The organism is Pedobacter sp. L105 (genome assembly GCF_009765875.1).
Lineage (GTDB): Bacteria > Bacteroidota > Bacteroidia > Sphingobacteriales > Sphingobacteriaceae > Pedobacter.
Window position 1 is genome coordinate 403,701 of the sequence record NZ_LMUP01000002.1, and the last position, 57,671, is coordinate 461,371.

The 57,671-nt window shown below is 40.2% G+C and carries 52 protein-coding genes (2 of these 52 cut by a window edge); 25 read left to right on the forward strand and 27 right to left on the reverse strand.

Features of this window, described 5'->3' with window-relative positions; translation table 11 throughout:
- Positions 1-408, forward strand: the 3' portion of a protein-coding gene (smpB, locus tag GSQ84_RS02900; RefSeq protein WP_158795747.1) for an SsrA-binding protein SmpB. It extends 42 nt beyond the left edge of the window; 408 of the gene's 450 nt are visible here — the last part of the coding sequence; its start codon lies off the left edge, out of view; its stop codon occupies positions 406-408.
- 3 nt (positions 409-411) lie between these two features.
- On the opposite strand, the gene GSQ84_RS02905 is transcribed toward smpB, so the two are convergent.
- Positions 412-1,068, reverse strand: a complete 657-nt coding sequence (locus tag GSQ84_RS02905; RefSeq protein ID WP_158795748.1) for a protein-L-isoaspartate(D-aspartate) O-methyltransferase — start codon at positions 1,066-1,068, stop codon at positions 412-414.
- A 279-nt stretch (positions 1,069-1,347) separates the two neighbouring features.
- Between GSQ84_RS02905 and GSQ84_RS02910 the strand changes: the two genes are divergently transcribed.
- On the forward strand, positions 1,348-2,031 hold the full coding sequence (locus GSQ84_RS02910) for a hypothetical protein (protein WP_158795749.1): 684 nt from the start codon (positions 1,348-1,350) through the stop codon (positions 2,029-2,031).
- Here GSQ84_RS02910 and priA read toward each other — a convergent pair.
- Complete coding sequence (gene priA / locus GSQ84_RS02915; protein ID WP_254070765.1) at positions 2,028-4,508, reverse strand: primosomal protein N'; 2,481 nt, start codon at positions 4,506-4,508, stop codon at positions 2,028-2,030. The genes GSQ84_RS02910 and priA overlap by 4 nt on opposite strands.
- Positions 4,509-4,895 carry a DUF423 domain-containing protein gene (locus tag GSQ84_RS02920; RefSeq protein WP_158795750.1) on the reverse strand — a complete coding sequence of 129 codons (387 nt, stop codon included), beginning with the start codon at positions 4,893-4,895 and terminating at the stop codon, positions 4,509-4,511.
- Between the two features lie 168 nt (positions 4,896-5,063).
- Between GSQ84_RS02920 and GSQ84_RS02925 the strand changes: the two genes are divergently transcribed.
- Both GSQ84_RS02925 and GSQ84_RS02930 read left to right on the forward strand, forming a co-directional pair.
- Positions 5,064-6,644, forward strand: coding sequence for a DUF3352 domain-containing protein (locus GSQ84_RS02925; RefSeq protein WP_158795751.1), 1,581 nt, complete (start codon positions 5,064-5,066; stop codon positions 6,642-6,644).
- Positions 6,645-6,756: 112 nt separating this feature from the next.
- Positions 6,757-8,184 carry a DUF5723 family protein gene (locus GSQ84_RS02930; protein WP_158795752.1) on the forward strand — a complete coding sequence of 476 codons (1,428 nt, stop codon included), beginning with the start codon at positions 6,757-6,759 and terminating at the stop codon, positions 8,182-8,184.
- On the opposite strand, the gene tsaB is transcribed toward GSQ84_RS02930, so the two are convergent.
- The 8 genes from tsaB to GSQ84_RS02970 form a co-directional block, all read right to left on the reverse strand.
- A complete protein-coding gene (tsaB, locus tag GSQ84_RS02935) occupies positions 8,181-8,867 on the reverse strand; it encodes a tRNA (adenosine(37)-N6)-threonylcarbamoyltransferase complex dimerization subunit type 1 TsaB (protein WP_158795753.1) in 687 nt (228 codons plus the stop codon). The two genes, GSQ84_RS02930 and tsaB, sit on opposite strands and share 4 nt — an antisense overlap.
- Positions 8,868-8,885: 18 nt before the next feature.
- Entirely contained in the window at positions 8,886-9,116 is a 231-nt protein-coding gene (gene yidD, locus GSQ84_RS02940; RefSeq protein ID WP_158795754.1) for a membrane protein insertion efficiency factor YidD, read from the reverse strand.
- Positions 9,103-9,498: a ribonuclease P protein component gene (locus tag GSQ84_RS02945; RefSeq protein WP_158795755.1), complete on the reverse strand. Its 396-nt coding sequence runs from the start codon at positions 9,496-9,498 to the stop codon at positions 9,103-9,105. The genes yidD and GSQ84_RS02945 overlap by 14 nt, the downstream gene beginning before the upstream one ends.
- Before the next feature lie 62 nt (positions 9,499-9,560).
- Positions 9,561-9,719 carry a 50S ribosomal protein L34 gene (gene rpmH / locus GSQ84_RS02950; protein WP_073232865.1) on the reverse strand — a complete coding sequence of 53 codons (159 nt, stop codon included), beginning with the start codon at positions 9,717-9,719 and terminating at the stop codon, positions 9,561-9,563.
- Between the two features lie 106 nt (positions 9,720-9,825).
- A complete protein-coding gene (locus tag GSQ84_RS02955) occupies positions 9,826-10,560 on the reverse strand; it encodes a LytTR family DNA-binding domain-containing protein (RefSeq protein ID WP_158795756.1) in 735 nt (244 codons plus the stop codon).
- Positions 10,538-11,599: a sensor histidine kinase gene (locus GSQ84_RS02960; RefSeq protein ID WP_254070766.1), complete on the reverse strand. Its 1,062-nt coding sequence runs from the start codon at positions 11,597-11,599 to the stop codon at positions 10,538-10,540. The genes GSQ84_RS02955 and GSQ84_RS02960 overlap by 23 nt, the downstream gene beginning before the upstream one ends.
- Before the next feature lie 10 nt (positions 11,600-11,609).
- Entirely contained in the window at positions 11,610-12,347 is a 738-nt protein-coding gene (locus GSQ84_RS02965; RefSeq protein ID WP_158795757.1) for a LiaI-LiaF-like domain-containing protein, read from the reverse strand.
- A gap of 7 nt (positions 12,348-12,354) precedes the next feature.
- A complete protein-coding gene (locus tag GSQ84_RS02970) occupies positions 12,355-12,720 on the reverse strand; it encodes a LiaI-LiaF-like domain-containing protein (RefSeq protein ID WP_158795758.1) in 366 nt (121 codons plus the stop codon).
- A gap of 252 nt (positions 12,721-12,972) precedes the next feature.
- Here GSQ84_RS02970 and GSQ84_RS02975 point away from each other — a divergent pair, with 252 nt between their 5' ends.
- Entirely contained in the window at positions 12,973-13,833 is an 861-nt protein-coding gene (locus tag GSQ84_RS02975; protein WP_158795759.1) for a ChaN family lipoprotein, read from the forward strand.
- Between the two features lie 35 nt (positions 13,834-13,868).
- Here GSQ84_RS02975 and mscL read toward each other — a convergent pair whose 3' ends face one another.
- Positions 13,869-14,318, reverse strand: a complete 450-nt coding sequence (gene mscL, locus GSQ84_RS02980) for a large conductance mechanosensitive channel protein MscL (protein WP_158795760.1) — start codon at positions 14,316-14,318, stop codon at positions 13,869-13,871.
- A 172-nt stretch (positions 14,319-14,490) separates the two neighbouring features.
- On the opposite strand from mscL, the gene rpoN reads away from it, so the two are divergent.
- Positions 14,491-15,963 (forward strand): RNA polymerase factor sigma-54, encoded by a 1,473-nt coding sequence (gene rpoN, locus GSQ84_RS02985; protein ID WP_158795761.1) that lies wholly within the window; start codon positions 14,491-14,493, stop codon positions 15,961-15,963.
- Between the two features lie 53 nt (positions 15,964-16,016).
- Here the strand turns inward: rpoN and GSQ84_RS02990 are convergent, their stop codons facing one another.
- Complete coding sequence (locus tag GSQ84_RS02990; RefSeq protein ID WP_158795762.1) at positions 16,017-16,484, reverse strand: response regulator; 468 nt, start codon at positions 16,482-16,484, stop codon at positions 16,017-16,019.
- A gap of 127 nt (positions 16,485-16,611) precedes the next feature.
- Here GSQ84_RS02990 and GSQ84_RS02995 point away from each other — a divergent pair, with 127 nt between their 5' ends.
- From GSQ84_RS02995 to GSQ84_RS03015, 5 genes are read left to right on the forward strand one after another with little or no spacing between them, the layout of a single operon-like run.
- A complete protein-coding gene (locus GSQ84_RS02995; protein ID WP_158795763.1) occupies positions 16,612-17,778 on the forward strand; it encodes a ThiF family adenylyltransferase in 1,167 nt (388 codons plus the stop codon).
- Positions 17,765-18,466, forward strand: coding sequence for a hypothetical protein (locus GSQ84_RS03000; protein WP_158795764.1), 702 nt, complete (start codon positions 17,765-17,767; stop codon positions 18,464-18,466). The genes GSQ84_RS02995 and GSQ84_RS03000 overlap by 14 nt, the downstream gene beginning before the upstream one ends.
- A gap of 1 nt (position 18,467) precedes the next feature.
- The gene (locus GSQ84_RS03005; protein ID WP_158795765.1) at positions 18,468-20,621 is read left to right on the forward strand and encodes a 7TM diverse intracellular signaling domain-containing protein; all 2,154 of its coding nucleotides are present in this window, start codon (positions 18,468-18,470) and stop codon (positions 20,619-20,621) included.
- Between the two features lies 1 nt (position 20,622).
- Positions 20,623-21,702 carry a hybrid sensor histidine kinase/response regulator gene (locus tag GSQ84_RS03010; protein ID WP_158795766.1) on the forward strand — a complete coding sequence of 360 codons (1,080 nt, stop codon included), beginning with the start codon at positions 20,623-20,625 and terminating at the stop codon, positions 21,700-21,702.
- Positions 21,692-22,117 (forward strand): response regulator, encoded by a 426-nt coding sequence (locus tag GSQ84_RS03015; protein ID WP_158795767.1) that lies wholly within the window; start codon positions 21,692-21,694, stop codon positions 22,115-22,117. Before GSQ84_RS03010 ends, GSQ84_RS03015 begins: the two co-directional genes overlap by 11 nt.
- Positions 22,118-22,154: 37 nt before the next feature.
- Here the strand turns inward: GSQ84_RS03015 and GSQ84_RS03020 are convergent, their stop codons facing one another.
- Positions 22,155-23,174, reverse strand: a complete 1,020-nt coding sequence (locus tag GSQ84_RS03020) for a class I fructose-bisphosphate aldolase (protein WP_158795768.1) — start codon at positions 23,172-23,174, stop codon at positions 22,155-22,157.
- Between the two features lie 436 nt (positions 23,175-23,610).
- Between GSQ84_RS03020 and GSQ84_RS03025 the strand changes: the two genes are divergently transcribed.
- The 5 genes from GSQ84_RS03025 to GSQ84_RS03045 are packed head-to-tail and all read left to right on the forward strand — an operon-like array spanning position 23,611 to position 28,581.
- Positions 23,611-24,219, forward strand: a complete 609-nt coding sequence (locus GSQ84_RS03025) for a TetR/AcrR family transcriptional regulator (protein ID WP_158795769.1) — start codon at positions 23,611-23,613, stop codon at positions 24,217-24,219.
- A gap of 2 nt (positions 24,220-24,221) precedes the next feature.
- Complete coding sequence (locus tag GSQ84_RS03030; RefSeq protein ID WP_158795770.1) at positions 24,222-25,538, forward strand: TolC family protein; 1,317 nt, start codon at positions 24,222-24,224, stop codon at positions 25,536-25,538.
- A gap of 10 nt (positions 25,539-25,548) precedes the next feature.
- Positions 25,549-26,658 carry an efflux RND transporter periplasmic adaptor subunit gene (locus GSQ84_RS03035; protein WP_158795771.1) on the forward strand — a complete coding sequence of 370 codons (1,110 nt, stop codon included), beginning with the start codon at positions 25,549-25,551 and terminating at the stop codon, positions 26,656-26,658.
- 1 nt (position 26,659) lies between these two features.
- Positions 26,660-27,901: an ABC transporter permease gene (locus tag GSQ84_RS03040; protein ID WP_158795772.1), complete on the forward strand. Its 1,242-nt coding sequence runs from the start codon at positions 26,660-26,662 to the stop codon at positions 27,899-27,901.
- 2 nt (positions 27,902-27,903) lie between these two features.
- A complete protein-coding gene (locus tag GSQ84_RS03045) occupies positions 27,904-28,581 on the forward strand; it encodes an ABC transporter ATP-binding protein (RefSeq protein WP_158795773.1) in 678 nt (225 codons plus the stop codon).
- A gap of 15 nt (positions 28,582-28,596) precedes the next feature.
- On the opposite strand, the gene GSQ84_RS03050 is transcribed toward GSQ84_RS03045, so the two are convergent.
- Positions 28,597-29,082, reverse strand: coding sequence for a redoxin domain-containing protein (locus GSQ84_RS03050; protein WP_158795774.1), 486 nt, complete (start codon positions 29,080-29,082; stop codon positions 28,597-28,599).
- 114 nt (positions 29,083-29,196) lie between these two features.
- Complete coding sequence (glgX, locus tag GSQ84_RS03055) at positions 29,197-31,323, reverse strand: glycogen debranching protein GlgX (protein ID WP_158795775.1); 2,127 nt, start codon at positions 31,321-31,323, stop codon at positions 29,197-29,199.
- Positions 31,324-31,646: 323 nt separating this feature from the next.
- Between glgX and GSQ84_RS03060 the strand changes: the two genes are divergently transcribed.
- Both GSQ84_RS03060 and GSQ84_RS03065 read left to right on the forward strand, forming a co-directional pair.
- A complete protein-coding gene (locus tag GSQ84_RS03060) occupies positions 31,647-33,026 on the forward strand; it encodes an alkaline phosphatase family protein (protein WP_158795776.1) in 1,380 nt (459 codons plus the stop codon).
- A gap of 5 nt (positions 33,027-33,031) precedes the next feature.
- A complete protein-coding gene (locus tag GSQ84_RS03065; protein WP_158795777.1) occupies positions 33,032-34,825 on the forward strand; it encodes a cytochrome-c peroxidase in 1,794 nt (597 codons plus the stop codon).
- 43 nt (positions 34,826-34,868) lie between these two features.
- Here GSQ84_RS03065 and GSQ84_RS03070 read toward each other — a convergent pair whose 3' ends face one another.
- From GSQ84_RS03070 to GSQ84_RS03090, 5 genes are all read right to left on the reverse strand, one after another.
- Entirely contained in the window at positions 34,869-36,683 is a 1,815-nt protein-coding gene (locus GSQ84_RS03070) for an IucA/IucC family siderophore biosynthesis protein (protein ID WP_158795778.1), read from the reverse strand.
- The gene (locus GSQ84_RS03075; protein WP_158795779.1) at positions 36,664-38,010 is read right to left on the reverse strand and encodes a lysine N(6)-hydroxylase/L-ornithine N(5)-oxygenase family protein; all 1,347 of its coding nucleotides are present in this window, start codon (positions 38,008-38,010) and stop codon (positions 36,664-36,666) included. Before GSQ84_RS03075 ends, GSQ84_RS03070 begins: the two co-directional genes overlap by 20 nt.
- Before the next feature lie 3 nt (positions 38,011-38,013).
- Positions 38,014-40,476, reverse strand: a complete 2,463-nt coding sequence (locus tag GSQ84_RS03080; protein ID WP_158795780.1) for a GNAT family N-acetyltransferase — start codon at positions 40,474-40,476, stop codon at positions 38,014-38,016.
- Positions 40,421-41,962 carry an aspartate aminotransferase family protein gene (locus GSQ84_RS03085; RefSeq protein WP_158795781.1) on the reverse strand — a complete coding sequence of 514 codons (1,542 nt, stop codon included), beginning with the start codon at positions 41,960-41,962 and terminating at the stop codon, positions 40,421-40,423. Before GSQ84_RS03085 ends, GSQ84_RS03080 begins: the two co-directional genes overlap by 56 nt.
- Positions 41,963-42,280: 318 nt before the next feature.
- Complete coding sequence (locus GSQ84_RS03090) at positions 42,281-42,544, reverse strand: hypothetical protein (RefSeq protein ID WP_158795782.1); 264 nt, start codon at positions 42,542-42,544, stop codon at positions 42,281-42,283.
- A 99-nt stretch (positions 42,545-42,643) separates the two neighbouring features.
- Between GSQ84_RS03090 and GSQ84_RS03095 the strand changes: the two genes are divergently transcribed.
- Positions 42,644-45,076, forward strand: coding sequence for a TonB-dependent receptor (locus tag GSQ84_RS03095; protein WP_158795783.1), 2,433 nt, complete (start codon positions 42,644-42,646; stop codon positions 45,074-45,076).
- 37 nt (positions 45,077-45,113) lie between these two features.
- Here GSQ84_RS03095 and GSQ84_RS03100 read toward each other — a convergent pair whose 3' ends face one another.
- Complete coding sequence (locus GSQ84_RS03100; RefSeq protein WP_158795784.1) at positions 45,114-47,090, reverse strand: prolyl oligopeptidase family serine peptidase; 1,977 nt, start codon at positions 47,088-47,090, stop codon at positions 45,114-45,116.
- A 23-nt stretch (positions 47,091-47,113) separates the two neighbouring features.
- Positions 47,114-48,676 carry a VCBS repeat-containing protein gene (locus GSQ84_RS03105; protein WP_158795785.1) on the reverse strand — a complete coding sequence of 521 codons (1,563 nt, stop codon included), beginning with the start codon at positions 48,674-48,676 and terminating at the stop codon, positions 47,114-47,116.
- A 125-nt stretch (positions 48,677-48,801) separates the two neighbouring features.
- On the opposite strand from GSQ84_RS03105, the gene GSQ84_RS03110 reads away from it, so the two are divergent.
- From GSQ84_RS03110 to GSQ84_RS03120, 3 genes are read left to right on the forward strand one after another with little or no spacing between them, the layout of a single operon-like run.
- Positions 48,802-49,356, forward strand: coding sequence for a hypothetical protein (locus GSQ84_RS03110; protein WP_158795786.1), 555 nt, complete (start codon positions 48,802-48,804; stop codon positions 49,354-49,356).
- A 38-nt stretch (positions 49,357-49,394) separates the two neighbouring features.
- A complete protein-coding gene (locus tag GSQ84_RS03115; RefSeq protein ID WP_254070767.1) occupies positions 49,395-49,925 on the forward strand; it encodes a TlpA disulfide reductase family protein in 531 nt (176 codons plus the stop codon).
- A gap of 55 nt (positions 49,926-49,980) precedes the next feature.
- A complete protein-coding gene (locus GSQ84_RS03120; protein WP_158795787.1) occupies positions 49,981-51,525 on the forward strand; it encodes an MFS transporter in 1,545 nt (514 codons plus the stop codon).
- Here the strand turns inward: GSQ84_RS03120 and GSQ84_RS03125 are convergent, their stop codons facing one another.
- Positions 51,526-52,113: a Crp/Fnr family transcriptional regulator gene (locus GSQ84_RS03125; RefSeq protein WP_158795788.1), complete on the reverse strand. Its 588-nt coding sequence runs from the start codon at positions 52,111-52,113 to the stop codon at positions 51,526-51,528.
- A gap of 33 nt (positions 52,114-52,146) precedes the next feature.
- A complete protein-coding gene (locus GSQ84_RS03130) occupies positions 52,147-52,728 on the reverse strand; it encodes a tRNA-(ms[2]io[6]A)-hydroxylase (RefSeq protein ID WP_158795789.1) in 582 nt (193 codons plus the stop codon).
- Positions 52,729-52,822: 94 nt separating this feature from the next.
- Between GSQ84_RS03130 and GSQ84_RS03135 the strand changes: the two genes are divergently transcribed.
- From GSQ84_RS03135 to GSQ84_RS03145, 3 genes are all read left to right on the forward strand, one after another.
- On the forward strand, positions 52,823-54,061 hold the full coding sequence (locus tag GSQ84_RS03135) for a glycosyltransferase (protein ID WP_158795790.1): 1,239 nt from the start codon (positions 52,823-52,825) through the stop codon (positions 54,059-54,061).
- Positions 54,062-54,204: 143 nt separating this feature from the next.
- Positions 54,205-55,110, forward strand: coding sequence for an AraC family transcriptional regulator (locus tag GSQ84_RS03140; protein ID WP_158795791.1), 906 nt, complete (start codon positions 54,205-54,207; stop codon positions 55,108-55,110).
- A 74-nt stretch (positions 55,111-55,184) separates the two neighbouring features.
- Entirely contained in the window at positions 55,185-56,018 is an 834-nt protein-coding gene (locus tag GSQ84_RS03145; RefSeq protein WP_158795792.1) for an SDR family oxidoreductase, read from the forward strand.
- A 50-nt stretch (positions 56,019-56,068) separates the two neighbouring features.
- Here the strand turns inward: GSQ84_RS03145 and GSQ84_RS03150 are convergent, their stop codons facing one another.
- Together GSQ84_RS03150 and GSQ84_RS03155 are read right to left on the reverse strand one after the other, a co-directional pair.
- Entirely contained in the window at positions 56,069-56,524 is a 456-nt protein-coding gene (locus GSQ84_RS03150) for a MarR family winged helix-turn-helix transcriptional regulator (RefSeq protein WP_158795793.1), read from the reverse strand.
- A 33-nt stretch (positions 56,525-56,557) separates the two neighbouring features.
- Positions 56,558-57,671, reverse strand: the 3' portion of a protein-coding gene (locus GSQ84_RS03155) for a DHA2 family efflux MFS transporter permease subunit (RefSeq protein WP_158795794.1). It continues 467 nt past the right edge of the window; the window shows 1,114 of its 1,581 coding nt (coding positions 468-1,581); its start codon lies off the right edge, out of view; the stop codon is at positions 56,558-56,560.

Sequence of the window (57,671 nt, forward strand, 5' to 3'; positions counted from 1 at the left end):
GATTACCATGTTGTTGAAAAATACAATGCCGGCCTTGCCTTATTAGGAACAGAAATAAAAGCAATCAGACAGGGAAAAGCCAATATGACAGATGCTTTTTGCATGTTTATCGGCAATATTTTATACGTTAGAAACCTCCATATCTCAGAATATAGCCACAGTTCATTTCATCACCATGATATTAAACGTGACAGGGTCTTACTGCTGCAAAAAAAAGAATTGAAAAAACTAAAATTCAGGAGCGAAGAAAAAGGATATACCATTGTGCCTCTTCGCATTTTTACCAATGAAAGAGGTTTTGCTAAAATTGAAATTGCACTTGCACAGGGGAAAAAAGATTTTGATAAGAGAGACAGTATTAAAGACCGTGAATCCAAACGCGAAATGGACCGGGCTATGAAAAGCTAAAGCCTACCATGCCTGATCCCCTACAAGGGGAACAAATCTAAATGTATCCAGCTCAAATTTCTCGTACTCAGTTTCATTAACCCGGATAACAGTAACCATAGTCTGTGAATTTGCGTCACCCACAGGGATAACCAGCATTCCTCCAATCTTTAATTGTTTTAACAAAATCTCAGGAACAAAAGGCGCTCCGGCTGTGACAATGATTTTGTGATACGGGGCATGCTGTGCAATTCCCATAGAGCCGTCCCCAAAAAAGAAATTGGCATGATAACCCATTCCAGGTAATACTTTCAGGGTATGCCTGTAAATGCTCTCCTGTCTTTCAATTGTATATACTTCAGCACCCAGCTCCATCAAAATACAGGTTTGATAACCAGAACCTGTACCGATCTCCAATACCCGCTCTCCTTTAACAATATGCAGCAGCTCACTCTGATAAGCTACTGTATAGGGTTGTGAAATAGTTTGCCCATCGCCTATTGGAAAAGCAATATCCTTATAAGCCTGGTTCCAGAAAGTCTCATCAAAAAAGAAATGCCGGGGAACTTTGCCAATTGCATTTAGTACGCGTTCATCAGTTATTCCTCTTGATCCAAGGTGTTCTACCAATTTCTTACGCGCGCCCCGCTCCCGGTAATTATCTACAAATTTATATGCCATTGAATCTCAAAAATACTTCTTTGAAATCGGATTTTAAGGTTTTAATTCCTATAAAATTAAGCCTTAGTAGTCAAACTACAGTAGATCAGACTTTAGTAAAGAACTTATCATAGCATAAAAAGAAAAAATATTTTGTTTGATACAGCAATAATAGTCTTCCAAAAAACGCTTACCAGAGTGTATTTATTTCTAGTAAAGAAGAATATATTTACTTCGGGGACTTTTAAGAAAGTGGAGCAAATTATTATATAATTTAGTCCGCACACCAATTTTTTACGTATGAGACGCTCATTTTTGTTACTGTTCATCTGCTCTGTATTTTCCATCAGGGCATATTCACAATTGAATGGAAACTACAATTACTCGATTTCACTGACAGGATTTACTCTCCTGCAAAACCCAAAAATATTTGAGCAGGATCCCCAAAAATATATTACGAGTTATGTTAATGGTGGAATGGTTAAGCTCAATGACAACCAGATCAGCTATCGCTTTGGCGGCAGCTTTGTACAAAAAAATATAAGTTTCGAGAAAGACTGTACAAATTGCAATATTGCCAACGGAAAAATCACAGATTATACCTTTAAAATAGGATTTGAGAAAAACTTTGGCTTTTCCAATATACAGCCTTATTTTGCATTTGATCTGGGTTATCGGTACAACCGGTTTAAAGGATATATGAATACACTAAATAACCAGCAGGCGGTTGCTGCTTCAAATGCAGCGGAAGAAACGAAAAACGGGTTAACCCTGGCGCCAGCTATTGGCGTTAAGATCGATCCCACAGACAAGATCACTATTTTTGCAGAAAGCAGTTTACAGTTTTATTATGCACATGACCGTGAGGGAAAAGGTGCTGCAAATTCCTTAGGCATAACCGGAATAAATAGTTTTAGCAAGGGGGAATTTCTGATCAATCCTATCACTATGGGGATGCAGGTCCATTTTGGAAATAAAAACTAATAGGGATCAACATCGATCTGCATGATCACCCCCTTATAAGTCTTCTCGGCATTAAAATCTGCCATAGTCTGTTTAAGAATAGCTTTCACCTTTTGAATAGAGGTAGATTTCTCTGTTTTAATAATCAGCTGTTTAATATAGTAATTCCTGATCCTCGAAACCAGGGGCTGCTCAGGTCCTAATACACGATTACCCAACTGTGCCCTCAATAGCGCGGCAAAATGAGCTGCAGCGGCATTCAGTAAATTTGCATCCCTATGTTTTACATTAATAAAGATCAGCCTGGTAAAAGGCGGATAATGAAACTGCTGCCGTTCTGCAATTTCATCATTATACATTTCGAGGTAATTATTATCCACCACTTGTTTAATGATCCGGTGTTTATCGTCATAAGCCTGAATACAGACCTTCCCCTGTTTATCACGCCTTCCTGCACGCCCTGCTACCTGTGCTAGTAACTGGTAACTGCGTTCAAAAGCCCTGAAATCCGGATAATTCAACAGCGTATCGGCATTGATCACGCCAATTAAGGTAACGTTATCAAAATCAAGTCCTTTAGCTACCATCTGTGTGCCGATCAGGATGTCAGTTTTCTTGTCCTGGAAATCGCCTATAATCTTCTGCAGACTATTTTTAGTCCTGGTACTATCTACATCCAGTCTTGCAATTTTAGCCTCGGGTAAAATGAGGCTCAGTTCTTCTTCTACCCGTTCTGTTCCAAAACCCTTTTGCTCTATATGCACAGAACCACAGGCAGGACATATATTCATACTGTTTTCATGGTAGCCACAGTAATGACAATGGAGCCTGCCACTGCTTTTATGGAACGTCAGACTTACATCGCAGTTCACACATTTAGGTGCAAAACCGCAGGTTTTACAAATTAAAATAGTAGCATAACCCCTTCGGTTCTGAAACAGGATGACCTGTTCTTTCTTCTCCAGCGTAGCAGTGATGTCATCGATTAAAACGCTGGAGAAATAAGAAACCATCTTTTTCCTCTTTGTTTCTTCCGATATGCTAACAATCTGCTGAACCGGCAGTTCTACTCCCCCGAACCTTTCATTAAGGGTAACCAAACCATATTTATGGTTCAAAGCATTATAATAACTTTCTATAGAAGGTGTTGCAGATCCCAAAACAATTTTCGCCTGGTGAAGGTGGGCCAGGTAAACGGCAGCATCCCTCGCCTGATATCTGGGGCTGGGCTCATTCTGCTTGTAGGAAGATTCATGCTCTTCATCCACTACAATCAGCTTCAGGTTATTAAAGGGCAAAAATACGGCAGAACGGGCACCTAAAACTACCCTGTACTTCCCATTGATCACATTATTCCAGATCTCTACACGTTCATTATCATTAAACTTGGAGTGATAAACACCTATCGCATCACCAAAATAACGTCTTATTCTTTCCACGATTTGCGTGGTAAGCGCTATTTCAGGAAGCAGGAACAACACCTGTCCGCCAGCTGCAATAGCTTCTTCAATCAGCTTAATATAAACCTGGGTTTTACCGGAAGCAGTGATACCATGCAACAACACCACTTCTTTCGACTGAAATTCAGTTTGAATCCTTGTCAAGGCCACAGTTTGCGCTGCACTTAATTTAAAATTCAGGATCAGCTCATCAGACTCGTCTTTTAAACGGCTTACCGGCTTCTTTTTAACGGAAAAAATTTCTTTGTCAATCAATGATTTTAATGCTCCCTGACCGCAGTTACTTTCTTCCAGCAATTGCTGTTTAGCTATTTCTATTCCCGATTTGGAAAGTTTAAGATAAGCCAGCAGGGCATCCAACTGTTTTGGCGCTCTTTCCAGCACCTCAAAAAGCTGTCTTAAATGAGCTTCTTCCTGGTAAAAAGGATTTAAGGTGATATAGGATTTTAAAAGAGGTTTGTATTTTTCTATAACTTCTTCCGCGATATAGACAACCTCCATGTTCAGCAGCGACTTAATAATTGGAAACACTGTTTTCTGTCCCAATAAAGCAGAAATCTGATCTACTGTAAGTTTTTGTTGTTTTTCAAGGGCAGCGATCAGAATAACCTCCTTATCTGTAAGGGTTAAACTCTCTACAGCAATATCATCACGAAGAATGATGATCGTTTCACTGGCCAATTTTAAACCGGCCGGAAGCGCCGCTGCCATAACATCCCCTTCATTACATAAATAGTAATCCATCATCCAGTCCCAAAACTGGAACTGCTGCATATTCACTACCGGATATTCATCAATCACATCAATAATATACTTGGCCTCGTATAATTCAGGCGCAGTACGACTGATACTCTTAATCAAGGCCGTATAGATCTTATTCTTTCCAAATTGAACAATTACCCTTTTACCAACGGCAACATGTTCATTTAATTGAAAAGGGACACGGTAACTATAATTTTTGGCAAGAGAAAGCGGTAAGATTACCTCTATGAACAGGGTATCCCTTTCCTCAAAATCCAGCATAGTAGAATCCTGCATTTATCTGTTTTTTAATGCTGCAAAAAAGAGAAGTCCCCAGCCTGCAATCAGCAAAAGCCCACCCAAAGGAGTAATCGGGCCTATGATATTAATAAACTCTATATGCGTGATCTGCAGGGTGGCCAGCAGGTAAAGTGAACCTGAAAAAAACACCATTCCCACTGTAAAACACAGATAAGAAAGATCTACCAATTTTGTTCTGAACCTATTAAACGTAGATAAAAATAGTAATGCAAAAGTATGATAAAATTGGTATTCAACTCCTTTATTCCATATCGCCACAGCATCAGCAGAAACCAGATTTTTCAAGCCATGAGCACCAAAAGCACCCAGCATTACCGCTACTGCACCAAAAAAAGAAGCAGTCAAAATTATTCGTCTATTCATTCATTTCAGCTTTACTGCTTTCACAAAATTAATAAACCTGTTTGCATTTTCTCTAGTAATCGAACTATTAAATTAAATTTGCATTCACACAGGTGAAACCATCATGGGCTTTAGGGCTTTCAATTGGTGATGAATAGCTTTATCACTGGTAAAATCAATTAAATAGAAATGAAAAGAATTTATTTCACCCTGATTATATTATTGCTGGCGATGGCAGGAATGGCCTATCTGTACTTTTCAAAACTGAACAGAGAGCACAGCTATAATGAAATTAGTCTTTACGCGGCTACAGAAAACTCAGGCCTTGTCTTTTCTGTTCAGAATGATAAAAGTGTATTAGACATCCTTAAAGGACAGAATTTTTTTCAGAAACTAATTGGAGCAACTAAATTTAATCAGCTGAGTTTGTTAAAGGACAAGATCATTGCTAACCCAGCTATCAATAACCTGATTTCAAAAAGGGACATCTACATCAGTTTCTCTGCCGGAAAAAACAAAAAAATTGATTACCTGCTCAGCACGCAGCTCAATGACGAACGCGACAAGCCAATGTTACTGGAAATGATGCGGTCGAATGGAATGCAAATTACCGATACCGCAGGCATCATGAAATTAATTGTGAATGACAGTACTTCCCTTTACCTGGGTATGGAAAAGAACCTGATCCTGTTGTCCAATCAGCCGGCCCCTGTAAAAACAGCAATCAATCCGCAAAAGAAAACAACCGAATTTGTGGCCTATATCCAATCGAACAATAAGCTCAGTAAAAATAGCGTAGGCAATCTTTATATAGATTTTAACAAAATTCCTGCGTTACTAAAAGCTACCCTTCCGGGAACATTAAGCGGAAACCTCTCGGTTTTTAATCACCAGGATTCCTTTTCTGCACTTAACTATAACTTCAGCAGGGAAAGGGTGTTTTTCAACGGAAATACCCACCTGAATGACAAGAACAATTACCTCTATTTATTTACAAACCTGACACCACAAAAAAACACGATTGACAACCTGCTGCCAGACCAGACAGCGAACTTCAGGTTATTTGTGATCCCCAACTATAAGACCTGGCGAAACTCCCTGAAAGAATGGTTTAAAGCAAATAAGGACGCCGCCAAAGTAAAAAACATCATAGAAAAAACAAACAGGGATTACCACCTGGATCCGGAGGATATTTTACCGGTATATTTTAAAGATCAGCTGATCACTTTCCAGTTAAAATCTGCTGAAGATATTGCGGCAATTAATTTAACCAATGGCGACAGGGTGAAACAGCTTTTACTGGACATCAGTGAAGATGATAACCAGGACATTAAACTGATGAAAGTATCCGGACTGTTTTATTGTTATTTCGGTGAACCTTTTAAAAAATTCAGCAAACCTTATTATACCATCATTGACAATTATCTGGTATTTTCTAACCGATCCGGAGCCTTAGAGGAATTTTTAAATGCTTATAAAAACAATAAATTATTGGTCAACACTCCTGATTATATTAACCTGTACAGCCAGATCTCAAACAATTCCAGTATCACTTTTTATGTGAACCCTAAAAACTCGTCCGGCTTAATCAGAAAGAATATTTATATGCCATTTTATAAACACTTTACAATCCTGCAAGGCGTAGACGGATTTAGTTCTTTCATCTATCAGCTAAATGGGGACAAAGGAAATTTTCAAACCAATCTATTGTTAAATACTGTTCCCGAAAGTACAGCAACTATAAACCCAAACCTTCAGCCTGAAAATTAAAGGACATAAAACAGTCTGTCAGGGTGTTGAATTTTTAAGATCATAAATAATTAACATAGGAATAATCGGATTCTTCTATTTAATTACCCATATTTAAGAACAGTTTGAAAATATGGCAAAAACATACCTGACACTTTTTATTCTCTTAATTATCTCGACACAAATTAAAGCGCAGCAATATGGTCTTTTTAATACCAGAACACTATTTGATGCTTTTGAAAATCCTGCACAGCCTGCTTTTGCCCTGGATTCTTCCAGGCAGTATGCTTCAAATTTTTTGCTTCCTTATTTTGGACTCAATGCGGCAAACAAAGGAGAATCGAACTATGTACTTAGCGACCTCATAAACCACGGCAAATACAATACTGACAATGTACCCATCGGTAACAACAACAGGAACAAGATTTATGAAAATTCTAATGTTTACCTGCTAACTTTCAGGATTTTTCAGTCCTATAAATACCATAAGGAACTGGGATTTTCGTGGCAGGTGCGTACCGACGGATATGCAGATTATACCAATGAAACGCTGGTTGCCTTCGGCGATTACAGCAGGTTCACGAGTTCACAAAATGGATTATTTAATGGGCATGGTTATGGACAGTCATACCATCAGTTCAGTATGACCTATCGCGAAAATGTAGACAAGCGGTTGTCTTTGGGAGTAAAACTGAGTCTGCTCAGTGGAATAACTTACAACAAAATAGATATTACCCAGTCGAGTATAGCAGTAGATCCTGCAACAAATGCACTGAGCGTAGGGCTTTCTGGTAACTATGAATCCAATTACCTGCGTGCAAGCGAGCTTTCTACCAAATCATTTTTACCCAATTTTAAAAACCCCGGCTTATCTGCTGGTTTTGGTACCACCTATAATGCAAAAAGCGGGGTAACCATCATCGCAAATGTTAAGGACCTCGGTTTCATCAGATGGAATAAAGATTCCCATTCTATCAATATTGATAATCAGGAAGTAACGGTAGCACAAGACCCGAGCCTGATCCCTACAGAAGGACTGGTCTCTCAAAACACCTTAGATAAAGAACTGGAAAATCTATTTATTAATTCCGATAAACAAAAAAGTTTTTACACCCCTACCAATGCAAAAGCTGATTTTTTGATCTCTAAAACATTCGGATCTTATAAACCTAATTTTATCGTTTCAAAGAATCTATTTTATGCAGGAGGGGATGTTGCCTTCGTAAATACCATGAAATTCGGCCAATATTCAGCTAGTCTTACACCCGCTTACAATATGATTGGATTTATGATGCTGGGCCTGCAGGGTATGTATCAGACGCCTAATTTTGAGTTCTTCCTGGGAAGCGACAATCTGCTGAGAACGGCTAAAATAAAACAGGTGGCCAGTGTGAGTTCTGGTTATACCGGCGCATCTGTCTACTTAGGACTGGCTATTAAATTCGGATATGTAGTAGAACATCCTCAGAACAGCAGTTACATGCCCGGCGTTGGCGATGGTGCCAATGAAACAGGCTTTTTCCATAAACTTTTCAGAATGTTTAAAAAAGATGGCGATTAAACTTTCTTCTTAGCGGGTGTGATTACAAAATCCTTAAGGTAATATGGTTCGAAATAAGCTACATCCTCAAAATGGACACTGTTAAAAGCCTGATCAGCTAAACTACTCATATTGGCCGCGGAATTAAAATTAAGAGAAGAGAAGGCTGCATTTACAGATAGAATTGAATCGCTGCATTTTAATGCACCATCGCCAATAAAGGTAATCTGGCCACTAGCCAGTTCTTCCTCATAAGCGTGTTCATCTATAATTTTTGCCGTTACCGGTAATATTTCCTGAAGCGAAGCATCATATAATCCGGTAAACACTTCCATTCTCCTTGCATCGATCATCGGGCATACCAGACCAGTATAATCCGGAAATAAGGTCAAAAACCCTTTCGCCATCATACGCAGGGTGCTGATGCCGATTAAAGGTTTATCTACCGCAAAACAAATCCCTTTGGCGGTGGATACGCCAATACGAAGACCAGTATAGGACCCGGGACCGCTGCTTACCGCTACAGCATCAAGATCTGTATAGCTAACGCCGGCCTTTTCCATGACTTCCTCAATGAACAAAGTAAGGCTTCCCGCATGTATATTCTGGGCAGCAAGTTCTTTCAGTGCGATGGTCTCGCCATTTACAGACAGCGCCGCCGAGCATACCTGTGTTGCTGTTTCGATTTGGAGAATGGTTGCCATTGTTATATTTTTTTTTAATTATGGAACAGGATCATGCCCATGTGCACCCCATGGATGACAGCGGCCAATGCGCTTAAGCGTTAGCCAGCCTCCCTTAAAAGGACCGTGCTTTTTAATAGCCTCTATACCGTATTGGGAACAGGTTGGCGTAAAACGGCAGCTTGCCCCTAAGATGGGTGATAAAAACCATTGATAAAACTTAATGATACCTAAAAAAATCCAGCCGATAACCCGTTTAATCAGTTCCATTAGCGCCAATGGTTAAAATCAGTTTTTTAAAAGCACCTGTAAGTTTCTTTTCAAAAAAGGCATATTCACCATGCTCCTTACCAATAAACTGGATAGACAGCAATAGCGTTTGATCAGGAAAATTGAGTAATGGATAAAGATCTTCCGACTTATGCAGCCGGTAAACTTCGCGGGTTCTGCGTTTGATCAGATTTCTGTCGTGCGCCCGCTTAAACCTTTTCTTAGATACATTGATTACTACCTGCGCAGGAAAATCACTTTTACCAGGCACAAATAAATAAGACAAACGAAAAGGATACAATAAAAAAGAAGAACCGTTCTTAAATAGCAGATCTAATGATTTCCTGCTGCATAACCGTTCTTCTTTAGTAAATGTCTTCATGTTTTTGATCGCTTAATTGCAGACATAATGATCTGCCGGCACTTAACGTGCAGCAATCAAAATTATGCTTTGTGACGACGTTCGTCAGAAACTGATAATTTGCTTCTTCCTTTTGCACGACGAGAAGCTAATACTCTTCTACCGTTTGCTGTAGCCATTCTTTCGCGGAAGCCGTGTTTGTTTCTTCTCTTTCTTTGCGAAGGTTGGAATGTTCTTTTCATAACTGTATGATATCTTAACTATTATTTTTTTAAATAAGAGGTGCAAATATAGTGCGATTTTTTCTTAAATGCAATAGACCCGCCCCTATTTTATTTTTTTTGATCACTATAAACCCAAAGATGTTTTCAGTTTCAGATAACCTGTCTTGCTAACCGGCAGCCAAATACCTGACTTTAGGAGCACTACATAATTATCTTTCTCTTTTAACTCTATTTTGCTTACCTGTGCTAAATTAATCAGGTAAGAACGATGGATGCGTATAAATTGGTCGCTATCCAGCGTCTGCTCAAAAAAGCTCATCGTTTTATTTTTATAAAAATTACCTTCGGTAGTGCTTATTTTAACCTGGTCGTCATCTGCTTCAAAATAATGAATATCGGCCACAGGCAGAATCTTAATCACGCCGTTCGTTTTCACTACGATCCGGTTATGCTGCGCAGGGCTCATTGCCGCTGTTTCCAGCAGCTCAGGTATCAGTTCTGTTTGTTTTAACCTGGCCGGCAGCTTATGCATCGCCTGATCAAATCTATCCTGGTCTATAGGCTTAAGCAGGTAATCGGCTGCATTTACCTCAAAGGCCTTAATGGCATATTCATCAAATGCAGTGGTAAATATCACTACAGGTGGCTGGTCTACCAGTTCCAGCATCTCAAAACCATTGATCTTTGGCATTTGTATATCCAGGAAAATAAAATCAGGATGATGCTGGGCAATGGCCTTTAAACCTTCAAATCCATCACTGCATTCTGCAACAATTTCAATATCCGGAAAATTCTTCAGGTAGTGTTTTACCACATCTCTTGCTAAAGGCTCATCGTCAATGAGTATCGTTCTGATCATATTGCTGTGGTATTTTGAGTGTTGTTAAATAGATGTTCCCTTCCAGTGAATTGGTTTGCAGCAGCTCAGTGTCTGCAAACAGCAAATATAATCTTCTTCTGATAGCTGTCAAGCCAAAACCTGTCCCTCCTGCTGATTTTATTTCAGGATCATAGGGGTTTTGCACACTGATCTTCAGCACGTGGTTTTCTACCTTCACGGCTATAGAGATCAGTACAGGGGCCGAGGTGTTATAGAGTCCGAACTTGATTGCATTCTCTACAATCGGCTGAAGCAGCGTTCCCGGCAGGCACAGGTCGAGCGTAGCTTCCTCAATCTGTATATCCAGATTAAGGCGATGGCTAAACCTCACCTTTTCTATATCCAGATAGAGCTGGATATATTCCATTTCTTCCGCTACACTTACCCAAACTTCATCATCCCTCTTCAGCGTCCCCCTTAAAAAGGATGCCAGCTTAGTGATCATGGTACCTGCTTCTTTAGGATTAACAATGGTCAGCGCATACACAGAATTGAGACTGTTAAATAAAAAATGCGGCTGCAGCTGATGCCTTAATTTATTCAGCTCGGCTTCTTTAGCTAAATTCTTTGCTGTAAATAAGCGGACCTGCGTTTCCGACTGTTCTTCCAGCCTATACCATAATACGTTGGCAAATGCACACCAGGCCAGAAAAACAAACAGGATCATAAACCTGAAGGGCAACGAAAAGGTCAGAAAGCTAGTGTAGGTGAGGTAATGCACAAAAATGCTGCTCAGCAAAAACCTGCTGATGAAAGAAATGGCAGCAGCCAGCACAAGGCTTAATATAATTACAAACAACACCAGCTCGCGCTTGGGCTGATAAAATTTTAAAACCGTACCCAAAATCAAACAGGAAAACCCCAAAAGAATATTGGTAATTAAACTGTCTGCAGCAGAAGCGAACCAGTTTAAATTTAAAGTATAATAAAACAGTAAAACAAAGGCAGCTATCCAGACCAGGAAGAGTGTAACTGCCGTCGTTTGTATACGTTTACTTAACAAAGGATTATTCGTCACGTTCTGATTTTTAATAGTTTCTGATATCTACCCCACCAAATAAAGCTACTCCTTTTATTTTTAATATTTTAAAAGGTTCTTCTCCGAGAGGAGGAATTGACCTTTTATCGTCAACACCTCCAAATAATGGTGTAATTGATGATTTTACAATCCAGTTTGGTGGAATAATAATTTTAAACCCTCCAAATACAGCTACCACATCCAAAGTAGCCGTGCCTTCAAAATCTGCTTTGGTCAGGTCCAGCTCACATCCCCCAAAAATAGATGTCACATTGCCACCTTTAAAGTTTTTGGAATAAATACGCTGTTTACTACCGCTAAATACATTTACAGAATCTACATAATCATTGTCATCACCTGGAGTTTCTTCAGTCTCCGGCTCACTGGCCAGGTTAAAATCCAATAGTTTTTTCCTCCATTGATCTTTCCGGGATGGCCTTAAGATTAAGATCAACCCCAGTACAATAAAGCCAAAAGCCAGGTAATATTGGGATAAATCCAGATGAACCATATCTTCGAATGTAAAATATCCGCCGATAAGCACCATAATTAACCATCCATTGCCCCTAAAATTATGTCTTATCCCAACGATTAAGCCAATTGCCATTAGAAACGTAGACCAGCTGAATACCCAGTCGGGAACCCCGATTCCAAAATTCCTTAAAAAAAAGATGAGGCCAATCACTAAAAGAATTAAGCCACTCCCCATCCGGTTAGCGTGGCTATTTTTATTTTTATATGTTTCCATGATTATGTTAATTAAAATTCACAGGTTTTTTCTCCCATCTGAAAGAATGTCTGTTCCCTTGTCTGAAGAGCAGGAATAAACCTATTACAATAAATCCTATAGGGAAAAAATAGGAAGACAGGTCTGCATGGAACATCGTTTCAATGGTAAAATAACTTCCAATCAGTACTGTTGCCAGCCATCCGTTTCCATGGAAATCATGTTTATAGCCAATTAATAGTCCTATGGCAACCATTAATGCCGACCAGCTAAATATCCAGTCAGGAACGTTAACGCCTAAATTGTTTAACAAAAATACCAGGCCAATTGCCAAAAGAAGTAAGCCGTTTCCAACCTTGTTTGAACGACCATTTGTGTTTATATCAGTTTTCATTGTTATTATTTTTTATCTATTCTTTAATGTTGATCTAAAGTAAGGCCTATAAACAGATTCCTAAATAGCCATCCCCCATATCACCGTAAAAAACCGGTGAATGCCTTTTTTTTACCGGTAAAATATTCTCCCGAATGGCCGTATTCAGAAAGAAATAATCAGGAGAGTATCATACCTGCAAAATTGAACAGGTCAATGGATAAATTATACGTTAATTTGAAGCGTACAAAATTCGACACGAAATTTACAGGCATGAAGAAAATCCTTTTATTACTGAGCTGGGCACTGTTACCTTCCATTTTATTTGCACAAAAAACGAATTATAGTATTTATGAAACTAAAACCGGGAAGACCATAACTGTAGAGGAATTGGTTAAAAATATAAAAAATGTAGATGTACTGGTATTTGGTGAAGAGCACAATGATTCCACAGGACATCAGCTTGAAGCGCAGATCTATGAAAAAATGCTGCAGGATTATCCCGGAACAGCACTATCGATGGAAATGTTCTGCACGGATGTTCAGCCTGTGATCAATGAATATCTGCTGGACCTGATTTCTGAAAAAAACTTTATTAAAGAAACCCGGGCGTGGAACAATTATACAGATTACCAAACCCTGATAGAACTGGCTAAAACAAACAAAACCGATATTGTGGGTGCCAATGCAGCTACCAGATATAGTAATGCGGTCTCGATGTCAGGATTGCAAAAACTGGCCGAATTTCCTGCTGCCTCGAGAGCTTTTTTACCTCCATTACCTATCGATACAGCTACGGGAAGATACCATGAGAAATTCATAGAAACGCTTGGCGGGCACGATATGGGCAGCATGAAGATCTATCAGACCCAGAATTTATGGGATGCAACGATGGGATGGTCTATTGCAAAATATGCCAAACTATATCCTAAGAAAAAAATACTGCATTTAAACGGAAGGTTTCACAGCGATGAGCACATCGGCGTAATTACACAAATAAAAAAGTACGCCCCAAAATTAACAGTAGCCAACATTTCCTGTTTCTCTGCCGCTACAATGGACGATCAGGACAAGAAAAAATACGCCGAGCTGGGTGATTATGTGATCATCACCAACACGCCGGCAGCCAATTAAAGGGAGTGGAATTGATCCACTCCCCCTATTACTAACTATACTGCTTTTGTTTTTAGCAGGTCTCTGATCTCTGTCAACAAAGTTTCTTCAGTTGTAGGTGCTGGTGCAGGTTTAGGCGCTTCTTCTTCTTTACGTTTCATCGCATTGATCGCTTTCACCATCAGGAATATAATAAAGGCCAGAATGATAAAATTGATTACCTCAGTCGCAAAATTACCCCAGGCAAAAACAGGTCCCGCCTTTTTTGCATCCTCTAAAGAAGCGTTTGGATTAGCGGCTACAAATGCCCTTACTTTCTCGTTTAGCGGGATATAAAAATTAGTAAACCCTTTATCCCCGATCAATAAACTTATAGGTGGCATGATCAGATCGTTTACCATAGAAGTAACAATTTTACCAAATGCCCCGCCAATAATCACACCGACAGCAAGGTCTACGACATTGCCTTTTACTGCAAACTCTTTAAATTCCTTAACAAAACTCATAATCTAATTTTAATTTGTGGTCACTTATCATTTAAAAGTATAAACTTTATTCTAAAAACCACTGTTTTCCCGGAAAGTTTCATCCAATTATAATAATAGATATGAGTCTATAGTTTATATCTAAACCAAATGCTTATTTTTGAAACGGGTCAAAATACCTTTTCTACACAACATGCTTAAACAACACCTACAACAAAAATTACTTCAAAAATTATCGCCTCAGCAAATTCAATTCATCAAATTGCTGCAGGTTCCTACCGTTTCCCTTGATACCCGAATAAAAGAAGAATTAGAAGAAAACCCGGCGCTTGAAGACCCAAGTTTAATGATTGCCGAGGAACCTAAGGGAGAGTACGATGATTTGAATGATACACCCGAAGATTTTGATGGAGGTTCAAAAGAAGAAAGCATCGATGAATTTAATGTAGATGATTATTTGCAGGACGATGGTGGAAATGATTACAGCACATCATATAATAACAGTGATGATGACGAGGAAAAAAAAGAAACCCCTATAGCTATAGAGAGTACTTTTTTTGAAAGTCTGCAGGAACAACTGGACCTGGTACCGCTGTCAGACCAGGATTTTATCATTGGTAAACAGATCATCGGCAGTTTAGATGATGACGGTTACCTGAGAAGACCAATTACTTCGATGATCGATGACCTTGCCTTTTCACAAAATGCAATGGTTGAAGAAGAAGATGTACTGGAAATGTTAAAGGTGATACAGAGTTTTGACCCTCCCGGAATTGCTGCAAGGGATCTTCAGGAATGTCTTACCCTGCAATTACGCAGAAAAGACCCGCTGAACCCGATCATTCAGAAAGCCATTCTGATCGTGGAGAATTACCTGGATGAATTTACCAGGAAACATTACGATAAACTGGAGAAATCACTGGGTTTAAACAGTGAAGACCTCAAAGAAATTATAGCCGAAATACTGCGTCTTAATCCAAAACCCGGAGATTCAAATCAGGTTACCACAAAACAACTGCAGGTAATCCCCGATTTTCATATTTCCAATAACGACTCGGTACTGATCCTCACGCTGAATTCAAAAAATGCACCCGAACTAAGGGTAAGCCGTTCTTACATTGATATGTTTGAGCACTATGATAAAGCTGCCCAAAAAGATAAAAAACTAAAAGAAGCCGTACAATTTGTAAAGCAAAAACTGGATTCTGCAAAATGGTTCATTGACGCTATCAAACAGCGTCAGCAAACCCTGCTTAAAACCATGAACGCCATCATGCAATATCAGTATGAGTACCTGCTCACAGGAGATGAACGTAAAATGCGCCCAATGATCCTGAAAGATATCGCTGATAAAATTGATATGGATATCTCAACAGTATCGAGGGTGGCCAACTCAAAATATGTGCAGACCGAATTTGGTACTTTCCTGCTAAAATCTTTTTTCTCTGAAGCTATCCAAACTGAAAGTGGCGAGGAAGTATCCAACAAAGAAGTAAAAAAGATCCTGGAAGACTGTATTGGCAATGAAGATAAACGCAAGCCGCTGGCTGATGAAAAACTAACCGAGATCTTAAAAGAACAAGGTTACAATATTGCACGAAGAACTGTTGCCAAATATAGGGAGCAAATGAATATTCCTGTAGCCAGGCTTAGAAAAGAATTGTAAATTTTAATATTCATGCTCATGATCAATTCAAAACATGAGCATGAATAACCTCCTTAAGACAGCAGGTTTTGTCTCAATAGAAACTCCAGTTGCTTATTGGCTACCAGCAAAGCTTCAGTAAGCTCCCTGTTTTCTTTTCTTAGTGAATAGATCTCATAAGCTTTTTCAATATTGATCCTCAGGTCTTCATCCATCCAGGGTTTCTGAATATATTTATAAACCTGACCTTTATTGATCGCATCAATTACAGCATTAATATCTGCGTAACCAGTTAATAAAATTCTGATTGGATCCGGATAGTCTGGTATAATCGACTCTAAAAATTCTATACCAGTTGTTACCGGCATACGCTGGTCAGTAATGATCACGTGGATAAGTTCGCTATCTAATACTTTTCTTCCTTCTACAGCAGATTCCGCGGTAAAAACGTTGAATTTCCTTCTAAAGCCGGCTTTAAAAGAGTTAAGATTGTGAACTTCGTCATCCACATAAAGCACATTAATTAAGGTGTCGGAATTCATTCGTGTTTATTAGATTTTTTTGTTAAATATATTGCTTTTATAAATTCTAAAAAACTAATTTCGGATAAAATTACTTCAAATTAATACATTGACTAATTTTTCATAAAATCACACATTAATTAATAAAATGAATAAGATTTATTCTAGCACCGATTTACCCGATCAATCAACGATTTACCGGCCTGTTTTTTTTAGGATAAATAACCAGGAGGATGAAAAACAGCTCCGCGACCTGTTACAAAATAACACAGGTATTGCCGTTTATGACACCATAGCAGGTCAATTAGCAGAACTAATCAGATTAAATAACCCCACCAGAAAACTAACTAAAGAAGAATCAGCGCAACTTATTGCTGAATATGTGAATGGGGATCTGAATGAATTTGGCGTTTGGGTATACTTTCCCTGGTCAAACAAAGTAATCCATATTTTAGATGAACAGGACTTCATCAAGGTAAGGACCAATAGAAATATCTATAAGGTAACATTAGAAGATATTGAAACTTTAAAGACCAAAAAAATTGGAATTATTGGCTTATCAGTTGGAGCGATGATTGCATTCACTTTAACGATGGAACGCACTTGCGGAGAACTTCGGCTGGCAGATTTTGATGATATTGAACTCAGCAATATGAACAGGATTAAAGTCAATATCCAGGACCTTGGGTTAAATAAATCTATTGTTGCTGCAAGACAGATTGCCGAACTGGATCCCTATATCAATGTAGTTTGTTATACGGATGGAATTACCAATCAAAACATTGATGATTTCTTTACCTTAGGTGGCAAACTGGATGTACTGGTAGAAGAATGTGATGGAATCGATATTAAAGTATTAAGCCGGATCAAAGCAAAAGCATTGGGTATACCCGTTGTGATGGATACCAATGATAAAGGAATGCTCGATGTGGAGAGATTTGACCTGGAGCCCAACAGGCACATTTTTCATGGCACAGTTAACGAGCTCGAAGAACTCAGCCCTGAAGAACTGAATGAAAAATTATATAATTTAACCATTGCAGAAAAAGTGGAGATCCTTTCCAAAATCATAGGATTTGAAAATCTGACAGAAGCGATGAAAAAATCATTTGGAGAAATGAATAAAACTATCGTTGGATGGCCTCAGCTTGCTTCTGCGGTAACACTAGGCGGAGCAATGGTTACAGACATCAGCAGGAAAATTTTGCTGAACCAATTTACCCAGTCGGGCAGATGGTTTGTAGACTTTGACGAGTTTTTCACCAGTAAGTTCAATACAATTAGTTACATAAGCGGAGACGATGCTACACATTAGAACATTCAGAGCTCCAGACGATAAGGAAGCCTGCTCAAAATTTATTACCGGCCATAAAAGGCTACTTGAAATTTATGGAATAACCCAGATTACCTCAAACACCCAGGAGTGGGTAGATGATGAAGATACCATCGTTATTCTTGTTGAAGATAAAGAAACCAAAGCAGTTTTTGGAGGTGCCAGGGTACAAATTGCCAAGGGCAACTATCCCCTGCCGATAGAAAGTGCCATTGGAAAATACGATCCGAAAATCTACGATATGATTAAAGCAGATCAGGCAGGCGGCGGGGTTTATGAACTTTGCGGATTGTGGAACTCCAGGGAAGTAGCCGGTATGGGAATAGGCAGTTACATCCTCGCCAGGATTGCAGTGACGATAGCTACGCAGCTTCCGGTAAAAACTTCATGGGTACTATGTGCACCTGTAACCGTGAAGATGGCAACCAGATTAGGCTATATTATAGAAAAATCATTGGGTAACGATGGTTTGTTCTACTATCCAAAAGAAGATCTTGTAGCTACTGCCATGAGGCTTCCTGATATTAACGATCTGGCACTGGCATCGGAAAATGAAAGAACGAGAATGCTCTCTTTAAGGGGAACACCTCATCAGACTTATGAAGAGGTAGGTCCAAAAGGAACTTATGCCCTTGAATATAATATCGGGATTCCCAATATAAAATTATAAAATGACCCTTAAAAAAGTATTTAGTTTACTTTTCCTTCTAATTACAGCTACTTCTTTTGCATTTGCAGCAACAAATGCTCCTGAAATTATTGTTAATAATTCTCAAAAATTATTAAAACTGGATAAAGGATTAGCCATTTTCGTAGATAAAAGCGCAAAATTACCATTCAGTTCCATTGGCTCTCAAAAATTTGAAATTACAACAGACAAGGTCCCTAACCTGGGAATAACTGACGCCACCATTTGGGTAAAATTCAATATCCGAAACCAGTCTGATGACGAGAAGCTGTTTCTGATGGTAGAACAGCCAGCCATTGATAAAATAAACCTGTATTACCTCAATAAAGCCGGGGCATGGAATACAATCAGCCTCGGAGAATATAAAAAGTATTCAGAAAGGGTAATTGATAATCCAAACTATATCTTTCCGCTTGATATTCCTACAGGGACTTCAGCACAATTTTACATCAGTGTAAGCTCTAAAGATCAAATCCAGCTTCCAATGCTGCTGGGTAGTGAAGGTGCTATTCTGGATCAGACATTGATACAGAATTTACTTTTTGGCATGTATGCAGGTATAATTATCATCATGATTATTTATAATCTGTTTGTATCACTTACCGTTAGGGATTCCAGTTATATCTATTACATCATTTATATACTTTTTGTTGGCCTTACCCAATTCTTCTTTGAAGGATTAGCCTTTAAATTCCTCTGGCCTAATAGTACCTGGATGGCGAACTACAGTTCCATTCTGGTACCCTTTTTCTCAGGAATATCAACCCTGATCTTTACAAAGAAATTCCTGCAAACCAAAAATTATACGCCAAAACTAGACTATGGATTGGATGTATGCATTGCCTTATATTCCATTGATTGTATTATTGGAATGTCTGGCAACTTTGCTGTGGCCATAGATTTATTACAATTAACAGCCTTATCTGCTTCTTTATACGTTTTATTTGTAGCCAACGCGGTTAGAAAAAAAGGATATCGCCCTGCAGTATTCTTCCTGATCGGGTATTCCATTTTCTTAGGTTCCATTGTTATTTTTGTACTAAGAAATTTCAACGTTATTCCCTACAACGGATTTACCTCCTATATTTTAGAGATCGCTTCGGTTATACAGATCACTTTGCTTTCATTTGCACTGGCAGATAAAATTAATTTCTTCAGGACCGAGAACGAACAGGCCCAGCGACAGGCCCTTGCAGTTTCCAAAGAGAACGAACGCCTCATCAGGGAACAAAATGCCGAACTGGAAATCCAGGTAAACCGTCGTACAGAAGAATTGCAGAACTCCAATAGTACATTAAACCTTACGCTGAGAGACCTGAAAGAAGCGCAATCACAACTGGTTGACGCCGAAAAGATGGCTGGTCTGGGTCAGTTAACCGCAGGAATAGCGCATGAGATCAACAATCCGATAAACTTTGTCACCTCCAACATTAAACCTCTTGAACTGGACATCAACGACCTTTACGATGTGATCCAGCAATATGAAGATATAGATCCTGATAAAGACATTCTCGAGCAGATTGCATCGGTTAATAAATTTAAAAAACAGATTGATCTCGATTTTATAAAAACAGAGATCAACTCCCTGCTTTCAGGAATTGGTGAAGGTGCCAAGAGAACAGCGGAAATCATCAGAAGCTTAAAAAACTTTAGCAGGCTGGATGAAAGTGATACCAAACCCGTCGATCTAAATGAAGGCCTGGAATCCACAATGGTTCTTTTGAGGAGCACTGTACCGCATTATGTGAAAATAATCAAAGATTTAAAGCCCCTGTCACTGGTAGAATGCCTTCCCGGAAAAATAAATCAGGTATTTATGAACCTGATGACCAATGCCATCCAGGCCATCAAAGTGAAACCAAACAGTGGTGAGGAAGAATTTCTATATATTTCTACATGGGAAGAAGATAACCAGGTGAAAATCAGCATTAAAGATACCGGCCCAGGCATGACGGAAGAGATCAAACAGAAGATATTTGAGCCGTTTTTCACCACCAAAGAGGTGGGTGAAGGAACAGGTTTGGGACTGTCAATTGTGTTTAGTATCATAGAAAAACATAAAGGCCATATTGATGTTGTTACAAAAGTAAATTATGGTACAGAATTTATTATTACCTTGCCTGTAAACAATCGATAATATGACTCGCTCACCTGTTAAAGTTCTATACATTGATGACGAAGAAAACAATCTCCTTGCCTTCAAAGCAAGCTTTAGGAGACAGTATGAGATCTACACAGCCAACTCAGCAGCAGAAGGATTAAAAGTACTGGAAAACCTGCCGGTTGAAGTGATCATCGCCGATCAGAAAATGCCGGAAACTACCGGTGTAGAATTTTTTAAGAGCATTTCGGTGAGTTATCCCGATCCAATCAGGATCCTGCTAACAGGTTATACGGATATTGCGGCTCTGGCCGATGCAATTAACCATGGTGATATTTACAGGTATATCACTAAACCATGGAACGACCTTGAACTCCACAATTCGATAAAAAATGCGCATGATGCCTATAAGTCGAAAATAGACCTCAGAAATAAAATCAAAGAACTGGAGAAAACTAATGATGAACTAAACCGCTTCATTTACAGTATTTCACATGAACTGCGTGCCCCCCTTGTCTCTGTTATCGGTATCGTTAACCTGGTTAAAATGGAAGGTCTTTATCATTCCAGCGGAGAATACTGGGAATTGATTGAATCCTGTTCCAATAAGCTGGATTATTATATACAGAAGACCTTACAATACTATAAAAACAATAAAAATGTATCTGACCTTTCAGAGATCAATTTTAAAAAACTAGTAGACGAAATCATCGACTTATATTCCTACACTGACAGGGATACGAAATTCAATCTCAATATTAATCAACCAGGTTCCTTTATTGGGGACAGCTTTAGAATAGAGGTAATATTAGGCAACCTGATATCCAATGCCATTAAATATCAAAAGGACAGTGAGCACCAGAAAGTGGTAGACATTCATATTGATGTTAGTCCTTATAAAGTAGATATATCAATCACAGATAATGGATTAGGTATTCTCAATGAACATTTAGAAAAAATATTCACTCAATTCTTTAAAACGAAAAACAACAAAGGAAGCGGATTAGGGCTTTTCATAGTTAAGGAAGCTTTAAATAAGATTGACGGAAAAATATCGGTAAGATCTTCTCTAAACCAGGGTACTACTTTCAAAATTACTATTCCAAATGGCAATTGAAATTGAAAGACCTTTAAGGGTCATGCTCATTGATGATAATATCATCGATCTAAAGATCAACAATAAGATCATCCTGATCTCCAAACTATTTGATGACATCATTCAGTTCCAGTCTGGAGAAGATGCGTTAAACTACTTTAGCGATCACGCCAATGAACCAGATAAGATGCCTCATTTGATTCTGCTGGATATACAAATGCCAGAAATGGATGGTTTTGAATTTCTTGAAAATTATAAGCGTTTTTCACCCCAGCTAAAAGACAGTTGCCTGGTGGCCATGTTATCTTCCACGCTTGACTTTGGGGATATTCATAAAGCTGAAGCTAATCCCTATGTGATCAAGCTATTGAAAAAACCATTGATTCCCTCAGAACTGGAAATCATCTTTAACGCTAATTTCAAAATTATAGATTAAGGTAGAATAGATATTAAACCTATTCTACCTCTATTTTTTATTTAAATTCCCCTTTTCTAGCCAACCTGTTGGCCTTTGCCAGCTCGAGAAATGATTCCTGTGCAGCCTTGACATTTTCTGCTTTACCCTTCCATAATTCCAATGCAGGCTGATGTAATGCCCTCGAAAAAGAATAAGTAACCGGCCATGGCAGTTCTGCTTTGTAAGTCAGGTTAATTGCATTTAAATTTTTTGTTGCCGCTAGTGCATCCTGTCCTCCTGAAAGGAAAGCCACACCCGAAACCGTTGCCGGAACTGCATTACGTAAAGTTTGTACAGTCAAAGCAGCTACCCGGTCGGCATCAACTTTTTGAGCTGAACCTGCGCCCGGTAAAATCATATTTGGTTTTAAAATTAAACCTCCCAGCTCCACTTTAAGCAGATACAATTGTTCAAATAAAATGCGCAATGCTTTCTCCGTTACTTCTGCACACCTTTCTATGTTATGATCGCCATCCATAATTACCTCAGGCTCAACAATAGGCACAATTCCTGCCCGCTGACAAGCAGCTGCATAACGTGCCAGGGCATGGGCATTACTCACCAGGCAGGCATCACTAGGCAATGTTAACCCGTCGATCAAGATAACGGCTCTCCATTTCGCAAATTTTAAACCTAATTTTGCATAACCTGTTAACCGCTCTGCCAAATCATCTAATCCTTTGGTAACTTTTTCACCAGGAAAACCAGCAAGGTCTTCTGTTCCTTCATCCAGCTTTATTCCAGGAATAATTCCTGCTTTGTTCATCACTTCCAAAAAAGGTGTACCTGATGCTGTTTTCTGATAAACAGTTTCATCAAATAAGATTGCCCCGTTAATATATTCACCTATGCCGGGCGTAGTAATTAATACTTCACGATAAGCCCTTCTATTTTCTTCTGTTTGTTCTATTCCTGAACCTTCAAAACGTTTATTCAGGGTAGCTACGCTTTCATCAATTGCAACAAGACCTTTATGGTCGGCTACCATTGCCTTTGCAGTATTGATCAATTGCTGGATGTGGTCTTCTTTTTCCATTTTATTCTATTTATAATGCCAATATAACATTAGTACAAAAACAATTGTTCGCCTAAAACAATTATAATTGTTTGATAGCCGTCATTATTGGCGTTATAAATTCCTTCATTTAAATAAGTAGATTTGTACCGCCCATCCCAGTTTGAGATCCCTTTGACTTCACTCGTACTTAAGTCTGCTTTTAAAGGGCATTGGCTCGACTATCCGGGGGGGTTGGTTCGGCTCTTACCCGAACCAACCCCGAACCAACACCCTACCAACACCCTACCAATCCCCTATCAACACAAACCGAAGTCAAAACCATCTTAAATAGTGTCTTATCCTGTCTTATCCTGAAAAAACCTTACATTTTAGAGGTGATAGTTATTTTAATTTCCTGGTTTCACTTGACACTGATAAAAATAATCTACATTTGTCAACCAAATGGTTGAACTTAATGGTTGAGGAACAAAAAAGTACAGAAGAATTAATATTTAATGCCGCCCTAAGCGTTTTTCAACGTAAAGGCCTGGCAGGTGCCCGTATGCAGGAGATAGCTGACGAAGCCGGGATTAATAAATCTATGCTGCATTACTATTTCAGAAGTAAAGAACTGCTGTTCAGACAGGTATTTCTGATGTCTTTCAAGCAATTTTCGGCTTCTATTATTCCCTTGTTAAATCAGCCGGTCAGCTGGGAAGAAAAGATTCCTCTGGTAGCAGGTCACTATATCAGTTCCATGCAAAAAAACCCGGACCTGCCCCTGTTTATTATCAATGAGCTCCGTCATCATCCTGATGAATTTGTCAATATCGTAACACATAACGGCATCAGGGATACCTTATTCATTAGCCAGCTAAAGGAAGGGATCGAAAAAGGAGAAATCAGGAAAATACAGCCCATACAAGTTATGGTCAGCATTATTTCTGAAACTGTATTTCCCTTTATTGCCAGGCCTATGCTCATGCATATGACAAAATTATTGGATACCAACTGGGATACTTTTATCGAGAACCGTAAAGAGATCATTTCTGAGATGCTAATTAAATATTTAAAAGAGTTTTAACAATGAAGTTCACCTTTGCTTTTATAGCGATTTTACTGATCTTATTTAAGGATAATACCAATGCACAGACAGAACCACTTGTTCTGGGCTCCTTGCAGGAGGTGATTGCCAGGGCTATTAAAAATAATCCTACACAAGCTATTTATCAGCAGCAGATCAAACAGGCTATCTACAACCACAGAGCGTCCAATGGATTTATGTATCCAAATGTTAGCGGCAGCTTTAATGGCCAGGACAATCTGCACCTGGCGGTAACCCCTATTCCCGGTATCCTGATCAACCAGCCCGGAACTACCTATTATGCACAGTTTGGTAAAAAATTCACTTACAATACCGGGCTGACGTTAAATGAAAATATATTCGACTGGTCGGCAATTTTACAATCATCCATTGCCAAAAACAACATCATGCTTACGCAGCTGCAGCAAACTTCTTACATCCAAAGTTTAAAAGACCAGACAGCTAAACTGTACTTTTCTATTTTAGTGGGCAAGGCTTCTTTAAAAGTAAGTAACCAGGACCTGGCCCTGGCAGACAGCCTGGTGATGTTAAGCAAACAACGGTTGAAAGAAGGCAGCACAGATGCCCTATCCGTAAACCAGGCCATGATCAATTACAACAATGTATTGCAAAATCAGGCACAGAGCCAGCAAATGTACAATCAGGGTATAGAAAACTTGAAGATTATACTGGGAGAAAAAGCAGTTACTGAACTCAGCCTTACTGAGCAGCTAAACATTGATTCTATTAATAATATCAGCAACATTAGTATGGGAGCAGATAAAAGCATTGATGTTTACCGCCAGCAACTGATCATCTCCACTTTACAAAGCCGCGAACAAAGATCTGCCGCCTACCCTAAACTGGGTTTTAACGGATACCTCGGTGCACAGCAATTCAGAAATGATTTCGGCCTGGGTTTTGGCAATGGGGCATGGACAGGCTACCGCTACCTGGGCTTAAGTTTAAACGTACCCATATTTACAGGATTAACCAATACCAATAAATACAGAAGTAGTTTAGTACAACAGCAAATTGCTGATATGCAATATAAAACAGCAGCAGAACAAAGCGCTGTAAATGACAGGCTGCTGCTGGAAAATTATTCTTCCTATACCCATATAACCAGGGCATCGGCAAATAGTTACCTGCTTTACCGTGCCAATGTTTCATTAAACAGCGCAAAATACCAGGAAGGGATTATCAATATGGATGTGTACCTCAAAGCATTTGAAGACTATTTAAAGGCAGAGAATACCCACCTCACTAACCTCTCCCAACTACTATCAACCCAGGCTACTATTTTATCCAGAGATTAAATTAAAAAAAGTGAAAGGCTTACCTATTTTTAAACATATAACAATCGTTCAACTTGGCATTTGCCTATTGTTTACGGCATGCACACAGCAGGAAACTATAATCCCGCAGCGCAAGGAAATTGTAGATGCCGTTTTTGGAAGCGGGCACATAGAGAACAACGATCAATATAACGTAATGGCCAATACGGAAGGATATATAAAAGCTTCTTATGTTGCCGAAGGCGATTCCGTAAAAAGTAATCAGCACTTATTTCGCCTTTCCAATGAAGTGCAGCAAACGCAGGTAGGCAATGCCTTAACTAACCTGGAATTTGCTAAAAAGAATAATTCGCCAAGGGCACCACAGATTGAACAGCTGAAAATACAGATCAGCCAGGCGGCCGATAAAAAAAGGGTAGATTCTTTAAATGAGCAGCGTTATTCCAGACTGGTAAAAACCCATGCTGTATCTGCAATGGATTATGATAATGCATTGTTAACCTATCAGTCTTCTGCTTCCAGCTTAAATGTTTTGCGTAAAAACCTTGCCGATTTGCAGCGCAATGTAAAATTGAGTCAGCAAAACGCCAGTTCCCAATATCAGATACAGCAACAGAACAATGATTATAACAATTTGAACAGTAAGGCTGGCGGGGTGGTCATGAATATTTCCAAAAAGGTAGGCGATTATGTGAAAAAAGGCGATGCAATCGCCTTGATTGGTGCAGGCAAGCCTATTATTAAATTATATATCGCTGAAGATGATATCCAGCGTATTCAACCAGGGCAGGTTGCTTTAATCTCTTTGAACAGTGTAAAAGATTACACTTTTAAAGCTGTGGTGACTAAAATATACCCTGCTTTTAATAACGATCAGCAGTCGTTCATTGTAGAAGCATCCTTCACAGATCAGCCGGCTAATTTATTAAACGGGACACAATTACAGGCCAATGTGATTATCCAGACCAAAAAAGATGCCCTGGTCATTCCCTCCTATTATCTGATCAATGGCGATTATGTATTGCTTAAAGGAAGCAAGGATAAAAAAGCGGTTAAAACTGGCATACGCACGCTGGAATGGACGGAAATTACAGCAGGCATCAGCACCGATGATGTATTGACCTTGCCTAAGCAGAAATAACATGTTAGCCACTAACTTAAAAATAGCTAAAGTTCATTTAACGTCAAAGATTAAACAAAGCATTGTTGCGGTACTTGGAGTAACCTTTGGCATATCGATGTATGTGTTTATGAATAGTTTTATGACTGGCGTAAATGATATACAGACAGAACTCGCATTTACCTCTATCTCCCATATTCACATTTATAATGATGGCCCGCCAGACAATACAAACCTTGTTAAAAAAGTTTATAAAGGGAATGTAGCTATCAACATCCGAAATGCCAGGGTGATTCAGTATACGGAAGGAATTAAAAATACGGGCGAAATACTGGCACTGGTACGTAAACAACCGGAGGTTATTGGTATCACCCCTCAGGTTAACATCAACGTTTTCTTTAGGAATGGAAGTAATAAAATCAATGGTACACTTTCAGGGGTTGATGTGGATAATGAAAACAGGATATTTAATATTGCCAGCTATATGACCTCTGGGAGCTGGAACGGCTTGCAGTACCGTCATGATGGGGTGATCCTGGGCTTAGATCTTGCCCATCAGCTCAGTCTCAATATCAACGACAATCTGAACCTGCTTACCCCGGATGGTGTAAGTAAAAACTATAAGATCATCGGTATATTTCAAACCAATGTGAAAAACGTAGATAAGTCAAAAGCTTATATCAACATCAGTTCTGCCCGGCAGCTGATGGATAAAAACCAGGATTACGTGACAGACCTGCAGGTAAACGTGCGCGATTTTGAAATTACCGAACCCGTTGTAGCCCGAATAGCTCCCGTTATTCCTTATAAAGTAGAAAGCTGGCAAACATCTAATCAGCAGTTAGAAGCAGGTTCAAAACTACGGAATATCATCGCACAGGCTGTGTCGCTCACCATATTGCTTGTTGCGGGTTTCGGCATCTACAACATCATGAATATGACGATCAACGAAAAAATAAGAGAAATTGCTATTCTAAAAGCGATGGGCTTCTCGGGTCGCGATGTAACTCAGATATTCCTGGCGCAGGCTATTGTAATCGGTGTGATTGGAGGCCTTATTGGTATGGTACTGGGATTTGTGATTGCAGACGTAGTTAACCATATCCCATTTAAACTGGGCGGATTAAATTACCTTCCTATGGCCTATCGTGTAAAAGATTACTTGCTTGCTTTTATTTTCGGATTGATCACCACGCTGGTTGCAGGTTATCTACCGGCCAGAAAAGCTTCAAAAATTGATCCTGTTGATATTATAAGAGGTTAAAAATGAACAACGACATCGCATTAAAGGCAGATCATATTGTTAAATACTTTTATGAGCCGCAGCAATTCCAGGTACTGAAAGAAGTAAGCATAGAAGTGAAAAAAGGTGAATTTGTTTCCCTGACGGGGAAATCGGGTTCAGGAAAATCTACCTTGTTATATATTCTCTCTACCATGGATACTTCTTATGAAGGAAGTTTAAGCATCAATGGAGGAATACTCACTGGTAAATCACAAAATGAACTGGCAGCTTTCAGAAATGAGCACATCGGTTTTGTGTTCCAGTTCCACTATCTGCTGACAGACTTCTCTGTGATCGATAACGTGATGTTGCCGGCACTAAAACTCAACAAAAAAAGTAAAGCAGAGATCGAAGAAAAAGCTTACCAGAACCTTAAAATGCTGGGTCTTGAAGATCAGGCCTTAAAGCTGGCCAGCAAACTCTCCGGAGGTCAGCAGCAGCGGGTGGCTATTGCCAGGGCACTGATTAATGACCCTTCAGTAATTATGGGTGATGAACCGACGGGCAATCTCGACTCTAAAAATACAGATATTGTGTTTGATATTTTCAGGGAACTTACCCTAACACGACATCAAACTATAATTACGGTTACCCATGATGACGATTTTGCGGGGAAAAGTGACCGTATCATTCAAATGAGTGATGGTTTGATTATTTAAAGCAATTAACATCCCTTAAGGGGTGTTAATTGCTTTAAATAATTTTTCAACGTCTTTATCACTGCTGGAAGAAAAAATAATTTTCTTATCAGGTCCATACAGGTACATGGAAGGATATTGTTTAGGATGGAAAGCCATAATAAATACATGGTCACGGTCCTGAACCACTTTTACGTTAGGCTTGGTTAACAAAGGTTTCGCAAAATTGGTCATAAAATAATCGATAGACCGGTACTCATCCTGAGAAATCATAATGATGTTTAACTTATCTAACTCCTTACTCCTTTTACTGATCTCTGAAATTACTTTCTGGCAATGGCCACAGGTAGCATCGAAAAAAAAGATGAGGGATTTTTTTCCCTTAGGAATACTGTAAGTAGAAAAAGGAGTTGAATCCCTATTGTAGAAAATAGAATTGGGCATTGCTGTACCCACTGGATCCTGGGCCATTGCAGCTCCGGTAAAGAAAATTACACTTAAAAAGGTCAGCAGAAGTTTCATAGAATCTTTAAAATAATCAAATAATGTCCTCAAATATCGCTTTAGTTGGACATTATTATGTCAGCTAAATTACAATTTATTTTTTACCGTCGTTTGAATCAATTACTAAACGTTTTATACTGTCTTAAAATTTTGGAGCAGCACCACCGACCTGCCTTGTACAGGTACCATCACTTCAGCACTAAAGGTCATTTCCGTTTTAGAGATATTGGTAACTGTATCTATCACCAGTCGCCATTCATTCCCATATTCTTTTGCCGGCAACTTGTAATCTATAGTACCATCATATGCATTAAAAATCATGTAAAAATTATCGTCAATAATTTGAATACCTTCTGCATCTATACTATTCAGTCCGTTTCCGCTTAAATAAATGGCTACAGATTTAGCGGCTCCCTCATTCCAGTTCTCTGTTGTCATTTGCACACCGTTAGGCAGAAACCAGGCGATATCTTCAATGCCATTGTCTTTTAGCTTTTTACCCTTAAACCAATTTTTTCTTGAAAAAACAGCATGATCTGTTCTCAGATGAATGAGTTTGCTGGTAAATTCTATCAGTTCCTGATCTGCAGTTTCCCAGCTGACCCATGAAATTTCATTGTCCTGGCAATAGGAATTGTTATTTCCCTGCTGTGTACGGCCAAGTTCATCACCGGCAACCATCATCGGGATTCCCTGTGACAAGAAAAGGGTACTTAAAAAATTTCTCTTTTGTCTCTGCCTTAGGGCATTAATGGCCTGATCTTCTGTTGGCCCCTCTGCCCCGCAATTCCAGGAGCGGTTATTACTTTCACCATCCTCGTTATTTTCACCGTTGGCCTCGTTGTGTTTCTCATTATAAGAAACCAGGTCGTGCAGGGTGAAACCGTCATGTGCAGTGATAAAATTGATACTTGCTGTAGGCTTTCTATACTCTTTATACAGGTCTGCACTTCCCATAATCCTGTCGGCAAATTCTGGTAGTGTATTTTCAGATCCGCTCCAGTAATCGCGGATACAATCCCTGTACTTTCCATTCCATTCTGCCCATCCCGGAGGAAACTTCCCTACCTGGTAGCCACCTTCACCAACATCCCAGGGTTCTGCAATTAACTTTACCTGTGAGATCACAGGATCCTGGTGAATGATATCAAAAAATGCACTCAGGCGGTTCACCTCATGCAGCTCCCTGGCCAGGGTAGCAGCGAGGTCAAAACGGAAACCATCCACATGCATCTCCAGTACCCAATACCGCAAACTGTCCATCATCAGCCGGAGCACATTTGGAAGATTGGCATTTAAAGTATTGCCGGTACCCGTATAATCCATATAATACCGTTTATTCTCATCAGTTAAACGATAATAAGTGGCATTGTCTATCCCTTTAAAAGAAAGGGTTGGCCCCAGCTGATTTCCTTCACCGGTATGGTTATAGACCACATCCAGGATCACTTCTATTCCTGCTTTGTGCAGGGCCTTTACCATAGTTTTAAATTCGCCAACCTGCTGTCCGTGTTTACCGCTGGCAGAATAACGTGCATCAGGGGCAAAGAAACCCATGGTATTGTATCCCCAATAATTGGTGAGCCCTTTACTCTCCAGAGACCAGTCAGACAAAAAATCATGCACCGGCATCAGCTCAATGGCAGTAATACCTAATTTTTTCAGGTAGTCAATTGTAATCTGATGGCCAATCGCTGCATAGGTACCCCTGATCTCTTCAGGAATATCAGGATGCAGTTTTGTTAACCCTTTTACATGTGCCTCATAGATCACTGAATTATCATAAGGTATATCCGGACATTGATCACCTTCCCAATCAAATCCGGGATCAATGACAACGGATTTCGGCATGTAAACCGCACTGTCAGTATCACTAATCATCAAATCTTCTTTTTCATTACCAACTACATATCCGAATACAGCTTCATTCCATTCAATACATCCTGAATAGGCTTTGGCATATGGGTCAAGTAATAACTTTGCAGGATTAAAACGGTGACCATTCTCAGGTTCATAAGCCCCATGTACCCTAAAACCATAAAGCTGTCCGGGTTTTAAACCTTGTACATAGATATGCCAGGTAAAATCAGTTTGCTCAGTGATATCAAATTTCAAAGATTCTTTGTCTTCATTTTCGGCATCAAACAGGCAAAGTTCTATAGTAGTGGCATTTTCAGAATAAAGCGTAAAATTAACTCCATTTCCATCCCAGGTAGAGCCAAGGGGAAATGGTTTTCCAGGAAGAGTTTTAAAATCCATTGCTGTTTAATATCGTGTTTAAAAATTTATCCCGTTCTTTTTGTGGATACCAGGATAAATTGAAATAACCAACAAATCGTTAATTCGATGGTTTCGCTTTTCTCATAAAAGTGCTGGAATAAGCGTTTATCAAACATAAGATGACATTAAAACGCTTTTATCAGCGTATAAACACAATTTTTTAAACTGTTTACAGTTCTACTGTCAGCTAAGAAGTTACTTTACCGACATATACACTTTGCATTAAAATAACATTATGTTTACATACCTGCCTTTACTTTGCACACGTCTGAGAAACGTTCCAAAATAATCCAAGCCCATACATGAAATCAATTTTTACCCTTCGCCATATACGTACGATTACCCTGATCACTGGTACGGCAGGCATCTTACTGTTAACGTTAACCCTTTCTGCTTACCAGTCAAAAAAAAGTAAATCACCTGCTAAACCCGGAATCAATAAAGTAGGTCATGTTGTAGTGATCTACCTTGAAAATCATAGCTTTGATAATCTTTACGGACAATTTGAAGGGGCTAACGGATTAGCGGATGCCAGCGAAACAAGCGTGAAACAGGTGGATGACAAAGATCATGTTTATACTTATCTCCCTGCTATTCCGGGTTCAAGTGCTTTTCCGTTAAATCTTCCCAATACTTATTTCAATATCGACCAATACATACCGGCCGATCAGCTGACACCTGATGTATTACATCGTTTTTACCAGGAAAAAATGCAGATCAATGGCGGCAAAATGAATAAATTCGTTCTGTACAATAACTCTAAAGGATTTACTATGGGTTATTACAAAACGAGTTTATTACCCATGACTAAAATTGCAAAGCAATATACCCTTTGTGACAATTTCTTCCACAGTGCTTTCGGTGGCTCTTTTTTAAACCACCAATGGTTAATTGCAGCTGCCAGCCCTGTCTTTCCTAATGCGCCGGCAAACATGATAGCAAAGCTAGATGCTACTGGCCGTGTGATCTCGGACGGAACGGTAACGCCAGATAAATATGTGGTCAATACCAGTTACTCTGTAAATGCCCCCCACCCTATAGGCGTTAGTCCCGCAAGTTTTGTCCCTAATCAAACGGCTCCAACTATTGGCGACCGCTTAAGTGACAAGAATATCTCATGGGCATGGTATTCCGGTGGCTGGGATAATGCACTGGCAGGTAAGCCGGCTCCTACTTTCCAGTTCCATCATCAGCCATTTGCCTATTTTGCTACTTACGCAGACGGCACACAGGCAAAAAAAGATCACCTGAAAGATGAAACCAATTTTTTTGCAGCAGCAAAAAATGGTAGGCTTCCCAGCGTTTCCTTTGTAAAACCACTGGGAGTTGACACAGAACATCCTGGTTACTCAGATCTGTATCACGGCGAAAGCCACACCGTTGAGCTGATCAATGCTGTATTAAACGGACCCAATGGAAAAGATGCGGTGGTCATTGTCACTTATGATGAAAATGGTGGTTTTTGGGACCATGTAGCCCCACCTGTAATTGATAAAAAATGGGGCCCGGGTAACCGTGTACCGGCAATCATTATCTCTCCTTTTGCAAAAAAAGGTTTTGTAGACCATACCCAATATGAAACGATCAGTATCCTTGCTTTTATTGAAGAAAGATGGGGGCTAAAGCCGCTCAATAACCGTGATAAAAACGCAAATCCATTGCAAAATGCATTCAATTTTTAATCTTCTTGAAAGGAAGACTGCTATCGGTATTGCTAATTGTAAGTATAGGACTTTTTACTTTTTCATGTAAACGCAAAAAAGCAGTTCCTGAAAAAGATATTGCAAAAACGCTCATCAATCAGATTAATAGTTTTTCCGGATTGGCCCGTCAATTACAGACTGGTTTGGAAAATAGCAGCCTCAATGAAAAACAAGTTCAGCAGCAGTTCCTGCAACTCAGGTTATCCTATAAGAAATTTGAATGGGCTGCTGAATATTTTACACCCAATATTACACGATTTGTAAACGGCCCTCCTGTACCAGAAGTAGAAATGACAACAGGCTCGGTACTGGATCCTGCAGGGCTTCAGGTGATAGAAGCTTTTCTATTTCCTCATTACGATCACATTCAGAAAAAAGAACTGGTTCAACAGCTCAAACTACTGCAAATTGATTGCTCCAGGTATAAAGTATATTTTAACAATATTGATTTGTTAAACTGGCAGATATTTGATGCGGCCAGGCTGGAAGTATTCAGGATATTGACATTAGGCATCACAGGCTTTGATAATCCGCTCACGCTAAAGAGTATGAAAGAAGCAGCAGTAAGTCTGCAAAGCCTGCAAGCTGTGATGATAAATTATACAGATCAGGGAAACCCGGATATGTTAACAGCAAAAATAGACGCAGCAAAAAACTACCTCTATATCAATCAGGATTTCAATTCCTTTAACAGGGCAGCATTTATTACCGGATATGGTAATGCCATTACGATAGCCATCACCAGCCAGCAGCAGGAATTACATATTCCCCTGATTAAATATAACCGTTTGTTACGCCAGGAAGCAGGAACCTTATTTGACAAAGATGCCTTTGATGTAAATGCTTATGCCCCCGGCCCCTCCTATTTTCAAACAGCCAAAAAGATAGCCCTGGGTAAAAAATTATTCGCTGACCCGCAGCTATCAGGAAATTTGTCAAGAAGCTGCTCTTCCTGCCATCAGCCCGACAATGCTTTTACTGACAAGCTGATAAAAAATACAGTTTTTAAGAAGAAGATCCTGCTGAGAAGAAATACGCCCACGTTATTGAATGCAGCGTTACAACCTTCGCAATTTTATGACCTGCGGGCACATACACTGGAAGATCAGGCGATGGATGTGATACAGAACAAGGATGAAATGCATGGTTCTATGAAGGTGCTGATCAGCCGGCTCTGGAAAAATAAAACTTACAGAAAGTTGTTTGCAGATGCCTACCCGGAAAAAGGCAGGACCGGTATAGATACATTGGAAGTTACCAATGCCATCGGTGCTTTTGTACGTAGTCTTACCCAGCTAAACAGCCGTTTTGACGACTACATGAGGGGTGATAAAACCTCCATGAACACACAGGAACTGAATGGTTTTAACCTGTTTATGGGGAAGGCAAAATGTGCTACCTGCCATTACATGCCTTTATTCAATGGAACCCTTCCTCCAAAATATACGAAGATGGATGCTGAGGTAATAACTGTACCCCGGTTTAAAGGAAAAAAGGTCATTGATCCTGATCAAGGGGCTTATGAGGTGGTGCAAACCCCATCTTTTAAGCATGCCTTTAAAACTACTACTGTCCGTAATGCGTCACGCACAGCACCTTATATGCATAATGGTGTTTTCAGCACACTGGATGAAGTAGTTGATTTTTATAACAAAGGTGGCGGCGCCGGTATGGGGATAAAAACCGACAATCAAACTTTATCGGCCGACCAACTCCACCTGACTGCAAAAGAAACCAGCGACCTGGTTGCCTTTATCAAAAGTCTGGACAGTAAATAAAGCCGTTATGCCTCCCGTTAAAAAGGCATAACGGATGTGTCTGTTAAATAACTTCTTCTAAATCCCTGATCGCTAAGGCAACCGGATTGATTAAAGTTCCTATCATTTCAGGAACCGGTACATCAGTGCTTTCGCTGTATCCATGCGTTAATAAACGAACACGGTTAATACAAACACGGGTAAATTCAGGAACAAACAAATCAAATTTCTCGTATTTTGAACTTAGCTCAGGATTTTCTGTTTGGAATGCTAAAATGGTATCTGCTACACTTTTCCAAAAAACAGTTTCGTCCAATCCTGCATAACTATGAAAAATGTTACTCAAATACCTGAACACTGCATCAAAAATTCCAGACAGGATAAAGAGCGGCGCAAGCTCATCATCAATCTCTCTTAATACATTCACCAGGTCTTCCGGCAATTTAGCCTTCGATTCTTCTGTTAATACAATTTCTTCCACAAAATCTTTGATGATAATCCTTTGCGGAATGTAGTCTTTCATCACCAGAATTGTGTTCTCCCCATGAGGGCTAAAGAAAAATGCATGCTGATAAAAGATCCTCAGGATGGGTTTAAGATAAGCTTTCAGATAAGCATCCAACCATGCTGCTGCACTAATACCCGATTTTTCGATCATCGCCCCTACCAGGCTTTTCCCCTTATCATCAACATATAATAAGCTGGCCATCGTCATGATCTTCTCTCCAGGCTGCAGGTAGTTTTCTGCACTTTCACGCCAGATTACGCCCAAAAATTCCTGGTATTGGTAGGGCGACTGTGGAATAGCACTATACTGCGGATGTGTATAAGCCGCAGTAGCTACCTCACCCAAAAGCACCACTCCTGTTTCCTTTAAATAGGTATCTCCCTCCAGCATATCTTTAGCCCATTGGGTAACCCGCGGAGCGATAGTCAGTTTTTTTGGTGATAAACCTCTGTATATGGATGTGTTCAGGATAGAAATAGCTGTTTTCACATAGTGTTTTCGCGGATTGCTGGTATTGAAGAAAGTACGGATACTTTGCTGGCACATGTACTTATCATAGCCCAAAGCGAGGGGAACGATATACTGATTGGCCAGGTCATGCGCCAGGTTCAGCACAATCTTATTGTTCCATTGCCATTCATGAACAGGAATAAACAGGTAATCTTCAGGATTAAGGTTCTTATCCTTTAAGATCTCATTAAACTCATCCAATTGCTCTGTACCTAATTCCTGTATATAAAATGCAGCGGCATTCATACTTTTCAGGGAATTAAAAGCTGCACGTTTCCGGTGAACAGCCAGCCAGGCCAACTGTGTGGATTGCCCGGCTTCCGGTGCATATTTACCCTGATCAGTATGGTTAAAACCGATCCTGCCCTTATTTATGGTTGCCCAGGGATGCCCGTCCATCTGGTGCTCTATTGTTTGATAGTCGGCATCAGCCAGCTGATCTGCTGTTAAACGCCCCTTTTCATGGATATAAGCGTCAGCATATAGGGTATTGAGTGTTTCTTCAACAAAATGTGCAAGGGTAAATGATTTTACGCCAAAAGTTTGCTGTGTTTCTGTAAAAAAGGCTGGTGCATTGTCAACAGGAACAGCTGTTCCTTCGATGTATTTCTTTAGCGTATCCTTAGCAATGTGCCAGTAATCCAGTGCGCGATAGCTGGCAGAAAAAGTATAATAGATATGCTGATGGTCGGTCGCTAAACTGAAATGGGTTAAACCAGAGGGATCAGTCCCTGTAATTTCAGGTTCTGCCAACCGCTCATGCATCAGTTCTACAATAGCTTTAGCGATATAATTTAAATTTACCTTATCCCAAACTGCCTTATCAAGCGGTTTAATATGATTAAATTGATTGTAATTCATGGTTCACTGCTTTAAATGCTGATAATTCGTTATTTGTCTCTACACCAAACTGCTGGAAGGCAATCCGTTTTTCTACTTTATACACATCTCTGTCTAACACGGTATTGATAATAATTGAATTGCGGTAGGCACCCATTCCCAGATCAGGAGTCACAAAACCATGGGTATGCAATTCTGCATTTTGAATAAAGATTTCATCTCCGTGTTGATCAATTGTATAGTTACGTCCAACCTGATATTGGTTATCGTCATTGCGTAATATCCTGTGGTTGATGCCTTCCAGAAAGGAAGGTTCTTTGTAAGTGTAACCGGTGGCCATGACAATAAAATCAGTTTGCCCGGTAAAAGCCTGTTCCTGTTCAACATGATAAAACTGCATATCATACTTTCCATCCTCTGCGATGTCAATAGCATCTAGCTGGCAATTGGTGTTTAAAGACACTTTTAATTGATCATTATCCACGCTCAATTCATACAACTTATCAAAGATCTGATTGATCAGATCGAAATTAATCCCCTTAAACAACTGGTTTTGCTGTGCCAAAACCTGCTTGCGCTTTGCTCCTGGCAGATTATAAAAATAATCTACGTACTCCGGAGAGGTTAATTCCAGGGTTAACTTGGAATATTCAAGAGGGAAAAAACGATCAGGGCGGGTAAACCATTTCAATTGTAATCCATTTTCCAGCTCAGGCAGCAGATCGTAGAATATTTCTGCAGCACTCTGACCAGAACCAATGATACTTACACATCGATGGGTTAATAGTTCTTCCTTAACATTTAAATATTCGGCCGTATGAATAACTTTTGGGTGTATTTTGCGGTCTACAAATTCTGGAACTTTAGGGACTGTTCCTGTTCCCAAAACAAGCTTACGCGTGTAAAAGATTTTCTTTTCCAGGGTCACCTGATCTTCTACAATCAGTTCATAAAGATGATCCCCGTTTTGGTAGCTGACGCTTAACACCTTCTGATTAAACTGGCAGGATGGTAACAGGCTAACCACCCACTTGCAATAGGCATTATACTCCTTCCGGAGTATATAGAAATTTTCCCTGATATAGAATTTATACAAGCGGTCTGTTTGTTTCAGGAAATTTAAAAAACTGTATGGGCTTGTCGGGTCAGCCATTGTTACCAGGTCAGCCATAAAAGGAACCTGTAAGGTGGCATCGCTTAATAGCATACCGGGATGCCAGTTAAAAACCGGCGCCTGATCAAAAAACAGAACGGATAAATCTTCTATAGGCGCTGCCAGGGCAGCCAATCCTAAATTAAAAGGGCCGATACCAATACCTATGATATCATATATTTTTTGTGTTTTCATGTGTTAAGAATTAACTCCTTCCAATTGCGTTACAGATAGGTTAGCATCTTTACTTTCAGGGAACTTTTCCCAGTACCATTCGCGGTAGCAAAAAGTGAGTGTTGCATCTTTGTGAGGCATTTTTATGATGTGCTGATAACGGTATCCCAGGCGTGTTCCAAATAGGTGCATCGCCCTTGATTCTACAGCGGCTTCACCTATACATTTTCCTACAACAGGATGTGCAAATACCCAGTCGAGCATGACCTGCCCGGTTGGAAAACTAAATTTCTTCTCCTTCTCGGTTGGGGCGATCAGTAAATGTGAACCATAATCTGTGGCCAGTGCATCATAATAAGCACCAACAGTATCACGCATCGGCCAGTAAGGCTCTATATTAAACGTTGGTACACCATTAATCTCCCCAATAAAACTATGTGAATGATCGCTTGGGATCAGTGTACGGTAAAAAGTTTCCAGCCCTTTTATTGGTCCGTCCATTTTCCAGATGGGTTTGGTATGTTCCTGGTTAAACCAATCATGCACCATCTCCAAATCGCGGTCTATATCAAAAGAACGAAGGGTAATTGTAATATCTTCCTTGGGGAAATACCTGCTGTACAGGATATCTTTTGTTGCAGGTTTGATCAGGTTATCGCAAAAGAAATACCTGTTCAAAGGATTAGGATAGTCCCTGTAAATAGCCGGATTTTCAATCGGTGCGCTGGCTTCATCAATATTATATAAATTGGTGAGCAGGTTTCCTTTCATTGCCCAGCTTCTGCTATTGATCACATAATCTACAAAACCAGTGGTATCTGCATCTTCAAACTGTTTAAATTCCAGGTACAGCAGATCAATCAGTAATCTTTCATCGGCCAGTCCGTTACATCCCAATGCATTTACAACACCTAAAAGATTATTGATCAATAAATAGTAAGTGTATTTGGGCAAAATATAGGCTTCGGGTACGATAGAACCGCTTTCATCGGCCAAACCAGGAAGATAAGCAGAGAGTTCTTCGGCTTTTCCTTCTCTAAAAAAAAACCCCTGGTTGTCCCGGAAATAAAGCTTCGCAGGGAAATGATGACTATCCAGTTCTACCAGTACATTCTGCTGATGAAATTCAAAAGCCATCCCGTATTTATTCAGGATGCCGATCAGCGGGCCCACACAGATATGAAGATATTGTTTAAACCAGTTAATGGCAACCTGATCAACAGGTTTGTTTTTAGACTTTGCAGCGGCAGTAATCACATTCACGATCCTTGGTACCTGCCCCAGCAAACCATCCTGACAAAGTGCAGCCAGCAGGGTGACATTCTTTTCTGCGGCCTCATTTTTAAATACATTATTACGGATACTGATATTAAAACCATCTATCAATTTCCCCTGGTGGGAAACAGTGATAAAAGCGGGGTCGGTAATAAATTCAATTTCCGGAAAATCCTGCTTCAAAGCTTTACCAAGGTCTGTTTTTAACAGACGGCTGATATCATATCCGCGGTGTAATTCACGCAATAAATTTACCCGTTCTGAATTGGTGATCTTTACATGCAGGGAAAACTTAAACATCCAGTCGCTCTCCCGGTTATAAACTGTCCGCACAGATGAAGTAGGTGTATACAATGGCCCCCATTTACCCAGACTGCGTAATAAACCTGTCTGCTCCATCTCTATCACTTCTGGTAAAGCCAGTAAATACTCTGCTTCCCAGGGATGCATAGGTACCACCTTCCAGGATGGGTACTGATCAAGCAGTACCGGCAAATCATCGGCTTCTAAAATATACTTCCGCAATTCTGTTTTGAAAACAGCGGTTACATCAAATCCTTCGGCATTTTGTTCACCAACGTTTTCTGGTGCGATCAGAAAATACCACAATTGAAACCTGCCTGCGGTTTCGGGTGAATAGGTGAGCAGCTGTTCTTCATTTTTAAAGCCAGTCCTTCCCTTCGGCAGCGGATGGGCATTATGCCCCAAAACCAACGACTGCTCCGCCTCGATAAAATCTTGCTGTACCGCATTCACCTGTTTTCCGGTACGGTTAAAATGGTCAAGAAATACATTTAAATTCTCAATGCTATTTAGCAGGCGTTCTTTTACCAGCCCGGCCTGTACTTCAGGAAATTCGGCACTGGCAAACAGCACTACCAATTCCATAAAACGAATGGCATCTATGGGTGAAATCTGATCTGTTTTAAGGTTTCGTTCTACAACCGGAAAATCAAATAAGTGGCGTCCGCTTTCTGCATAGTATTTTAGAGGAGCAAATACTTCAAAGCCCAAATCGGAAAAATCAAAGCGGATATGCAGCTCATGCGGATTTGTTTTCAGATAAGCTGCCAGGGGCAGGTCATATTTGGGTACGCCCAGGTAACGACTCCAATTGGTAAATTCCCGGCAATAACTGTTTAATAGAGAATTGAAATTAATTTCTCCTGACGTCTGCTGTAGTTTTGCTAAACTGTAAGTATTCGTTTCCATGTTTTTTAATAATTTTGAAAATGTTTTTAACGTGATCTACTGTGGTAAGAGGATTGAGCAAAGTGAATTTGAGGTAGAATTGTTTATTGATCTTTGTCCCTGCAACCAATGCTTCCCCGCCGTTAAACATGCTTTTTTTAATAAACTGGTTCATTTTGCAAACGTCTGCCTCCCCTTCTCTGGGGTTGTAACGAAATACCAACGCACTGATATCAGATTCATTCATCAATTCAAAAGCAGTATCTGCCTGGATCAGCGAGGCAACTTTTGCAGCCGTTTGGATGATGGTATCAAAATAGCCGCCTAATTTTGCTTTCCCCATCATTCTGAGGGTGAACCAAAGTTTTAGCGCATCAAAACGCCTGGTGGTCTGGATAGATTTATTCACCTGGTTAGGTAAACCATCTTCATCGTGATCTTTAGGGTTCAGGTAATCGGCATAATGAGTGATCAGGTTAAAGAACTGCTTATCCTTTATTAAAAAAGCACCACTGCTCACTGGCTGAAAAAAGGACTTGTGGTAATCTACAGTTACAGAATGGGCAAGCTCTATACCGTTGATTAAACTGCGGTGCTGATCGGTTAACAGCAGGCCGCAGCCATACGCTGCATCAACGTGGTACCATAAATCGTACTTATTCGTTAACCTTCCAATCTCCTGTAGAGGATCTATATTTCCAAAATCCGTAGTGCCCGCCGTAGCCACAATAGCGATAGGTATATTTCCCAATTCAAGCTCTTGCTTAATGGCATCTTCAAGCAACACTGAATTCATTCTAAAACTTCTATCGGTTTTAATTTTCACCACCGCCTGCTCACCTAATCCCAACAGGGAAGCATTTTTCTGAATGCTGAAATGCGCCATTTCTGAAACAAAAATCCGGAAACGAGAGGCCTCGGCAGGTAAACCTTTTAGTTTGATATTGTGATGAAAATGTTTCAGGGAGAAATGATCCCTGGCCAGCAGCAAACCCATTAAATTACTTTGTGTACCGCCACTGGTAAATATACCGTCCGATTGGCTGCCATAACCAATCTCCTTGCAGGTCCATTCAATCAGCTTCTGCTCCATCAATGTCCCTCCGGCACTTTGGTCCCAGGTATCTAGTGATGAATTGATAGAAGAAATCATCACCTCCGCTGCGATAGCTGGTATCACTAAGGGGCAGTTTAAATGGGCGATATATTCAGGATGATGAAAAGCTACCGCATGATTGGTATATAACGACTCCACTTCGGCCAATAGGCTATCGTAGTCTGACAAAGGCTGGTTGAAGTCTACCTTTGCAAATAATGGGCGCAGCTCTGAGGGGCTAACACCACTAAATGGCTTTTTATTCGTATTCAGGAAACGTTTAACCGCCATGCTTACTTTGCTGATGGCATGGAGATATTCCTCCTGGTTATCATGATGAAAGATCTCTCTCTGTGGATAATCATCAAATAAATTGATCAATGGTTCTTCTTGCAGGCTGATTGTTTGCATAATGATTTGAGCTAATAATTTTTGAATTATATAATAACATCTTGCGGTAATTCGGAAATACTTGGTTTAACTAGCATAAAAACACGAAAAAGGAATAATCACGGCGATAATATTACCGCAATTGCAGCCTTTTAAGCGATTTAATGTTTCACACAAAGTAATGCCTTATTAAGAACAATTCAAAACAATATTTAGAATTAATATAAATAATATTACAATAATCTAAATATCAAACATATACATAACAATATTTTAGATAAACCAGAGTCCAAAAGAAGGATTCAAGATGAACGGGATAGGGGAACTCCCCCTGCCCAATTACCTGGCCGATCGATCTTTATTCACATAAATAATTCCAATAACCTGAAGTTCCGGACGTAATTTTTGAACAATACTGCTCCATTTAGAAGGAAGAACTACAGCTTTTTTCTGTTTTTCAACTTTGCGACAGGCTTTTAAAGCGTCCTTTATTTCACCCTGAAAAATAGATATACAACCAGCCAAACTAACTACAAAAACAATGAATGCGGAGGTTAAACCTAGCAATCGGCGCGGCGGGACTTGCAAATTTTCTATATTCATACTAAGGATGTGGTAGACAAAAATATAAAAATAATTAGATTATTTGGAATTAATCCAAATTAGTCTTTGCTTTGCGGTGTAAAATTTAAAACAAAACGCATGAAAAAACCTCTCTACTTAATTTTAATTCTTATAACTATCTTTACTGTCTGTACAGACGCCCAAACGATATCCGGAACTATTAAAAGCGATGCACAGCCACTCAGCGGCGCCAGTGTCAGAATTGAAGGTAAAAAACTGGAAACAAGCTCCGATCAGGATGGGCATTTTCAGCTCCAGCTTGCGCCAGGAACATACAATCTGCTGGTGAGTTATATCGGCTATACACAGCAGGTACAAAAAGTAAACCTAAGCAAAGGACAAAACCTAAAACTTGATTTAATGCTCAAACCGGGAAACTACATGGATGAAGTTGTGGTAGTCTCGTCACGTAAACCTACAAAGATCAGTGAAGTTCCGGGAACCATCTGGATTGTAGATAACCAGCGTTTGCAGGAACAGATCAGGGCAGGTGTAAGTTTGAAGGAAGCTTTGGCCCAGCTCATCCCCGGTCTTGATGCAGGCCCGGAAGGCCGTACCAATTATGGACAAAACCTACGTGGCAGAAATGTACTGGTGATGATTGACGGTGTTTCTTTAAACAGTACCAGAAATGTAAGCAGGCAATTTGATGCGATTGATCCGTTTAACATTGAACGCATTGAGGTGCTTTCTGGCGCAAGTGCCGTTTATGGTGGTGGCGCAACCGGTGGAATTATTAACATTATCACTAAAAAAGGACAAAGCGGCCCCACTGCTTTTACTACTGAAGCCGGTGCACGCAGTGGATTGAAGCAAAAAAATGACCTTGATATCCGTATAGATCAGGCCATATCTGGTGGAAATGAAAATTTCACAGGCAGGTTAGGCATTGCTTATCAAAAAAACAATGCTGCATATGGTGCAGACAACAAACAGATCTTTACAGATATCACTCAAACTGACCTGCAGTACAATCAGTCTTTTGATATTTTTGCCAATACAGAGTTTAAACTCACTACTAAACAGACGTTAAAAGTCAATGCGCAGTATTACAATTCTGGTTATGTAGGCAACAGAGATCTTTTTCTGGGAACCAACCTTGCGGGATTATTGAGTAATCCATCTTTACTGGAAATGAGAAATGGTTTCGTTTCTTCAGTAACACCACAAACTTCAAGGGCTTCTATCAATGCCGATTACCACGCGGCAGATATCCTGGGCGGTCAGGATCTGTATGTACAGGGATCTTCCAGAAATGAAAAATTCAGCTTTCACCCCTTCCCCGCCCAGGTAAGAAATGCCTCTGTCCCTGGAGGAGGGATACTTTATGGCGGATCTTCTACGCAACGTACACAATACAATGCCCTGAAAGCAGCACTGACAAAACAATGGTCGGCCTTTAACATTACCTATGGTGTGGATGCCGATAACGAAGGTTTTAACGCACAACAAACATTATTCGACAGAACTGCAACTGCTACGAGCGGTGGCCTGATCAATAACGGGATCGCTACTACAGGACGTTATCCGGGGTATACGGTAAATAGTCTTTCGGGTTTTGCACAGGCACAATGGAACCTGACTGAAAAACTGAGCCTGTCTGGCGGAGTAAGACAGCAAAGGCTCAATGTAAGTGTAGATGATTTTGCAGGCGCAGATGTTCAGGCACTGATTGCCTATGGTTTAGGTCAAACTGCCACACCTATTCCGGGCGGTAAAAATCATTATGATGTGAACCTGCTCAATGGAGGTCTGGTTTACAAACTTTCAGCACCAGAACAGGTATGGCTTAACTATTCACAAGGTTTTTCACTGGCCGATCCTGCAAAATATTACGGACAGGGTACTTATCAGCTGGTGGGCACCAATTGGAACCTGCTTAATGGAACAAGCGTAAGCACATCCCCTTTAACAGGAATTAAAACCGATCAGCTGGAAGCCGGATGGCGCCACCGCAGTAAAATCATCAATGCACAGTTAGCTGCATTTTATTCCTGGTCGGATAAAAACCTGGCCATTGTTCCAATTACCCTGGCGGTGAATGTGATCGATCAGAAACAGCGTAATCTTGGAGTTGAAGGTTCCCTGCAGGTGAACCTGCCTGATGGTTTTGAGGTTGGCGGAAATGGTTTATACATTAAAACGCAAAATAAGGTAGATGACTCCTGGAAGTTACAGACGGTAACAACTGCAAGTCCGTCCAAAGCTACAGCTTTCCTGGGCTGGAGAAACCAATCCGTAGGATTTAAAGTTCAGGGGTTCCGTTCCTTCGATCTGACGGATGCTCTGGATAGTAAACTGAAAGGATATACTACACTGGATATTTTAGGTAATGTAAAACTGCCATTGGGTACGCTTTCTTTTGGTGTACAAAATCTGCTGAACAAAGAGTACCAGACCATCTGGAGCCAGCGCTCACAGTTATTATACAAGGGTTTAGCTACTCCCGCAACTTTCTATTATGCAGGCCGGGGCCGCACTTATAACCTAAGTTATACCATCAATTATTAATGTTTTCTTAATAAAGGGGTATTCCTGTGATGCCCCTTTATTTTTTCAGTTCCCACTGTTCTCCAAAAAATCCTGCACGGATTACTTTACCAGGATAAACAGCGCCGGGAGGTGTATCCAGATCGATAATCGCCCAATCAGGCAGCATCGGTATTTGTTTCGCATTATTTAAAAAAGCCTCTTCCCTAAACGTAAAACCACTATTTAAAACCAGGTATTTTTTAGGGTTTAAAGGATTTGGATAGATCATTACCAGCGCGTGATTCTTAGACGAATAGGTGCTATCGCCAACATAAATTTGTTTCGAATCCCTTTTTATAGGAAGCCTGTTATTGATCTCCCTGATTACCATATTACTTTCTTCATCTCCAAAAACAACCAAATTAGCAGACAGGTCGGCCCCGGTAATATCTACATCATTCTTCACGATGGGCTCTCCGCGAAACTGCCTCCTCCACTGGATCACAAAACGTTCCAGTTCCGATTTTGACCATTGGTCAAACAGCAGGTTTTTACTCTTGCCTGTTGGCCTGACCACGATAAAAGCCGACATAAAAGCATCATCAACCGGCCCCTGGAAATCATGTTTTTTTACCAGCCCGGGTTTGGCACTGCCGATCATCCATTGGGCATTCTCCAAATGAAAATTGAGCGGTGACTTAGCCAACTGTTTTATGGTGACTGCGGTTCCATCAATATTGATCATCACCGGCTTTTTTAAATCTACCACAGCAGATAAAACTGAAGGGTCTAAACTCAGTGCAGTGACATTGGCGGTTTTTAAAGCAATCGTCTGGCCTGTAATGGCACCATCAACCCTTGTTCTTTCCCAATGTTCTTTTAAGGCATCGACCGTTAACCAATACATTTTATTGTACTTCAGCGTATAAGTAGTGAAATGCAGTTTTTTTGGTGCCGGACGTTTACCTTTTACAGCTTCTATTTCCAGCAGGCTATCCACTGTTTTTGCGGCGACTGGCGTGTATGCATGACCAATATTTGTTCCTACAACGCGGGTAAGTGATAAACCTTCTGCTTTCATCGCCCTTTCCATTACATCTGCAGCCTGTTTTTGCTGGTCTTTATCTCCATTATAGGCAACAATAGGCAGATTGGATAAATTACTGGCATCATCGGTACAATCATATAAATGCAGCAGTTTCTTTTCATACCAATTTGGATGAAGGACTTCCTTATCTAATAACAAAAAGTCTGTAGTTTCCGCAAAACCGGCACCCGGATTGGCAGCGATCCACCAGTCGGGATAATGTACAGCGAAATGCCATACTGCAGCTCCGCCCATAGAAAAGCCCCTGTTAAATATGCCCTTTTCATTGATGGAATATTGCTTTTTTACAGCTTCCATCGCTTCCAGCACATCCACTTCTCCTGCAAATTTAAAACCATTGCAATATCTGCCATAAGGATATAACATGATCGTATTTTTCATTGCCGGCATTAACGGGAAAAACCCTTTTCCATTGGCTATAAAATTGACCTCTGATAAATACTCACTGCGCCCATGGAACCACAGGGTAAGATTAAATTTCGCACCATTGGGACTATAATTCTCTGGTATACTCAGGCCATAAGGCTGCGCTGATCCGTCTATTTTAGAAATATAACCTCTTACCACCTCCCCTTTCTGTGTAGTCCAGGGTGCCTTACCTTCCAAAAGGTCTTTTGCCCGCTGCTGTCCTTCCTGTAACAGGGTTCTGGCCAGTGCAACCTCCGGCAGGTGAAAAAACTCGTGGTATCTCACCGCATAATCTACTGCCTTATAATAGATCAGTACATCCGGCAGCAGGTCCTGCGTAAATTGATCTTCCTTTATTTTTAGCTGGTCAATTGTTTTTGCAAAAGCCTCTAAACCCAGCATCAGTTCCTGCTCTTCTTTATCGCTGATCTGCACTCCTTCCGCAGGGATTCGCCGCACGCCCGGAAGATCTTTTTGCTGTGCAAATCCAAGCTGGGCAAACAAGAGAAGCAAAATAGAATAACTGATAAAGCGCATAAGACAGGATTTGGAATGAATAATTATTTTTTTGGTTGATACAGCTGATTGATAAAAATGTTAAGTCCGTATTTTGCGTTTTTCCATTTGTCGCCCAGTTCTTTTGGGGGATGTCCCAGACCCAGCGAAAAATTACCGCCTACCACATCCATATCACCATCACCGTCAATGTCGGCCAATTCAAGGGTAAGCGTTCTTAACGGCACATCGCTTTTTAAAATACTGGACTTAAAAGTGAACTTATTCTGGTCTGTATTTTCCAGGTAAACAAAAGACTCATCAACCAGCTTTCCAAAATCAGGAAAAAATGAGCTGGCCACAAAATCAATGTCACCATCCTTATCAAAATCATAAGCCAGTACTTTGGTCACGCCATAAATCGGGTAGAAAAACTTCTCTTTAAACACACCTTTACCCTGATTGATACTCAGGCGAATGCCATGATAAGGTTTCAAAATATTTGAATAATCGGCATTGTCACCATGTACAGTTACAATATCTGTAAGGCCATCATGGTTATAATCCACTAATACCATATCGGTGGTTCCATAATCTGGCGGGAACCGTAAAACACGTTTGCCTTTAAACTTTAAATTACCCTGGTTATAAAAAATATACACACTTTCATCACCCTGTGCAAACAAGGCAATAATATCTTTTTTGCCATCACCGTCCATATCCTTTACTTCGCATTTGATTGCCCCTGCTACAGGCAGTAAAACATCTTCGGTATACTGTCCTGTTTTATCTTTTTTAAACAGCGACAAAGACCCGGTTTTATTACCAAAATTACACATTACAATTTCAGGAACACCATCATTGTCCAGGTCCTCCATCGTGGTATGAACCGGGCGGTGGAGATTGCTGAGCACCGGTGTGCTGATCGTATCACCACATTGGGTGTAAGCCCCCAGATTTAATTCTGTAGGGTATAACTTACCGATCTCGGTAAAATAAGTATTGTCTTTATAAAAGTTAAAATCAACAACAGGGCTTTTTGCCATGGTCTGCCTGGTTACGCCTACATCATATCGCCAGCTCATCACCTGGTTATTGTAACTGCCAATCCATAAGGTTTGGGTGGCGGGATTAAACTTTAAGCCCGTGATTAATGAAGTGCCATTTCCATAGATCTGCACGTCTTCCCGTTTAAACTGCGTTAAAGGACTATTTCTGGTCAGGCGTTTTGTATCATAAGGAATACTGTCAGGAGCACTATCTAATACATATTTCACCAGCTCGTTCCAGTCAGCCTCCGGTAAATAGGGCTGATCAGGAATAATATGGTTCTTTTTTACAATCACCTTTTCCTGGTCAGACAGTCCTTTTAAAGGATCATAATTGGGATAGATAATCCCCATCCTGGAAGCCATTACCGGCAGCACATGCATTTTCCAGATTTCTTTGGTTAAACTTCCCGGGTCGGGCAGCATGTGGCAGGTACTGCAATATGCCCTGAACAGCATCTTTCCTTTGTCGTCTGTTTTTGCGTTTTTGGCATGCGGTTTTTGGGCAGTAAATGAAACCAGAATGGTCACCAAAGTGGATATAAAAAGACCTGCAACAATTGATTTCCTAAGATTCATTTTTAAACATAAGAATTTTTCTCAATAACGGCCCTGCCCGTCTGTTTTTATCAACAACTCACATGCAACCTTTTCAGTTAAAGGATCGTCTTGCTAATAATAACCACAACCTTAAATTAAGAATTATGATCAGGAAATTAACCGCTCTAAAATTTACCATGCTGATTACAGCATTTATTTTATTTTCTGCAACTGCTGTGCATGCGCAGGATAAAACAAAAATTATTGGCAACAAACCAAGACAAGGCTCATCAAACAGCAGTTCTTCGGTTATTAAAGGCCATCAGTTTGGCATTAAAATGAATGCTGGCAGAAAACCGGTGGAGTTGCTAAAATTAGATTTTGGCGTACAAAGCAATGACCGCGATAACCTTAAATTTAAGGTGAATGTATATGAATTCAATGGTATACTTTCAGGAGAGAACTTTGTTAAACAGGACATTGTAGGTGTGATACCAAAAGGAAAAGGCAGGGTTAGCGTAGATCTGGAACCCTACCATATCCAGGTTAAAAAGGATATATTGGTTACTATCGAATGGCTGGAAACCGTAAGCGGTGCAGAACCAAGTTTCGCTATTGGCTTATTTAACGGTGGTTCCTATCAGTATGAAGAGGGCAAATGGAAAAGGATTCCTGTTGCAGGATTTGATTTTAATATCCTGGTGAGGAAATTAAACTAAATATTTTGTAGTTTTATGTATTAACCTTAACGCTATTTATGATGAAACTGAACCACTTACTATTTTTGCTGCTGCTGTTGCCTTTCGCGGCTTTTTCTCAAAAAGATTCCACTACCCTGACAAAAATTGGTGATGCTGTCCCTCAGTTTGCTTTTGAAACGGCAAAAGGCACCGTAGCCAATATCAGTGATTACAAAGGAAAATTAATACTGATTAACCTTTTTGCCACCTGGTGCCCGCCTTGTAATATCGAATTGCCCTTAATGCAAAAGCAGATCTGGGAAAAACATAAAAACGATGCTAACTTTGCTCTTTTCGTATTTGGACGTGAAGAAGGATGGGAAAAATTGATTCCCTTTAAAGAGAAAAAAGGTTTTACTTTCCCTATTCTGCCTGATGTGAAAAGAGATATTTTCAGCAAGTTCGCTACCCAATTTATTCCCAGAAACATCCTGATCGATGAACATGGAAAGATTATTTATCAGTCTATGGGATATACAGAAAAAGAATTTGCAGAACTGTCAGCCTTGATTGATGAACACTTAAAAGCATCTGAAAAAGCAAAATAAAACAAGCATTAACTATTGACCTTTTATAATTGACCCGGGTTAAATCAATGATATCATGGCAACAGTTACACTGAACAGTTCTAAAGGCAGATGGATTATGGTTTCGGCCATCCTGGCTTCTGCAATGGCTTTTATTGACGGTACGGCATTAAATGTAGTTTTACCATCGCTGCAGCAAAGCCTCCGGGCTAGTGGCAGCGACCTTTTCTGGGTGCTCAATGCCTATTTGTTAATGCTGGCTTCCCTGATATTGATCGGGGGCGCATTGGGCGACCGCATAGGGCGCAAAAAAGTATTCATGGCGGGGATCGCTATTTTCATCACCGGATCTGCTGCCTGCGGATTTGCCAGCAGTGTTACTTTATTGGTCATCTTCAGGTTATTGCAGGGAATTGGAGGCGCCCTGATGATCCCTGGAAGTCTTTCCATCATTTCCTCCTCAATAGATGAAAAACAAAGAGGTAAGGCCATCGGCACCTGGTCTGCCTTTACCACGGTAGTTACTGTTGGAGGCCCCATATTGGGTGGTGCTTTAGCTGATGCCGGCCTTTGGCGTTATATTTTCTTTATCAACATCCCTATCGGTTTAATCTCACTGCTCATTTTAGGGTTACGTGTAGACGAGATCAAAGACGAGGAAGATCCTGTTCAGACGATAGATTTTCCAGGGGCAATTGTGATCGTTCTGGCATTGGCTATACTTACCTTTGGATTCCTCCGTATACCGGCAATAGGATTTAACCATCTACAGGTTATAGGATCTCTTTCAGCCGGTCTGCTGCTCTTGCTTTTATTTATTTACATCGAAAGTAAAAGCCGTTATCCGATGATGCCCCTGAAACTCTTTGCCAGCGCAACGTTCAGCGGGGCCAATTTACTCACATTTTTCCTCTATGCGGGCCTGGGAGCAGGAATGCTTTTTCTCTCCTTAAACCTGGTTCAGGTACAAGGTTATACCCAGCTGCAGTCGGGATTAACATTTTTACCTTTTACCGTACTCATGATATCTATCGCAAGATTTGCGGGTAAACTGGCAGATAAATATGGGCCCAGGTTATTTCTTATTATTGGCCCAGCCGTTGCAGGAACCGGTTTGCTGATCCTCTCTTTTGTTGCGCAAACAAAAGGGCCTGCTGATTACTGGACAACCTTTTTTCCGGGAATACTGGTTTTTGGGGCCGGCATGTCATTTACTGTAGTACCGCTTACTGCGGCAGTAATGGGTTCGGTAAGTGATAACTTTTCTGGAACGGCTTCCGGTATCAATAATGCCACCACACGGATAGCTAATGTTTTTGCCAATGCCATATTCGGTGCATTAGCTGTTCTTCTTTTTTCAGGCTCATTAAACCAGCAGATGAAAGACCTCCCGCTTACACCAACCGAGAAAACAGCGGTGATAAAGGAATCGGTAAATCTGGGAAATGCCCAGGTTCCTCCAGGCATGACAAAAACTGCCAGATCATCGATTAAAAAAGCGTATCACACTGGCTTTATCCATGTGTATGCTATAGTCATGCGTTTATCTGCCTTACTTGGATTTTTAGGCGCATTGATGGCGATATTATTTATCAAACGCAGTCTGATCAAAAAGGAATAATTACTTACCTACCATTCTCTTCCTGATACGGCTTAATGATGGCCCCTGTATACCCAGATAAGAGGCAATATGGTATAAAGGAACTGAATTGATAATATCCGGATGCTTTTTGATCATCTCCAGGTAGCGGTCTTCCGGCCCTTTGAATAAAAAACCTTCAGTATTGTTCATTACATCATTAAAAGCTGCTTCCGCAGTGAGTCTTCCAAATTTCTCCCATTGATGTGATTGATGATACAACTGATTAAGATGATCAATATGGATGTATACAACCGTTGAATTTATCATGGATTCCGTATAGTAATTACAGGGTTCCTGGTTGAGAAAACTTTTATAAGAAGTCATGAACTGAGACCTGGAAAAAAAAATCACATTCCTTTCGTCGCCCGTTTCCTCATTTACACGATATACCCTAAACACCCCGCTGATGATAAAAGCCAGATGCTTGCATACATTCTTATATTCGTTATAAAACTCGTTTTTCTTATACGTTTTTAACTGCCAGTAAGGAAGGGATAAACTGAAAGATTCTTTATCCATTCCAGTGGCCGAACACAAAGCTTCTTCCAATACTTCTAATTCTGTCATGCTTATTAATTAAACTATAAAATTCCTTATTGTTTATCCATGAATAGCTTCTTTATTGCCATAACTTTGAATCAGCTCACCCTCAAAGTCAAGCCATTCTTTCCATCGTTTATCTACATCCACATCAACGCTATACTTACGGGCAAAATTCAAAAACGTAGTATAGTGACCTGCTTCTGAAACCATTAAATCATGATAAAACTGAGCCAGATCCTGGTCTTTGATATTTAAAGATAGTACGCGAAAACGTTCACAGCTTCTCGCTTCTATCATGGCTGCAAACAGAAGACGGTCAATAAAAGCGTTATTCCGGCTTCCATCCCTGCGGCTAAATTTAACCAACTGGCCTACGTAATCATCTTTACGCTCCCTTCCCAGGGTATAACCGCGTTTTTTTATGATATCCACTACCTGTTGAAAGTGCTGCATTTCTTCAATGGCAATGGCTGTTAATTCTTCTACCAGATCCATATGTTCAGAATTATTTGCAATTAACGTGATCGCATTGGTTGCAGCTTTTTGTTCGCACCAGGCATGATCAGTAAGAATCTCTTCTAAATTTGATTCAGCAATATTTGCCCAGCGCGGGTCTGTCAATAATTTTAATCCTAGCATGTGTTGATCAATAATCTTCCCAACAAATTTACTAATAATCGCTTGTTTAAAGATTATGTATTAAAAACATCTATTTTGCATAAAAAATAAGGAAATGAACAAACAGCGGGTATTGGTTATTGGATTAGTATGGCCTGAGCCGGTTTCATCGGCAGCGGGCACAAGACTCATTCAACTGATCAATGTCTTTCTTTCTACGGGATATGAAGTGTTTTTTGCTTCCGCGGCATCAAAAGGTGAGTTTAGTTTCAACCTGGAAAATATAGGTGTAAAGGAACAGGAGATCAGATTAAATGATGAAGGTTTTAACCATTTTTTGAGAGAGATCAACCCCGGCATCGTGCTGTTTGACCGTTATGTAACGGAAGAACAATATGGCTGGAGGGTACAACAGGAATGTCCGGATGCCATGCGGTTACTCGATACAGAAGATCTGCATTGTTTGCGCCATGCACGCCAACAGGCTGTGAAAAAAGGTATCCCATTTGCCGCAGCAGACTTATTTACGGATATGGCTAAACGGGAGATCGCCTCCATTTTACGCTGTGATCTTTCTCTGATGATCTCTGAAATTGAAATGGTCATTTTGAAGGAACAATTTCATGTAGATCCTTCATTAATTTATTATTTACCCTTTTTAGAAGATGAACTTAGTCCTGCACATATTCAGGGATGGAAAGGTTTTGAAGAGCGTGAAGGTTTTGTATTTATTGGCAATTATTTACACGAGCCAAACTGGAATACGCTGCAAATATTAAAAACAAAGATCTGGCCGGTGCTTAGAAAAAAACTACCGGAATCAGGACTTCATATCTACGGTGCCTATCCTTCTCAAAAGGTAATGCAGTTCCATAACGAACAGGAAAGATTTTATGTTCATGGCCGCGCAAAAGATGCAAAGGAAGCCATAACACGCCATAGGATATTACTTGCCCCTATCCAGTTTGGGGCGGGTGTGAAAGGAAAATTTATAGATGCGATGCAAACAGGAACACCCGCTGTGACCACTACTGTAGGAGCAGAAGCAATGCATGGAAACCTCGATTGGAATGGGGCCATCGCAGACCAACCGGAGCTTTTTATTGATCAGGCGGTCAGCTTATACCAAGACAAGGCCCAATGGTTAGAAGCTCAGCAAAATGGCATAACGATCATTAACGAGCGGTATGCAAAATCGAAATTCATACCTTCTTTTTTAGAAAAGCTAAACACACTAGCCGCGGGCCTGGCCGCACATCGTCAGTTTAATTTTATCGGTCAGATTTTACAATATCATACAGCAAACAGCACCAAATACATGTCTCTTTGGATTGAGGAAAAAAACAAAAAATAATATATGCTAATGATGCCTCTAACCTGTCCAAAACCCTGAACCTTTACGGTAAGGCAACAAAGGTTATGATGAACAACCTTTGCTTTAACAGGATATTCATTACCTTTGAAAATAGTTTCAATTTTACAAATTCAAATCAATGGATGGCAACCAAAACCGAATCATTAGAAGAATTTTACCGCTATAAGTTTCATAATTTATCCGAAAACCTAAAACATGATACAGGCCATTTTAATGTATTCAACATTGAAGACCGTATCCGGTCTGGTACCGTTTCACCTGCTTATATCCGCCGGGATTTTTATAAGATCATGTTGTTCCGGGGAAATAACGTTTTTCATTACGGAGACGAAAGTATACCAATCACAGGAAATACATTGTTATTCTTTAATCCTCAGGTTCCTTACACCTATGATGCATTAACTCCCGATACCAGCGGTTACTTCTGCGTATTTAAAGATGAATTTTTCAAAGAAAATTTAAGATTGAGCTTAAATGAACTCCCCTTATTTGCCCCGGGGGCAAAACCTGTATTTAGCCTCAGCCTGGATGAATATATGGAGGTCTCTTCCCTCTTCGAAAAAATGGTCAGGGAAATAGATACCGGCTACATTTACAAATATGAGCTGATCAGGAATTACGTCAGTGAACTGATCTATTATGCCATGAAAATGCAGCCTTCAGTGGTTTCGTTTCAGCACCCTGATGCCAGCTCCCGCATTACCTCGGTTTTTACCGAATTACTGGAACGACAGTTCCCTATTGAATCGTCCGCACAGCGATTTAACCTGCGTTCACCAAAAGACTTTGCCGGTAAACTCTCCATCCATGTAAATCACCTTAACCGGGCCGTTAAAAAAACAACAGGAAAAACAACTACCGACCATATTTTTGAACGGCTAACCAGCGAAGCTAAAGCCATGCTCAAACATACCAGCTGGAACATTGCCGAAATCAGTTACCTGCTGGGTTTTGAAGACCAGGCACACTTTAATAATTTCTTCAAAAAACAAACTAAGATTAACCCCTCCGCTTTCCGTATGGTTTGATTTATACAAATACTGGTTTGAATGTCGCAAAATCAAATGCGCCTGCCGTCCTAACTTTGTTTAAAATTAAAATCATGGAAAACACAAAAGTTTGGTATATCACCGGAGCCTCAAAAGGTATTGGGCTTTCACTCGTTAAACAACTATTGGAACAGGGTTATAAAGTAGCGGCAACCTCACGTAAGTTGCATGCTTTAACAGCAGCAATTGGCGCCAACGATAATTTCCTGCCGCTTGAAGTTGACCTCACCAATGATCAGTCTGTGGCTGATTCTTTTCAGCAAACGGTTAATACCTTCGGAAAAATTGATGTAATCGTCAATAATGCAGGTTATGGAATGGGAGGTGCCTTGGAAGAGCTAACCAATGAAGAGATCAATGAAAATTTCGATGTCAACTTCTTTGCTGTGATCAGGGTTATTCAAAAAGCCATGCCCTACCTGCGCGCCCAGCGTTCAGGCCATATCATCAACATTTCTTCTATAGCTGGTTTTGCTCCGGGCACAGGATGGTCAGTGTATGCAGCGGCGAAATTTGCCATCAGTGGTTTATCTGAAGCATTGGCCAACGACTTAAAACCTTTAGGGATCAACGTAACCGTAGTATCACCGGGATGGTTCAGGACCAGTTTTGCTAAACCGGAATCTATAACCTTTGGGAGAAATGAAATTGCCGATTATCAATACATCAGGGAATTTCATGATAAATTTAACCGGATGGATGGTGCGCAACCGGGCAATCCGGATCAGGTTGCCGCTGCCTTTATCAAATTGGTTGAACATCCGGAGCCACCTGTTAACCTCTTTCTTGGAAGCGATGCATTTAAACGTGCAACCGGAAAGATAGAACAGTTATCAGCAGAAATGAAAGAATGGAAAGAGGTTTCTGCCTCTACTGATTTCAAATAGTAAACAATCAGAAATTTAGCATAAGTGGTCCTGAAAAGGATTGCTTATGCTTAAATAATAAATTCTAACAGTGAATTGTTCATTTTAGAAAGCGTATGCATTCCCTCTTTGATATCTTGTGGTGTAATATTTTCTGATAAAACAGCAAAACATTGTTCCACCAGGGGTGAAAGCTCTTCCTTCAACTGATGCGATTTATCTGTTAAAAATATTAGTTTATTACGCCGGTCAACTTCATCCTCTTTGCGCAATACCCATCCTCCTTTTACCATGTTATCCAACAGGTAGGTCATGCTGGATTTATCTTTAAACAGCAGATCTGCCAGTTCCTGCTGATTGATCCCTCCTTTTTTATGCAGGATACTCATTACTTCCAGCACCTCAAAGCTGATGGTCATACCGGCTTCTTTTAATTTCACCTGGAACATCTTACGCAGCCTGAATCTAAATTCAAATATAGACTGGCAAAATTCAACGATAGGTTCAGATTTTTCATCAGGGTTCATAATACAAATCTAATCTTTTTATAAAGCAAAAAATTAATGTGCGGCATCAGCCAGGTTCACTTTAGCACTGGATTTTTTTACAAACAACAATACAAAAGGAACGAAAACCACAAAAACGACGCCTACAAACATAAAAACGTCCATATAGGAAAGTAGGGTAGCCTGCACAGTAACAGCATTATCCATCATCTGGTAAGCGGTATTACGGGAAGTTAAACTGTCCAAACCATGCGACCTCATTCCCGCGGCCATCTGGGAAATACGCTGTTGAACATTTGTATCTATTACATTTAAGTGACTCACTACATCAACCCGATGGATGCTGGTTTCCCTGGATAAAAAGGTAGATATCAGTGCCACACCAAAAGAACCGCCCAGTTGCCGCATCATCCCCGTAAAAGCGGCCCCCTGACCGATCTCCTGTCCTTTCAGCGTAGAGAGAGACATCGTGCTAACAGGCACCGACAAGAGTCCCATTCCCAATCCCCTGATGATCAGCGGCCAGAAGAAATCACCGGCACTGGTATCAGGTGTGATGATTTTATAACATAACATGCAAAAGATATAAAAGATGAACATACCTATGGCAATTAAATACTTCTGCTGAATACCCTTCTGAATTAAAATTGCCACTACGGGCATCATCACCGCCACAAACAACGTACTCGGAAGCTGCAACAATCCCGCCTGCTGTGCTGTCCATCCCAGCAGGGATTGTGTGAATAAAGGAATTACAAAGGTAGATCCAAAAGTACCAAAGCCCATGATAAAGGAAAGGATCACCCCCATCCTCAAATTGCCGTTTTTAAGCACCCGCAAATTTACTACAGGGAACTTTGTTTCCAGCTGGCGCCAGATAAACAGATACAATCCCAAAAATGCAGTAACACACAAAGTAATGATCAGTTTACTATTGAACCAGTCATCTTCCTGGCCCTTTTCTAAAATATACTGTAAAGAGGAAATACCCACGGTAAGCAGAAAAATGCCTAGCCAGTCTATTTCACTGGCCGATCTTTTTTGCTCATATCTAGGGCTTCTTACAAACTCCAGGGTAAGCAGGGTAGCAACAATACCTACAGGAATATTGATAAAAAAGATAAATGGCCATGAAAAATTATCTACGATATAACCACCCAGCGGCGGA

What these genes read in the sequence shown, in the direction of transcription:
- GSQ84_RS03145 (WP_158795792.1), top strand. Translation starts at nt 55,185, where the DNA reads ATGGAAAACACAAAAGTTTGGTATATCACCGGAGCCTCAAAAGGTATT.
- GSQ84_RS02925 (WP_158795751.1), top strand. Translation starts at nt 5,064, where the DNA reads ATGAAAAGAATTTATTTCACCCTGATTATATTATTGCTGGCGATGGCA.
- mscL (WP_158795760.1), bottom strand. Translation starts at nt 14,318, where the DNA reads ATGAGTTTTGTTAAGGAATTTAAAGAGTTTGCAGTAAAAGGCAATGTC.
- GSQ84_RS02995 (WP_158795763.1), top strand. Translation starts at nt 16,612, where the DNA reads ATGAATAAGATTTATTCTAGCACCGATTTACCCGATCAATCAACGATT.
- GSQ84_RS03020 (WP_158795768.1), bottom strand. Translation starts at nt 23,174, where the DNA reads ATGGAAAAAGAAGACCACATCCAGCAATTGATCAATACTGCAAAGGCA.
- GSQ84_RS03135 (WP_158795790.1), top strand. Translation starts at nt 52,823, where the DNA reads ATGAACAAACAGCGGGTATTGGTTATTGGATTAGTATGGCCTGAGCCG.
- GSQ84_RS02930 (WP_158795752.1), top strand. Translation starts at nt 6,757, where the DNA reads ATGGCAAAAACATACCTGACACTTTTTATTCTCTTAATTATCTCGACA.
- GSQ84_RS03045 (WP_158795773.1), top strand. Translation starts at nt 27,904, where the DNA reads ATGAACAACGACATCGCATTAAAGGCAGATCATATTGTTAAATACTTT.
- GSQ84_RS03070 (WP_158795778.1), bottom strand. Translation starts at nt 36,683, where the DNA reads ATGAATTACAATCAATTTAATCATATTAAACCGCTTGATAAGGCAGTT.
- GSQ84_RS02975 (WP_158795759.1), top strand. Translation starts at nt 12,973, where the DNA reads ATGAAGAAAATCCTTTTATTACTGAGCTGGGCACTGTTACCTTCCATT.
- GSQ84_RS02990 (WP_158795762.1), bottom strand. Translation starts at nt 16,484, where the DNA reads ATGAATTCCGACACCTTAATTAATGTGCTTTATGTGGATGACGAAGTT.
- GSQ84_RS02920 (WP_158795750.1), bottom strand. Translation starts at nt 4,895, where the DNA reads ATGAATAGACGAATAATTTTGACTGCTTCTTTTTTTGGTGCAGTAGCG.
- GSQ84_RS03115 (WP_254070767.1), top strand. Translation starts at nt 49,395, where the DNA reads ATGATGAAACTGAACCACTTACTATTTTTGCTGCTGCTGTTGCCTTTC.
- GSQ84_RS02970 (WP_158795758.1), bottom strand. Translation starts at nt 12,720, where the DNA reads ATGAAAACTGATATAAACACAAATGGTCGTTCAAACAAGGTTGGAAAC.
- rpmH (WP_073232865.1), bottom strand. Translation starts at nt 9,719, where the DNA reads ATGAAAAGAACATTCCAACCTTCGCAAAGAAAGAGAAGAAACAAACAC.
- GSQ84_RS03010 (WP_158795766.1), top strand. Translation starts at nt 20,623, where the DNA reads ATGACTCGCTCACCTGTTAAAGTTCTATACATTGATGACGAAGAAAAC.
- GSQ84_RS03025 (WP_158795769.1), top strand. Translation starts at nt 23,611, where the DNA reads ATGGTTGAGGAACAAAAAAGTACAGAAGAATTAATATTTAATGCCGCC.
- yidD (WP_158795754.1), bottom strand. Translation starts at nt 9,116, where the DNA reads ATGGAACTGATTAAACGGGTTATCGGCTGGATTTTTTTAGGTATCATT.
- GSQ84_RS03040 (WP_158795772.1), top strand. Translation starts at nt 26,660, where the DNA reads ATGTTAGCCACTAACTTAAAAATAGCTAAAGTTCATTTAACGTCAAAG.
- GSQ84_RS03110 (WP_158795786.1), top strand. Translation starts at nt 48,802, where the DNA reads ATGATCAGGAAATTAACCGCTCTAAAATTTACCATGCTGATTACAGCA.
- GSQ84_RS03085 (WP_158795781.1), bottom strand. Translation starts at nt 41,962, where the DNA reads ATGCAAACAATCAGCCTGCAAGAAGAACCATTGATCAATTTATTTGAT.
- GSQ84_RS03005 (WP_158795765.1), top strand. Translation starts at nt 18,468, where the DNA reads ATGACCCTTAAAAAAGTATTTAGTTTACTTTTCCTTCTAATTACAGCT.
- GSQ84_RS03125 (WP_158795788.1), bottom strand. Translation starts at nt 52,113, where the DNA reads ATGACAGAATTAGAAGTATTGGAAGAAGCTTTGTGTTCGGCCACTGGA.
- GSQ84_RS02955 (WP_158795756.1), bottom strand. Translation starts at nt 10,560, where the DNA reads ATGATCAGAACGATACTCATTGACGATGAGCCTTTAGCAAGAGATGTG.
- rpoN (WP_158795761.1), top strand. Translation starts at nt 14,491, where the DNA reads ATGCTTAAACAACACCTACAACAAAAATTACTTCAAAAATTATCGCCT.
- GSQ84_RS03060 (WP_158795776.1), top strand. Translation starts at nt 31,647, where the DNA reads ATGAAATCAATTTTTACCCTTCGCCATATACGTACGATTACCCTGATC.
- GSQ84_RS03015 (WP_158795767.1), top strand. Translation starts at nt 21,692, where the DNA reads ATGGCAATTGAAATTGAAAGACCTTTAAGGGTCATGCTCATTGATGAT.
- GSQ84_RS03140 (WP_158795791.1), top strand. Translation starts at nt 54,205, where the DNA reads ATGGCAACCAAAACCGAATCATTAGAAGAATTTTACCGCTATAAGTTT.
- GSQ84_RS03030 (WP_158795770.1), top strand. Translation starts at nt 24,222, where the DNA reads ATGAAGTTCACCTTTGCTTTTATAGCGATTTTACTGATCTTATTTAAG.
- GSQ84_RS03100 (WP_158795784.1), bottom strand. Translation starts at nt 47,090, where the DNA reads ATGCGCTTTATCAGTTATTCTATTTTGCTTCTCTTGTTTGCCCAGCTT.
- GSQ84_RS03080 (WP_158795780.1), bottom strand. Translation starts at nt 40,476, where the DNA reads ATGGAAACGAATACTTACAGTTTAGCAAAACTACAGCAGACGTCAGGA.
- GSQ84_RS03105 (WP_158795785.1), bottom strand. Translation starts at nt 48,676, where the DNA reads ATGAATCTTAGGAAATCAATTGTTGCAGGTCTTTTTATATCCACTTTG.
- GSQ84_RS03150 (WP_158795793.1), bottom strand. Translation starts at nt 56,524, where the DNA reads ATGAACCCTGATGAAAAATCTGAACCTATCGTTGAATTTTGCCAGTCT.
- tsaB (WP_158795753.1), bottom strand. Translation starts at nt 8,867, where the DNA reads ATGGCAACCATTCTCCAAATCGAAACAGCAACACAGGTATGCTCGGCG.
- GSQ84_RS03120 (WP_158795787.1), top strand. Translation starts at nt 49,981, where the DNA reads ATGGCAACAGTTACACTGAACAGTTCTAAAGGCAGATGGATTATGGTT.
- GSQ84_RS02905 (WP_158795748.1), bottom strand. Translation starts at nt 1,068, where the DNA reads ATGGCATATAAATTTGTAGATAATTACCGGGAGCGGGGCGCGCGTAAG.
- glgX (WP_158795775.1), bottom strand. Translation starts at nt 31,323, where the DNA reads ATGGATTTTAAAACTCTTCCTGGAAAACCATTTCCCCTTGGCTCTACC.
- GSQ84_RS03000 (WP_158795764.1), top strand. Translation starts at nt 17,765, where the DNA reads ATGCTACACATTAGAACATTCAGAGCTCCAGACGATAAGGAAGCCTGC.
- GSQ84_RS03050 (WP_158795774.1), bottom strand. Translation starts at nt 29,082, where the DNA reads ATGAAACTTCTGCTGACCTTTTTAAGTGTAATTTTCTTTACCGGAGCT.
- GSQ84_RS03095 (WP_158795783.1), top strand. Translation starts at nt 42,644, where the DNA reads ATGAAAAAACCTCTCTACTTAATTTTAATTCTTATAACTATCTTTACT.
- priA (WP_254070765.1), bottom strand. Translation starts at nt 4,508, where the DNA reads ATGCAGGATTCTACTATGCTGGATTTTGAGGAAAGGGATACCCTGTTC.
- GSQ84_RS02910 (WP_158795749.1), top strand. Translation starts at nt 1,348, where the DNA reads ATGAGACGCTCATTTTTGTTACTGTTCATCTGCTCTGTATTTTCCATC.
- GSQ84_RS02945 (WP_158795755.1), bottom strand. Translation starts at nt 9,498, where the DNA reads ATGAAGACATTTACTAAAGAAGAACGGTTATGCAGCAGGAAATCATTA.
- GSQ84_RS03075 (WP_158795779.1), bottom strand. Translation starts at nt 38,010, where the DNA reads ATGAAAACACAAAAAATATATGATATCATAGGTATTGGTATCGGCCCT.
- GSQ84_RS03090 (WP_158795782.1), bottom strand. Translation starts at nt 42,544, where the DNA reads ATGAATATAGAAAATTTGCAAGTCCCGCCGCGCCGATTGCTAGGTTTA.
- GSQ84_RS02965 (WP_158795757.1), bottom strand. Translation starts at nt 12,347, where the DNA reads ATGGAAACATATAAAAATAAAAATAGCCACGCTAACCGGATGGGGAGT.
- GSQ84_RS03130 (WP_158795789.1), bottom strand. Translation starts at nt 52,728, where the DNA reads ATGCTAGGATTAAAATTATTGACAGACCCGCGCTGGGCAAATATTGCT.